Here is a 55,043-nt window from a genome sequence, read left to right as displayed (position 1 = left end):
CGGGGTGCCGGGCTCGGTCGGCGCCGGGGTGACCGGGACCTCGGCGGCGGGCTCCGTCGTCAGCGACCAGTTGGGGTCGTAGAAGTCGGCCTGGTCGATCACACCGCGGGCGGTCGACCAGTCGATGAGGAGCTGGCGGATCTCGAGGCGCTCGTCGTAGACGAGCGGTGCCTGCGCGACGGCCGGGTAGGCGCCTCCGCCGCTCTGGCGGTAGTTGTTGACCGCCATCACGAAGCGCTCGTCGTCGGCGACGGGTGTGCCGTCGGCGTGGGCGAGACCGCGGATCCGCGAGCCGGCGGGCTGGGACACGTCGATCACGTAGTCCAGGCCCGAGATCGCGTCGTAGTTGTAGTCCGGGATGCCGTCGGGGCGGTCCTCGGTCGTCGCGTTGGTGCCGGTCTCGGGGTCGAACACGGCGCCCTCGGCGGTCTGCACGAAGTAGCGGGCCGAGAACTCGAGGTAGTCGCGCACCTCGGCTCCGGTCAGCTCCACTCCGCGAAGGGTGTTCTCGTAGATGTACAGGCTCGCGATGTCGCGGATGCTGACCTGCCCCTTCGGGAAGACGGCGGTGCGCGAGAACGGCGACGCCTGCGAGATCACCGGCACGTCGGCCCACTCGGTGCCCTCGAGAGCCGTCTCGACGGTCTCGGCCTGGACGGTGTTGATGAAGTCGATGATCGGGGTGTCCTCGTAGCGCGAGGTCGCGGCCGAGAGCTCCTCGACCGAGTCGGCGACGGGGGTGTTCACGTACTCGATCGTGGCGGCGTGCTGCTCGGCGAGGGCGTCGACCAGTGCGGGCGACTCCTCGGCGATGTCCTTCGCGTAGACGGGCTGCGTGACGGGCGCGTTCCCGGCCGACCAGTCGACCTCGAGGCCGCCCGCGGCGTCCGGCACCAGGTTCAGCGTGACCTCGGTGAGGCCCTGCGCCCAGAACTCGGGCTGGGTGACCAGCACCTGCTCGCCGGCGACGTTGGTGAACAGCGTCTGCGGCAGGTCCTTGTGGCTGTGGCCGGCGACGACCACGTCGATGCCGGGGACCTGCGTCGCGATGTTGTTGACGACGTCCTCGTTGAGATCGGCGGCGTCGTACTCGGCGTCGGGCACCGTGCCCTGGCCGGTGTGCGCGAGGACGACGACCACGTCCGCCTGCTCCTGCACGATCGGGACCCACTGCTTCGCGGCGGCGACCATGTCCTGGAACTCGAGGACGCCGTCGACGTACTGCTTGTCCCAGACGCGGACGCCGGGGGTGACGAGGCCGAGGACGCCGACGGTGACCGTCTTCCCGTCGATCTCGCGCTCGATCAGCGTGTAGGGGTCGTGGTACGGCTTGCCGGTGGCGACGTCGACGACGTTCGCGCCCAGCAGCGGGGCGTTCAGGTCGCCCTCGTACGCGCTGAGCATGTCGAGCCCGTAGTTGTACTCGTGGTTGCCGACGACCTGCGCGTCGTAGCCGATGGTGTTGAACGCGGTGGCCATCGGGTGCGTCGTCTCGCCGGAGAGGACGCCCGCGGCGCCGTCGCCGAGGCCGTAGTAGTAGGTGAGCGGCGTGCCCTGGATCGCGTCGCCGTTGTCCATGACGAGCACGGACTCCTCGCCCTTCTCGGCGCGGAGGCGGTCGACCTCGGTCGCGACGCGGGTGAGGCCGAGCGCACCGTCGGCCGGGTACGGCGCGTTCGCGAAGTAGTCCCAGTCGTAGACGTGCCCGTGCGTGTCGGTCGTCGACACCAGGGTGAGCTCGACGCCGTCGTCGAGAGGGGCGGCCGAGGCGATCGGAGCGGCGGTGGCGGCTCCGAGTGCGACGACGGCGAGGAGGCTTGCGGCGCGGAGTCTGCGCATCGTGGTCCTGTTCGCGTGATGAGTGGAGTGTGAACGTCCTCGAATCTATGCGCCGCGTGTGACCTGCGCATGACGGGATCGAGAGCATTGCTCGGCGATGCGTCCGCGGGACCGACGCGGAGCCGGGGGGAGTCCGCGGGGCCGGCCCGCGGCGAAAGAGTCCGCCGGGTCGACCCCGAGCGCAGGAGCCGTCCTCCGGCCCCTCCGCTAGAATCGAGCGGCTGGTCGCGCGGAGGCGGCACGACTGCCGCGCCGCACCCGCCCACCCCCGCCCCTCCCGTCGAGAAGGACACGCCATGCCAGCAATCGTCATCACCGGCGCCCAGTGGGGCGACGAGGGCAAGGGACGCGCCACCGACCTCCTCGGCAGCCGCGTCGACTACGTCGTGAAGTTCAACGGCGGCAACAACGCCGGGCACACGGTCGTGGTGGGCGACGAGAAGTACGCCCTGCACCTGCTCCCCTCCGGCATCCTCACCCCGGGCGTCGTCCCGGTCATCGCGAACGGCGTCGTCGTCGACATCGAGGTGCTGTTCCACGAGCTCGAGGCGCTGAGCGCGCGCGGGGTCGACGTGTCGAAGCTGCTCGTCAGCGCCAACGCACACGTCATCACCAGCTACCACCGCACCCTCGACAAGGTGACGGAGCGCTTCCTCGGCAAGCGCCAGATCGGCACCACCGGCCGCGGCATCGGCCCGGCGTATGCCGACAAGATCAACCGCGTCGGCATCCGCATCCAGGACCTCTTCGACGAGAACATCCTCCGCCAGAAGGTCGAGGGCGCCCTCGACCAGAAGAACCACCTGCTGGTGAAGGTCTACAACCGCCGCGCGATCCTGGTCGAGCAGGTGCTGGAGGACCTGCTGCAGTACACCGAGCGCCTCCGCCCGATGGTCGCCGACACGTCGCTGATCCTCTCGCAGGCGCTCGACGCCGGCAGGACGGTGCTGTTCGAGGCCGGCCAGGCCACGATGCTCGACGTCGACCACGGCACCTACCCGTTCGTCACCTCCTCCAACGCGACCTCGGGAGGAGCGGCCACCGGCTCCGGAGTCGCGCCGAACCGCATCGACCGCGTCATCGCGGTCATCAAGGCGTACACGACCCGTGTCGGCGCCGGCCCGTTCCCGACCGAGCTCTTCGACGAGTGGGGCGAGTACCTCCGCCGGCAGGGCTTCGAGTTCGGCACCACGACCGGCCGCCCGCGCCGCTGCGGCTGGTACGACGCCCCGATCGCCCGCTACTCGGCGCGGATCAACGGGGTCACCGACTTCGTCCTCACCAAGCTCGACGTGCTCTCGGGCCTCGAGACCATCCCCGTCTGCGTCGCCTACGACGTCGACGGCGTGCGCCACGACGAGGTCCCGGTCTCGCAGAGCGACTTCCACCACGCGAAGCCGATCTACGAGGAGTTCCCCGGCTGGCAGGAGGACATCTCCGGCTGCCGCGAGTTCTCGGACCTGCCGCAGACCGCGCAGGACTACGTGCGCGCGCTCGAGGCGATGAGCGGCGCCCGGTTCTCGGCGATCGGCGTCGGGCCGGAGCGCGAGCAGGTCGTCGTGCTGCACGACCTGCTCGACTAGAAGCGGCGAGGAGCCGGGCCGGGCAGCCCTCTCGGAGGCGGCCGACGTGTTCACAACCGAGGAAGAACGTCGGGGACCTCGCGGAGTGACGCGGATCCCGGGCCCTCTCGACGAACCCTTCCTCCGGTGTGGACACGCCCGCCGCCGAGCGCGCCGGATAATCGGCGCATGCAGATCTACGCCGACCTCCCGGCCGTCCGCGCGCGGCAGATCCTGGCCGACGCCCTCGCTCTCGGCGTGGCCGTCGTGGCGATCGCCGCGGGGATCGCGGTCGGCTCGCTGATCGCCGGCCTGGCCGAGATCGGCCAGCGGCTCGAGAGCGCCGGCAGCGGCTTCGGTTCGACCATGAGCGACGCCGGGACCACCCTCGGCGGCATCCCCCTGCTCGGCGACGCCGTGCGCGCGCCGTTCGACGAGGCGAGCGGGGCCGGCTCCGTGCTGGCCGCCGCCGGACGCGACCAGCAGCAGCTCGCGAGCGCCCTGGCCGTGGTCGCCGGGCTCGCCGTCGGGGGCCTCCCGCTCCTGCTCCTGGCCGTGCTCTGGCTCCGGCCCCGGCTCCGCTTCGCCCGCCGGACCGCCGAGCTGCGCGCCCTCGGCTCGACCGGCGGCGGAATCGAGCTGTTGGCCCTGCGCGCGCTCACTGAGGCGTCCCCCCGCGACATCCTCGCCGCGCACCCGGACGCCGCCGCGGGCTGGCGGACCGGCGACCCCGCCGTCACCGCCGCGCTGGCGGCCCTCGCCCTCCGCCGGGCGGGGCTCCGGCCCCGCTGACCCCGGAGGACCACCGCGGGTCCGCCGGAGGGATGATGCCGCGAGCCACTGCGGACGACGCCGGCGACAGGGGTGCCTCCGTAGCGTCGAGGACATGCAGAACCAGACCTCCTCCGTCGTGGCGCGCGTCGAGGGCGTGCGCAAGCTCTACGGCAGCACGCCGCCCGTCGTCGCCCTCGACGACGTCACGCTCTCGATCGAGCGGGGCGAGTTCACCGCGGTGATGGGCCCCAGCGGATCCGGCAAGTCGACGCTCATGCACGTCCTCGCCGGCCTCGACACCGCCTCCTCCGGCCGCGTGTTCCTCGGGGACGCCGAGATCACCTCGATGAGCGACGCCGAGCTGACCGTGCTCCGCCGCCGCAGCGTCGGCTTCGTCTTCCAGGCCTTCAACCTCGTCCCCACGCTCGACGTGCGCGGCAACATCCGCCTCCCGTTCGAGCTCGACGGCCGCTCCGTGACCGGCGACGAGGAGCAGTGGATCGCCCGGCTGATCGAGTCCCTCGGGCTCCGCGAGCGCCTCACGCACCGGCCCCATGAGCTCTCGGGCGGGCAGCAGCAGCGCGTGGCGATCGCCCGCGCCCTCGCCACCCGGCCGCAGCTGATCTTCGCCGACGAGCCCACCGGCAACCTGGACTCGCGCACCGGCCGCGAGGTCCTCAGCCTGCTCCGGGCCTCCACCCGCGAGTACGGCCAGTCGATCGCCATGGTCACCCACGACCCGATCGCGGCGGCCTACGCCGACCGCATCGTCTTCCTCCGCGACGGGGCCGTCGTCGACGACCGCCGCGGGATGAGCGCCGAGGAGATCTCGCGCGCGATGCTCACGATGGAGGGCGCGGCGTGAGCGGCGTGCGCACGGGCTCGAGCCAGGGCGGGGGCGCCATCGTCACCGTCGCCGCACTCGCCGCGGCGTTCGGCGCCGTGCTGGTGCAGGTCATCGCCGACATGGTCGCGGCCTTCGCGGCAGCGGGGATCGACGGCATCGGCCAGGTCGCCCTCATGCTCGGGATGGTCGGCGCCGTCTTCTTCGGCATCGCGGTGTTCGTGGGCGGGATCGTCACGGCCAACGCGGTCTCGACCGTCATCGCCGGGCGCACCCGCGAGATCGCCCTGCTGCGCCTGCTCGGCGCCTCCGGCCGGTCGCTGCGCAGCGGGATCGTCCGCACGGGCCTCCTGCAGGGGCTCCTCGGAGCGGCGATCGGCCTGGTCGCCGGCGTCGCTCTCGTGGCGCTCGCCGCGGAGCTCGCCATCCGGAGCGGCACCCTGCCCCGCTTCGACTACCCGCTCGTCTCGCCCGGCCTCGTGCTGCCGCTGATCGCCGTGGTCGCCTCGACGGTCATCGCCTCGTGGTCCGGATCGCGCCGCGTGCTCGCGGTCGCGCCGTCGCAGGCCGCCGGATCCTCCGCCGAGCCCCGCTACGAGGAGCTGCGCGGCCGCACCGCCCGCAACGTCACGGCGATCGTCTTCGTCGTGATCGGCGCGCTGCTGCTCGCCGCCGGCGTGGTCCTCGGGCTCGCCAACCCCGGCGGCGTCCTGCTCGGGCTCGTCGGAGGCATGGCGTCCTTCACCGGCGTGATCCTCGGGGCGCCCGTCCTGCTCCCTCCGCTCACGGCCCTCGTGGGCCGCGCCTTCGGCCGGGGCCCCGTCGCCCGACTGGCGTCCGCCAACGCCGTCCGCAATCCGGCGCGCAGCGCCCGCGCCGTCATCGGACTGGTCATCGGAGTGTCGCTGGTCACGATGTTCGCGGTCGCCGCCGCCACCTTCGGCACGATCATGGAGCGCTCGGGTGAGACGAACCCCGAGGTGATCGCGGCGTTCGAGCAGTTCATCCAGGTGAGCACCGCGGTGATGAGCGTCCTGCTCGGCTTCTCGGTCGTCCTGGCCGCCGTCGGCATGGTCAACACGCTGTCGCTCAGCGTGCTGCAGCGCCGGCGCGAGCTGGGCCTGCTCCGCGCGCTCGGCTTCACCGGCTCGCAGGTGCGGTCGATGGTGGTGCTCGAGGCTGCGCAGATGATCATCGCTGCCGCGGTGCTCGGCATCGTGCTCGGGATCGTCTACGGCTGGTGCGGCGCGATCTCGGTGTTCGGCTCGCTGCCGGGCATCGGACTGATCCCGCCGACCGTCCCGGTGCCGATCCTGGTGGCGGTGCTCGTGGTGGGCGTCGTGATCACGGTCGTCTCGGCCGTGCTGCCCGCCCGCCGCGCCACGAAGGTGTCGCCGGTCGCCGCTCTCACGGTGGCCTGAGGACCGGCACCACGTAGAACCCGCGGCCGGAGGATCGGCGCCCTCACCACGGAGGACCCGGTGCCCCGAGGGCCGGCGCCGCGCAGAACCCGCAGCCGGAGGGCCGGCGCCCTCACACCACCGAGAACCCCGCGGCGAGGGGCTCCCGCCCGCTCAGCGCGAGCAGGAGCTCCTCGCCGCGTCCGGCTCGAGCGGCCAGCCCGCCGGTCAGCGCGCAGCACGCCTCGACGGCCTCGCCGGGCAGCACGTGCGGGATCCCGGTGGCCCGCGAGAGGTCGAGCGTGTGCACGACCAGCTCGAGCAGCCGGGTCCGGAGGTACTCGTCCAGCTCGATCGCGTGGCCGCCCACGGCGACGAGGCGGCCGGGACGCTGGGCGGCGACCAGCTCGACCGCGCGGCCCGCCGCCTCCGCCAGCGCCTGAGCCGGTCTGTCGCCGAGCAGCAGCCCCGCCTCGACCCCGCGCCGCGCCACCGCCGCGGGGTCGGCGACGTTCCCGGCCAGCGCGGCGTAGTAGTCGAGCGCGTCCTCGATGGTCGGCTCGGGCGGCTCCGGAGCGAGGAGGTACGCCTCGACTGTCAGCACCGCTCGCGACGCGTGGCCCGCGAGGCCGCGGACGTCCCAGACACCGAGCCCCGGCTGCTCCCACTGGTCCTCCCGCACCTGCGCGAGCAGGCCGATGAGGGCGGCGGCGGCGGACTCGAACAGCGCGGCGGTGCTCATGGAGCCATGCTGGCACGGTGCCCCACACTGATCGCATGAGCAGTCCCCGCCCCCCCGGTCCCGTCACGCTCGTCGGCCGCTCGATCGTCCTCGAGCCGCTCGCCGCCGAGCACGTCGAGCCGCTCGGGCGGGCGATCGGGCGTCCGGAGGTGTTCGCCGGCGGCTACGGAGGAGGACCCGCCGGCCTCCCCGGCACCCCGGAGGAGTTCCGCGCCTTCGTCGACCGCTACTACCCCTGGGGCACGGGCCTGCCGTTCGCCGTGCTGCAGGAGGGGCGCGTCGTCGGCACGACCTCGCTGGCCGACTTCGACGAGACGCGCGAGGCGGCCCACCTCGGCTGGACGGCCTACGCGCCCGAGACGTGGGGCACCGTCGTGAACCCGGAGGCGAAGCGGCTGGTGCTCGGGCTCGCCTTCGACAGCGGCTACGAGCGGGTGAAGCTCCAGGCGGATGCGATGAACGTGCGCTCGCGGGCCGCGATCCTCCGCCTCGGCGCCGTGTTCGAGGGGGTGCTCCGCCACGACCAGCGCCGGGCCGACGGCTCGTGGCGCGACACGGCCGTCCACTCGATCCTCGCGGCCGAGTGGCCGGCCGTCCGCGACGCGCTCGACCGCCGGATCGACGCGGCGCTAGCGCTCCCCGCCTCGACCGCGCAACCGCTGACCGGGCGGCCGCCCGAGGAGTAGGAAGGAGGCATGCAACGCATCCACTACGCCGGCAGCTCCGTGCTGACGGGTACCGCCATCGCGCGGTCGCTGCTGGCCTACGCGGAGGCGCTGGCGCTCACCAAGGGGTCGATCACGGTCGACATCCCGATCCGCCAGGAGTCCGGCCGGCCCGGACGGGCGGCGCTGCTGATCGGACCGGCGAGCCAGCTGTTCTCGGAGTCCGAGGACGACGGAGCCGAGGAGCTGCTCGACGAGGAGCTCGTCGAGCGCTTCACCCGCGAGACGGCCCGCCTGGGCGTCTCGCACCCCGTGGCCGAGGAGGACGGCGGCGCCGGGCCCCTCTCCGCCGTCGACACCGAGATCCCGCACTTCCACGGCGAGGACGACTCCTGGTGAGCATCCGGGGCGCCGGTAGGATCGACACTCACGACTCCGCCCAACCCTTCGCGGACGGGCGACTTCCCGAACGGAGAACCGCCTGATGGGGCGACTGATCTACGACTCGACCCTCGAGGCCGACTTCGACGACCGTCTGCTGGCGCACCTGCAGATCGTGATCGGCTCGAAGCTCGCGCGGAACGAGTCCTTCTACTTCTCGTGGAAGGACTCGCAGGCGGTCGGCGACGGACGCACCTCGATCTGGCTGCACCCCGCCATCCCGTTGCGCTTCAAGTACCACGGCGGCCGTGCCCCGAACATCAACCCGGACTGGATCCGACAGCTGCTCGCCGACTCGCACACGGCGCACGGGCTGCGGATCAGCGAGGAGCCCCACGGGACCGCCCGTCAGAGCGAGGAGAGCATGCTGTGAAGCGCGTCGAGATCATCTACGGCGGAGCGCCGTTCAGCCTGAGCGAGACGTCGGCCGCGGAGGTGCGCGAGAGCATCGACCGCGCCCTGGACGGCTCCGCGTCGCGCTGGATCACGGTGAACCAGGGCGAGGGCGAGCCCCGCGAGACCTCGATCCTGATCACGCCGGGAGTGGCGTTCTCGGTCGCCGACGTCGCGCACTGAGGTCGACGCCGCGGTCACGGTGATCGCCGCCGCTCACGCCGCCGGCCCGGGCCGGGGCGCTCGCACCGCCGGCCCGCCTCGGAACGACTGCCGTCCTCAGCGCACCCGCCCCGCTCAGCCCGCCAGCACGCGCGGGAACTCCCCCGTGATCTCGCTCGCGAGGTACCCGGCCGGGCCGATCCGTGCGGAGAGGCGCGTGTCAGCCTCCGTGTGCAGGAACGCGCCCCAGGCGGCCGCGCCCATCGGGTCGACGCCGCGCCCGCGCAGGCCCGCCGTCGCTCCGGCGAGCACGTCGCCGCTGCCCGCGGTGGCCAGCCCGGGGTGCTCGCCCTCGATCCGAACCGCGGCGCCGTCGGGCGAGGCGATCGTGTTGAACAGGCTCACCACCGCGCCGTAGCGCTCGGCGACCGCGAGGGCGGCCCGCTCGACGTCGTCGACCTCCTCGCCGAGGAGCCGGGACGCCTCCTCCGAGTTCGGGGTCAGCAGGAGCCGGCCCGCGAGCCTCCGCGCGAGACGGCGCTGCCCGGGCAGGACCCCGAGCGGGAAGGCGTCGAGGTGCACGGCCGGCACATCGTCGAGGAGCGGAGCGAGGGCACGGAGGGTCGCGGCGGTCGCGCGCGGGTCGTCCAGGCCGGGTCCGATCAGGGCGACGTCGGCGGAGGAGAGCTCGCCGGCCAGGACGTCGAGCCCGCGGCCCGAGACGGAGCCGGTGCGCGTCTCCGCGAGGGGGACCACTCCGCACTCCGGCAGCGCGACCGCGGTGGCCGACGCGACCGACTCGGCGACGCAGAGCGTGATGCGCCCCGCGCCGGTCCGCAGCGCGGCGATCCCCGCGAGGATCGCGGCGCCGGGCGTCTTGCGGGCGCCGCCGACGACGACCACGTCGCCGCGGGAGTGCTTCGAGCCTCCGGGCTCCGGGAGGGGCCAGCGCTGCTCGAGCAGGGCGCGGGAGACGAGGTCACTCATGAGGGTCTCCTTCTCCGGCCGCGCGGTCGTCGTGCCGGGTGACGGGTGCGCCGGAGCGCTCGAGGTGGGACGTGCGGTTGAAGAGCTCGAGGCGCCACGCGTCGCCGTCGCGGACGAGACGGGTGACGGAGCCGTTGGCGACGGGCGTCGAGGCGCCGATGTCGAGCAGCTCGTGCTCGGAGAGGCCCTCGAGGACGTAGCGGAGGACGAGGACGACCGCGTCGTGGCAGAAGAGGATCGCCGGCCCAGGAGGCGCGGCGACGGCGAGGTGGTCGACGAAGGCGCGGACGCGGAGCGCGAGGTCCGTCCAGGCCTCGCCTCCCGGCGGCCGGTAGTAGAACTTGCCGAGCCACTCGCGCCGCGCCGCCTCCTCGGGCATCCGGGCCCGCACGCCGGCGGAGGTGAGGCGGTCGGTGACGCCGAGGTCGCGGTCGCGCAGGCGCTCGTCGGGGCGCAGCCGCAGGTCGATGCCGGCCTCGCCGAGGGCGAGGCGGGCGGTCGCGAAGGCGCGGCGGTAGGGCGACGTCCAGGCGGAGGCGGGCCGCGCCTCCTCGGCCAGCCAGCGGCCGAGCGCGCGCGCCTGCTCCTCGCCGGCGGGGGAGAGCTCGACGTCGGGGTCGCGGCGGTCGACGGCGATCTCGTGCGCCCCCGAGGCCTCGGCGGCGCTCGCCGCGATGTTGGCGAGGCTCTCGCCGTGACGGACGAGGAGGAGCTCGGTCGGGCCGGTGGAGGAGGCGGGCATGGCTCCACGCTCCGCCTCGCGGGCCGGAGGCGCCAGGGGGTCCGCCGCGGCGACGCGGGTTGCTACGGAGTCGTCAGGGGTTCCGCCGCCGTCAGGGCGCCTCTCCGTCGGCGCGCTCCTCCGCAGAGACCGCCGTGACGACCGCGGTGAGCGTCTCGGGGTCGCTCAGGATGCGGAAGTGCCCGCCGGTCTCGATCCGGACGTTGACCGCGCCCTCGAGCATGCTCCCCTCGGGGATGTGCGGATCGAAGAGGCCGAACACGGAGGTGATCCGCGCGTTCGCTCCGGAGCGGCTCGACAGCAGCAGGGTCGTGGCGTCGCGCGGCGAGAAGGCGCGCAGGCTCCGGAGGACCAGGTAGGGCGCGTAGCGGGAGCCGCCGAACGGAGTCGCCACGGCGACCATCCGGTCGACCCGGCCGTCCGGGTCGAGCTCGGTCATCACGTACTTGCCGATCAGTCCGCCCTTGCTGTGGGCGACGATCACCACGTCGCGGAGCCCGTGCTCGGCGAGGTAGGCGGCCACGTCCTCCGCGGTCCGGGCGACCGGGCGGCCGTTGCGGCCGAGGCTCGTCAGCACGTGGAGAGGGTGCCCGCGCTCGTGCAGCGGATCGATGATCGGGCGGAGGAAGGACCAGGTCTCCCAGATCCCCGGCAGGACCACGACGGGCCGCCGGTCGCCGTCGAGGTAGACGTCCGGGGCACGGCGCGAGAGGACGCCGCGCACCTGCCAGGCGACGGCGTAGGCGTAGTCGCGGATCCACCAGACGGCGTCGCGGACCAGGCGTCGGAGCCGGCTCATGCGGCCGGCTCCGACCGGAGGGGGAGCGGGGCGGCGGGCCTCTCGCCGAGCGCGGCGGCGAAGCGGAGGATCTCGCGGGCGAGCGCTCCGGGCTCGGTGCGGGGGACGACGTGGCGCGAGCCGGCGAACTCGACGAGCCGCCCCTCGCGCGCGCGGGCCGTGAGCCGCTCGCACCAGTCCCGGGTGGCGATCGGATCGTCGCGGCCGCGGGCGACGAGGATCGGCACCTCCAGCTCGGCGACGCGCACCTGGACCGGATGCCGCAGCATCTCGGGCAGCTGGCGCAGGTACCAGCGCAGGCCGCCGCGCAGGTAGTCGGCCAGCAGGATCGCGTCGACGCCCACCGGCTCGCCGAGGCAGTCCCGCAGCAGCGCGAGCCCCTGGCGGACCGCTCCGGGCCGCTGCGGATCCACCACCGGCCCGATGAGCACCGCGCCGTCGACCAGGCCGGGCGCGCGCAGCCCCAGCTCGACCGCCACCTGCGAACCCATCGAGTGCCCGACGACGACCGCGCGCGAGACGCCCAGTCCGCGGAGGACCTGCTCGACCTGCCGCGCGTGGTCCTCGAGGCCGATCCTCCGCCGCGGTCGCGCGTTCGCGCCGAAGCCGGCGAGGTCGACGCCGATCACCCGGCCGTGCCGCTTCAGGCGGGCGGCGAGCGGCGAGAAGGTGTGGTGCGACATCCCGATCCCGTGGATCAGGACGAACACCGCGCCCGCTCCGGCCGGACCGGTGTCGACCGTCCGCAGCGTGACGCCCTCGACCTCGTGTCGCACGGGGAGGACGCGGCGGGGCGGTGTCGGCAGCATCGTCCCAGGCTAGGGATCGGCGGCCGGCCGCGCGGGGGGATGCGCCCGCTCCCGCCGTGGTCTAGGCCGCATCCACCCTGGGGAGGAGCATTCACCCCGCCGGCCGCCGGCGGTCCCCGCCGAGCGTCCCGTCGTGCCCGCTGTCAAGCGGCTCCTCCGCGGCGGCGCCCCTGCCTAGCCTCGGAGGAGGGGGTCGGCGTGCGCCGCTCCCGGAGGGATGACGCCATGCGGATCGCGATCGTCGGGGCGACCGGCAACCTGGGGACGGCGCTGCTGCGGCGCCTGCACGGCGAAGCCGGGGTGGAGGAGATCGTGGGCATCGCCCGCCGGGCCCCTCGGCTCCGCTCGGAGGAGTACCGCGACGTGCGCTGGGTCGAGATCGACCTCGCGTCGAGCGTCGCCCCGCGGCGGCTCCGCGAGGCCTTCGCCGGCGTCGACGCCGTCGTGCACCTCGCCTGGGCGCTGCAGCCCAGCCACGACGAGCCGTTCCAGCGGCTGGTCGACGTCGGAGGCACCGCGGCCGTGCTCGAGGCGGTCGCCGCCGCGGGAGTCGGCCAGGTCGCCGTCGCCTCGTCCGTGGGTGCCTACAGCGCGGCGCCGAAGTCGATCCGGGTCACCGAGGACTGGCCCACGGGCGGCCTGCACACCTCGACCTACAGCCGCCACAAGGCCGCGAACGAGCGGCAGCTCGACGCCTTCGAGGAGCGGCACCCCGAGATCGTCGTCACACGCCTGCGCCCGGGGCTCGTCTTCCAGCGCGGAGCCGCGACGGAGATCGCCGGGCTCTTCGCCGGTCCCCACTACCCGACGCGGTGGCTGAAGGCGGTCCGGATCCCGGTCCTGCCGCTGCCGCGGAGCATCGTCTTCCAGGGCGTGCACGCCGACGACGTGGCCGACGCCTTCTGGCGCGCGCTCGACCGGCGCGCCGGCGGGGCCTTCAACATCGCGGCCGAGCCGGTCCTCACTCCGGAGCGGCTGGCGCACGCCTTCGGCGCCCGCCTGGTCACGGTGCCGTTCGGGCTGCTCCGCTCCGTCGTCACCGCGACCTGGTACCTGCGCCTGCAGCGCACCGACGCGGGCTGGCTCGACATCGCGGGCAACGTCCCGGTGATGTCGACCGAGCGCGCCCGCGCCGAGCTCGGCTGGGCGCCGACCCGCACGGCGGAGGAGGCGCTCGCCGAGCTCGTGGCCGGCCTGGCCGACCGCTCGACCGTCCCGGGCTCGCCCCCGCTCCGGGGCTGATCCGGCCGGGAGTCGATCAGAGGCGAGCCCTCGCGGTCAGTCGGCGACGCGGATGAGCACCTTTCCCGTCGCGCCCTGCTCGACCGCGTCGTGGGCGGCCGCGGTCTCCTCGAGCGGGAACCAGGTCAGCGGGAGGCCCGCCTCCTCGCCCACCGGGAGCGCGCCGTCGGCGAGCGCCGCGGTGATGTCCTCGGCCGCGGCCTGCAGCGCCTCTTCGCCCACCGTGTAGAGCAGCAGGCCCTGCCACCGGGCGTTCTTCGCGAAGCTCGCGACGATCGGCACGGTGAACTCGTCGCCGTTGTTGTTCGCGTAGTACCCGATGCTGCCGTGGTTGGCGAGCACCTCGACGTCGAGCGCGGCGTTCTGAGCCGGTGCGACCTCGACCACGTGCTGGACGCCCTGGGGGGCGAGGTCGCGGATCCGGTCGGCGAGCGCGTCGTCCGGGTACTGCAGCACGTGCTGCGCACCGGCTGCGCGGGCGAGCCGCTCCTTGGAGTCGCTGCTCACCGTCGCGATGACGGTCGCCCCGGCCCAGACCGCGAGCTGGATCGCGGCGTGCCCGACGGCTCCGGCACCGCCCTGGACCAGGACGGTGCGGCCGGCGAGGGCGCCGGGGGCGAGGCGGGAGGGGCCGTGCTCGTGCACGGTGAGGGCGCGGTGGGCGGTCATCGCGGGGACGCCGAGGCTCGCGGCGACGTCGATGCCGACGCCCTCGGGCAGGCGCACGACGTGCTCAGCGGCGAGCACCGCCGACTCCTGCGCGGTGCCGGTGGGGCGGCGGTGCGCGGAGAGGTACATCCAGACCCGGTCGCCGACGGCCAGGCCCTCGACGCCCTCGCCGACCGCCTCGACGACACCGGCGCCGTCCTGGTTCGGCACGACCTCGTCGAACGCGAGGTCGCCGTCGGCGCGCGCCTTCCAGTCGGTCGGATTCACGCCCGACGCCAGGACGCGGACGCGGACCTCGCCGGCGCCCGGCGCCCGCTCCTCCCGGTCGACGAGGGAGAGGACGGAGGAGTCACCGGTGCGGGAGTAGACGATCGAACGCATACGGAGGGCAAGGAGCGCGGGCGGCGGTGTATTCCCGGCGGCACGATGAAGGGCGGCGGGCCCGGAGGCCCACCGCCCTGTCAGCGCCGACGGATCAGTGCTGCACGTCCTCCTGGACGGCGTGCTTGGCCTCGCGGGCCGAGTCCTTCACGTCGTCGGTGGCGGAGGTGCCCGCCTCCTTGACGTTCTGCGCGGCGTCGGCCGCGGTCTCCTTGACGGAGGCGAAGGCCTGCTGCGCGGGCTCGCGGAGCTCGCTCGCCGCCTCCTTGGCCGCGTCGGTCACCTTGTCGACGACCGGCTGGGCCTGCTCCCTGACGCGGCTCGCCGCCTCCTTCTCCTTGCTGGAGGCGGGGATGAGCGAGGCGACGAGGAGTCCGGCGCCGAGGGCGATGAGCCCCACGGCGAACGGGTTGCCCTCGGCCTTGGCCTTCGCCGAGCCCGCACCGCTCGAGAGCGAGTCGGAGGCGTCGTGCGCCGAGCCCATCACCCGGTCGCGGACGGAGCCCACGGCCGACTTGACCTTGTCGGTCTGACGCTGCGCGATGGCGGACGGGCTGACCTTCTCGGCCAGCGCGTCGACGTCTCCGCCGAGCTCGAGTCGCGTGCGCTCGATGTCCGCCCGGATCTCCTCGGGTGTCTTGTTCTGTCCTGCGTCGTACGTCATCGTCCTGCCCCGTTCGGCTTGAGGGTGTCGGGAATCTTCTTGAGGGAGTCGACCGTCTCGGGAGCGCCGTCGACCTGCTTCAGGCTCTTGCGGCCCACCGCGTAGAGGATCGCGGCCACGATCGCCCAGATGACGGCCACGACCACTCCGGACCAGCCGTTGCCGATCAGAGTGCCCAGGCCCCACCAGAGGGCGATCGAGAGGAAGAGCACGGCCATCAGCGCGGCGTAGCCCGCCCCGCCGAGGAGGCCCGCTCCCTTGCCCGCCTTGCCGGCGGACTCCTTGAGCTCGGCCTTGGCGAGGGCCATCTCCTGGCGGATCAGCGTGGAGAGGTCGCGCGAGACCTCGCCGAGCAGATCGCCCAGAGACGTCGACCCGGCCCGCTGGTCGGGCGTCTCCGTCGAGCGGTGGACGCCCGTCGGGTCGGTCACAGCCGGCCGCCGTTCGGGAAGCCGCCGTCGAGCGGGTCGGCGACGGGCTCGGTCGGCGCGTAGTCGCGCTCGAGGGAGCTCGAGCCGACGGTGCCGTAGGCGGACGCGACGGGCGCGTCGTACGCGGAGGCGTCGGAGTACGCGGTGGTCGAGGCGGGGGCGTCGAACTCGGGCCCGTCGGTGCGGGTGCTCGTCGCCTCCTTCTCGTCCTTCGCCTCGGCGGTCAGGGCGCGGATGAGGCGCCCGCCGACGAGTCCCGTCGCCGCGGCGATGAGGATGAAGGCACCCGGGCGGCGGCGGGCGAACGCGCGGACGTCGTCGAGGAGCTCGGACGGGTCGCGGTTCTCGAGCCACGAGGCCACACCCTGCACGCGGGTGGCCGCCTGGGAGACGAGCTTCGCCGCGGCGTTGTCGCTGCCGCCCTCGCCGTTGGCCAGCGCGGTCAGGTCGTCGCTGAAGGCGCGGGCGCCCTTGGCGGCGTTCTCCTTCTGGGCGTGGGCCTGCTCGGTGAGCTGGGTGCGGCTCTGGTCGTAGAGGTCCTTGACCTGGACCTTGGCCTCCTGGACCACGTTGGCGGCCTCGTCCTTGCCGGTCGAGAGCACTTCGCTCGCGGCCTGCTTGGCGTCGCCGGCGACGGCGCCGGCCTGGTCCTTGGCGGTGCCCGCGGCGGCGCTCGCCTTCTCCTTCGCGGAGTCGGCCGTGCTGCCCGAGGAGGAGCCGGAGGAGGTGTCCGTGGAGGCGACGTGCGCCCCGCTGTCGATGGGGGTCTCGGTCGCGCCGAAGTTCGCGGCGCCGTCTCCGAACGGAGGTGAAGCGGGATCGATGTTCGACATCGTCTGTCCCTTCCAGGATCGAGTGGGGAATGAATGCGTGCCGGCGTCGCCAGTCTGTTCGGGCCCTCGAGTACCGGGAAGGGCATAGCGGCTGACCCCCCGATGGGGCTACCATCCCGCGCCCACGAGGGCGGGGCCCGAGAGCCCGTGGATCGACTGCTCCGCCACCGCGTCAAGCCCCTTCTGACCCGCGAACAGGGCTCCCTACCGTCGAGAGGACAGACATCGGACGTCCGCACCCGGATCCGCCCGGCTACCCCGCAAAGGCAACCAGTCATGTTCTTCCACCGTCAGGAACTCCAATTCACGTCCACGCCCTCGAAGCCCGACGCGGTCTTCGCCCGCCGCTTCCAGGAGGTGCTCGGCGGCCAGTACGGCGAGATCACCGTGGCGATGCAGTACGGCTTCCAGGCCTGGAACGCCCACGACCCGGGCAAGTACCGGGACCTGCTCTTCGGCATCGGCGCCGAGGAGTTCGGCCACGTCGAGATGATCGCCGTGATGATCGCCCAGCTGCTCGAGAAGGCCCCGGTCGAGCAGTCCGAGGACGCGATGAAGAAGGACCCCGTGCTCGCGGCGGTCATCGGCGGCTCCGACGTGCAGCACGCCATCGTGGCCGGCGCCGGCGCGCGCCCCGACGACAGCATGGGCAACCCGTGGCAGGGCTCCTACATCACCGCCAGCGGCAACCTGCTGGCCGACTTCACCGCCAATGCGAACGCGGAGATGCAGGGCCGGCTCCAGGTCGCCCGGCTCTACCACATGACCGACGACCACGGCGTGCGCGACCTCCTGTCGTTCCTCCTGGCCCGCGACACCATGCACCAGAACCAGTGGATCGCGGCGGCCGCCGAGCTGCGCGCGGAGGGCCGGGAGGACCTGCCCGTGCCCTCGAACTTCCCGATCTCGAAGGAGGAGCGCTCCGTGTCGTACGAGTACATCAACTTCTCGGACGGAGCGGCGGCCTCCGAGGGCAGCTGGGCCTCGGGCCCGACCCCGGACGGCAAGGGAGAGTTCAGCTACCGTGTCGCGGAGCCCGGCGGCAACGTCCCGATGCCCCCGCCCACGCAGCCGGACGAGCGCCTCTACGGCACCGACCCGAAGCCGAACATCGTCGAGAAGGCAGTGGGGGCCGTCAAGGACGCGGTGACGGGCAAGTGAGCGCCGCACGGGTCCTCGGGGCGCTCGGCGCCTCCGCCCTGACGATCGGCCTGCTGGCCGGCTGCACCGGCGACGCCCAGACGCCGTACCAGTCGGGGAGCGCGGTGCCCACCAGCGCCGACGACGGATCGTCGCAGACGCCCACGAACGCGCCCTCGCAGTCCGCTCCGTCCGAGTCCGCCACCCCGGCGACCTGATCCCGCGCCCTCGACCGGCCGGCACCGGTCGAGGGCGCGAATCATCGCAGTCCAGCGGGCGCCCGGGCAAGCCCCTTCCCGCTCCCAGGAAGCGGGCAGTTCCCGGTCCTACGGTCGTGCCAACGATCAGCGAAGGAGGCACCACCATGGGGCTCGATGACAAGATCAAGAACGCCGCTCAGGACATCGCCGGCAAGGCGAAGGAAGCCCTGGGCGACCACAAGAACGACGACAGCCTGAAGGCCGAAGGCCAGAAGGACCAGGCCGCGGCCTCGGCCAAGAAGGCCGGCGAGGACGTCAAGGACGTCTTCAAGTAGGTCTCGGCAGTACCGCGAAGGCGGCGCTCCCCTCGGGGGGCGCCGCCTTCGCTGTTCCCCGGCTAGGGGTGCAGGACGACCTTGATGCAGCCGTCCTCCTTCTTCTGGAAGGTCTCGTAGAGGGCCGGAGCGTCCTCGAGCGGCGCCCGGTGGGTCACGAGGTCCATCACGCCGAGCGGATCGGAGGCGTCCTCCACCAGCGGCAGCAGATCGTCGATCCAGCGCTTCACGTTGCACTGGCCCATCCGCACCGTCACCTGCTTGTCGAACATCGACTTCAGCGGCATCGGGTCGGCCTCTCCGCCGTAGACCCCGCTCAGCGAGACGGTGCCGCCGCGGCGCACCAGGTCGAGGGACGCGTGGACCGCGGCGAGGCGGTCGACGCCGACCGTGTCCATCGCCTTGCGGGCGATCGGGTCGGGCAGGAGCCCCGCCATCGACTGCGCGAACGAGCCGACCGGCGAGCCGTGCGCCTCCATGCCGACCGCGTCGACGACGGAGTCGGGGCCGCGCCCGTCCGTGAGGTCGCGCAGCTGGGCGGCGATGTCGTCGGACAGGTCGAACGTCTCGACGCCGTACCGCTCGGCCATCGCGCGCCGCTCGGCGACGGGCTCCACGGCGAGGACGCGGTAGCCGCGGTGGGCGCCGATCCGCGCCGCGAACTGGCCGACCGGGCCGAGTCCGAAGACGACCAGGGTCCCGCCGTCGGGCACCTGCGCGTACTCCACGCCCTGCCACGCGGTGGGCACGATGTCGCTGAGGAAGAGGTAGCGCTCGTCCGGCAGGTGCGTGCCGACGACGATCGTGTTGTAGTCGGCCAGCGGCACGCGGAGCAGTTCGGCCTGCCCTCCGGGGACCTGGCCGTACATCTTCGTGTAGCCGAAGAGCGCCGCCCCCGAGCCGTACTCGGTGACCTGCGTCGTCTCGCACTGCGACTGCAGCCCTCGGCGGCACATGAAGCACTCGCCGCAGGCGATGGTGAAGGGCACGACGACGCGGTCGCCGGGCTTCAGGGTGGTGACTCCGGAGCCCACCTCCTCGACGACGCCCATCGGCTCGTGGCCGAGCACGTCCCCGCGGTCGATGTAGGGCCCGAGGAGGCGGTAGAGGTGCAGGTCGGAGCCGCAGATCGCGGTCGAGGTGATCCGGACGATCGCGTCGGTCGGCTGCTGGATGCGGGGGTCGGGGACGGTCTCGACCGAGACCTTCTCGATGCCCTGCCAGGTGAGTGCTCGCATGCTCGTGTCCGTTCTCCGGCTCGCGCCGGTCGGGGTCGGTGTCCCTCCACCGCACACCCGGAGGGCGCCGAGGGGGAGGGGCTTGACGCTCCCCGGAGCGTTCCCGAGGGGGATTCCCGGGAGAACGCACGGACGTGCATCCCGCGTTCACCCGACTCACGGCGGCCGAGTGGTGGGATGGGGGGATGGATGCTCTCTACACCGCCATCGCCCACGCCTCCGGTGGAGGACGCGACGGCCACGTCCGCACCGAGGACGACCGTCTCGACCTCGACACCCGCGCCCCGCAGGAGCTCGGCGGCTCCGGCGAGGGGACCAACCCCGAGCAGCTGTTCGCGGCCGGCTACTCCGCCTGCTTCCTCAGCGCCCTGCACGGAGCCGGTCGCCAGCTGAAGATCGACACGACCGACGCGGCCGTCTCGGCCAGCGTCTCGATCGGGAAGAACGACTCCGACGGCTTCGGCCTCTCGGTCGAGCTCGACGTCTACGTGCCGAAGGCGAGCTCCGAGGACGCGCAGAAGGTGGCCGATGCGGCGCACCAGCTCTGCCCGTACTCCAACGCCACCCGCGGCAACATCCCCGTGCAGATCAACCTGGTCGACTGACCGAGCCCTCTCGACGGCCCCTCCCGGACTCCGGGCAGGGGCCGTCGTCGTGTCCGGGGGCGGTCCGTTAGGGTCGGGGCATGACCGAGGAGCTGTCGCACGAGGAGCTGTCGCACGAGGAGCCGTCGCACGAGGAGTCCCTGGCGCGGGCCGAGCTCGTGCAGATCCGTCAGAGCATCGACAACATCGACGCGGCGCTGATCCACCTTCTCGCCGAGCGCTTCAAGTTCACGCAGAAGGTCGGCCGGCTGAAGGCCGCGCACGGGCTGCCCGCCGCGGACCTCGAGCGCGAGGCGCGCCAGATCGCGCGGCTGCGGGCGCTCGCCGAGGAGTCGCACCTCGACCCGGCGTTCGCCGAGAAGTTCCTCGGGTTCATCGTCGCCGAGGTCATCCACCACCACCAGCGCATCGCCGACGGCGCCGAGGACTGAGCCTCAGCCCTCGATCCGCAGCAGCCCCGCCGTGCGCTCGCGCAGCACGCCGAGCAGCAGCGGGTAGTCGGGGAAGAGCTGGTCGCGCCGCAGCGTCGGCACCCGCAGCCCGAGGGGGATCTCCGTGACGCGGCCGTTCGTCTCGGTGAGGGTCAGGCGGAGGCTCCGGCTCCCCGTCGGGCTCGAGGCGACGACCGAGCGCAGGGCCTCGAGCGGGAAGATCAGCCCGTCGATCTGGATGGCCGACTCCGACACCACGATCGAGCCCGGCAGTCCGGGCCGCAGCGCCAGCCGCGCCGCGACCAGCCCGAGCGGGAGGGAGAGCGCCACGACGACCGCCCCCAGCGCGATCTGCGCGCGGTCGCCCGACGGGGATCCCGCGAGGGCGACGGCCAGGACGCCGGCGGCGAACGCCTCCGTGGCGACGACGACCAGGGCGACCGCCCGGCGCTGGAGCGGAGCGCGGTGCGGCCGGAAGCGGACGGCCGAGGCGGGCCCGGCCAGAGCGGGCGGCAGGGCGTCGCGGACGCGGGCGGCGGCGCCGAGGTCGGCGAGCAGGGCGGCGAGGTCCTCCGGGCGGAAGTGGCCGCAGCGGACCTCGACTCCGTCTCCGCGGCACCAGGCGACGAAGCCGTCGCCGTCGGCGGACTCGAGGAAGCGGACCGACCGGCGGGGCCACTGCTCGCGGCGGCGGCGGCCGCGCATCAGCACGACCTGCGTCTCGGTCGTCATCACGCGGGTGGGGGAGACGACGAAGAGCGAGACCGCCGAGGCCAGTCCGATGACGACGGTGAGGGCGAGGAGGCCGAGCGCGAGCACCGACTCGTCGAGGACGCCGCGGCGGTCCGCGAGGACGGCGAACGGGATGAGCACGGCCGCGAGGCCGGCGCCGAGGAGCCGCAGGAGGAGGGCGCGGAGGCGTCGCAGGACCGATGGGCCGTACACCCGTCGCGTCCGGATCGCCATCGGTTCCGACTCCATCGCGTCAGGCTAGCCCCGGCCGGGGCCGGTCGCCCGGAGAGGCGCGGCGGTGGCGCGATCCTCGCGCCACCCGTCCCCGGTTCGGGGGAGGAGTGGCGCGAGGCGCGGCCTACGCCTCCGCGGTGCGGTGCAGGGCGCGGACCGAGACGACCCGGCGACGGGCGATCGCGGCGACGGTGAGCAGCAGGCCGAACAGCAGCCAGATCACCAGGCCGACGACGGCGCCGGCCGTGCCGTCGGTGCCCTCGACCACTCCGGACAGCGCGTTCTGCGCCGCCGAGAGCGGCAGGAACCCGAGCACGTCGTCGAACAGCCCGGGGACCGTCGAGATGATGCCCGCGCCGAGCGCGATCACCGCCGCGACCATCGCGAGGAAGCGGCCGATCCCTCCGAGCAGGGCGACCAGCCCCTGGTTCACCGCGGCGAACGAGGCGCCGGTGAGCATCGCCAGAAGGGCGAAGCCGACCCAGCGGCCCGGCTCCAGGCCCGCGACCCCGCTCATCACGATCGCGACCGCGAGTCCCTGCACCACGCCGATCACGAGCGCCGGCACGTAGGAGGAGAGGGCGAGCGCGGCGGAGGAGCGGGTCGAGGAGAGCGCGCGGTGCGAGAACGCGGCGAGCACCAGGAACGTCGCGAGGGCGCCCAGCCAGAGGGCGATCGTCGCGAAGAACGGGACGCTGGAGGCTCCGAACAGGTCGGTCGCGCTGCTCGCGTTCTCGACCGGGTCCGAGACGACGTCGGCGAGGTTCGTCGACTCCGACTCGGTGTAGGTCGGGAGCTGCGCGACCGCGGCGTCGAGGCCGGTCGCGAGCGTGCGGGTGCCGTCGGCGAGCTGCACGGCGCCGTCCGAGACCCCGCTCGCGCCGTCGGCGAGCTGGTCGGCTCCGTCGGCGGCGGAGGAGGCTCCCCCGGCGAGGTCGGCGGCGCCGCCCGCGGCCGTGGTCGCGCCGGTCGCGAGGTCGCGGGCACCGGCCGCGGCGGTGGTGGCGCCGGTCGCGAGCTGCGCCGACCCGGCCGCCGTGGTGTCGAGGCCGTCGGCGAGCTGGGAGGCTCCGCCCGCGGCGTCGTCCGCGCCTTCGGCGAGCTGCGTCAGGCCGCCGGACAGCTGTCCGATACCCCCCGAGAGAGTGCGCGCGCCGGTGGCGGACTGCCCGACCGCGTCGATCAGCGAGGGCTGCCCGTCGCCGCCGAGGCGGATGCCCGCGTCGATCCCGGCGACGGCTCCCGCGGTCGTCGTGGCGAGGGTGGTCGCGCCGGTGGGTCCGTCCGCCGAGGCGATGACGGCGCGCGCGGCGAGGCACTGCGTCGTCTCGCAGCCCTCGAGCGCGGCGCTGAGCGCCTCGAAGGTCCCCGCAGTGGCGGCGGCGGCGCCGGCGCTGAGGGCGGCGACCTGCTGGGTCCCGTCGCCGGTCCTCACCACTCCCTCCCTCAGCTGGTCGAGCCCGTCGGCCAGGTCGGAGGCGCCGCCCTGCAGCGCGGTCGCCCCGGTCGCCGAGTCGCGGGCGCCCGTCGCGAGCTGTCCCACTCCGCCGGAGAGGCCGCGCGCACCGGTGGCCAGCTGCGCGACTCCGCCGGAGAGGTCGGAGGCTCCGGTGCCCAGCTGCCCCACGCCGTCGGCGAGGGACGAGGCTCCGGTGCCGATCTGCCCGACGCCGTCCGAGAGCGAGGAGGCGCCGGTGGCGAGCTCGTCGATCCCGTCGGCGAGGCTGCTCGTGCCGTCGGCGAGGGTCGAGGCGCCGGTGCCGAGCTGGTCGGCGCCGTCGGCGAGCGTGCCCGCGCCCTCGGCCGCCTGGCCGATCTGCTCGTTGAGGGTGTTGAAGCCGACGTAGACGTTCTCGAGGTAGGCCGTGGTCAGCTGCGTGTTGAGCAGCGAGGTGGCGGTGCTGGTCACGGTGGCCGAGATGGCGTCGTCGACGAGCTTGGCCTTCTCGCTGGTGGCGATGTCGATGGTCGCCTTCGTCGCCTCCGCGGCGTCGCCGGAGTACGAGGTGGCGGCGGCGGAGAAGGAGGAGGGGATCGTCACGACGGTCGCGTAGCTGCCGTCGGCGAGGCCCTTGGCAGCGTCGTCCTTGTCCGTGAGGACCCAGGTGAAGTTGCCCGTCGAGTCCGAGCCGGAGACGTTGGGCACCGGGGTCGTGCTCGCGGACGGCGTCGCGCTCGCCGAGGGGGTGGAGGAGGGGGCGTCCGAGCTCGCGGAGTCGGTGCCGCCCGTCACCAGGCCGGCCGCGAGCTGGCGCCCGAGCGGCACGGTCTGCCCGTTGATCTCGACCGGGGTGTCCTCGTTGACCACGGCGGCCGTGATCGTGTCGAGGCGCTCGGTCGGGTTCCACAGCGCCCAGACCAGGAGGCCGCCGATGACGAGGGGGACCAGGACGATCCCGAGAAGGGTCAGCCAGGACACCTTCTTGACGCCGCGGGGGCGTTCGAGGGAGAGGAGAGCCATCTGTCAGAGGACCTTTGCGATCGCGCGGCGCTCGGCCGCGGGCGAGACCGCGAGCACGCCGCGGTCGGTGGGGAGGAGGTCGTCGAGCGCCTCGGCGTCGACGGAGGAGGCGACCACGGTGAACGCGTCGTCGGCGGCGCGGGCGGCGTCGAGCTCGGCCCGGATCGCGCCGCGCAGCTGCGGGTCGGTGACCGTGTCGAGGTCGTCGAGCACCAGGATCGGCGGGGCCGACTCCAGGGCCGACCGGACGTCGGCGACGGGGTCGGCGGCTCCGGCGAGGCGCACCAGCCCGACCCGGCCGCGCACGGCGGCGGAGCGGATCGGCACGACCAGGCCCGCGACCTTCAGGCGCCCGGAGTCGGGGGCGAGCCGGCCGGCGATGCTCAGCAGCAGCGCGGTGCGGCCGGAGCGGTGCGGCCCGTGGACCACGAGGGAGGAGCCGGGCGCGACCCGCAGCGAGACGCCGCTGTAGACGGGACCGTCGGGTCCGTCGAGGCGGAGGTCCTCGGCCGCTATCACGTCCGTGGATCCGGGCTCCGGCCAGTCGGCCAGCGCGAGCTCCTTCGTGAGGCCCTCGCCCTCGACGTCGAAGGACGGCAGGACGCGGTCGAGCCAGCGCGGCATGTGCCAGGCGCGGTCACCGAGCAGGTGCAGCACGGCGGGCACCAGCGTCATCCGCACGATGAACGCGTCGACGAAGACGCCCACGGCGAGCCCGAGCGCGATCGGCTTGATGTTGGTGTCCCCCTCCGGCACGAAGGCGGCGAAGACCGAGAACATGATGACCGCGGCGGCCGTGACCACCTTGGCCGAGCCGACGAAGCCCGACTCGACAGCGGCGCGCGCCGGCCTCCCGTGCACGTAGTCCTCGCGCATCCGCGAGACCAGGAACACCTCGTAGTCCATCGCGAGGCCGAAGAGCACGCCCATCAGGATGATCGGCATGAAGCTGATGATCGGGCCCGTCTTGTCGACGTGCAGAGCGTCCGAGAACCATCCCCACTCGAACACCGCCGCCACGGCGCCGAAGGACGCGCCGACCGACAGCAGGTAGCCCAGCGTCGCCTTGATCGGCACCCAGAGCGAGCGGAACACCATCGTCAGCAGCACCAGCGACAGGCCCACGACGAGCAGGCCGAACGGCAGGAGGGCCTTGGCGAGCGTGTCCGAGATGTCGATCCCGACCGCGGTCTGGCCGGTCACCGCGAGGTCGACGCCGTACTCCTGCTGGAAGTAGTCGTGCTTGTCGCGGATCTCGGCGACCAGGGCCTTGGTGGCCTCGGAGTCGGGGCCGCCCTCGGGGATCACCTGGATGATGCCGGTGTCGGCGGTCTCGTTGGGCGTCGCGAGCGGCACCGAGGCGACTCCGTCGAGCTTCTCGATCTCGCCCTTGAGGTCGTCCATCAGGCCGAGCGGATCGGTCGAGCCGATGATCGTGCCGGTGACGATGAGCGGGCCGTTGTAGCCGGCGCCGAAGTTCTCGGCGAGCAGGTCGTAGGTGGTGCGCGCGGGAGTGCCCTCGGCCTGGTAGCCGGCGTCCGGCAGGGCGAGGCGGAGGCTGAGCGCCGGGATGCTCGCGACGCCGAGCACGCCGATCACCGCGATGATCGTCACGATCGGGAAGCGCGTGACGACCCGGACCCAGCCGCGGAAGAACCCGCGCGGGACCTCGGCGTGCACGTGGCCGCCGGGGGAGGCGGTCGCCGCCTCCTCGTGCGCCTCGGTGTCGGAGTGGGTGCCCGCGGCGGCGGCGGCCTTCGCGGCCTTCTTCTTCGCGCGGCGCTCCTTCGGGCGCAGCCGCGCGCCGGCGAAGCCGAGGAGGGCGGGGGTCAGGGTGAGCGCGATGACCACGGCGATCGCGACTCCGCCCGCCGCTGCGACGCCCATCGTGGTGAGGAACGGGATGCCCGCGACCGAGAGGCCGACGAGCGCGATGATCACGGTCAGGCCCGCGAAGACGACGGCGGAGCCCGCGGTCGCGGTCGCCCGCGCGGTCGACTCCTCCGGGTCCATGCCCTGCTTCAGCTGGTCCTGGTGGCGGCTGATGATGAAGAGGGCGTAGTCGATCCCGACCGCCAGGCCCAGCATCAGGGCCAGGAGCGGCGTGGTCGAGGAGATCGAGGCGAAGCGGGTGGCGATGAAGATGGCCGACATCGAGAGGGCGACACCCAGCAGTGCGGTGACCAGCGGCATGCCGGCGGCCAGGAACGAGCCGAAGGTGAGCACGAGGACGACGAGGGCGACCACGAGGCCGATCGCCTCCGTGATGGTCACGCCGGGGAGGTTCTGGGCGAAGAGGTCGCCGCCGAGCGAGACCACGGAGCCGGCGGGCAGCGCGTCCTGGAGGGTCGTCGCCTCGGCCTTCAGCGCGTCGCGGCTCTCGGGGCTCGTGGTGGTGGCGGAGCCGTCCATCTGCGCGGTGATGACGAGGGCGTTCCCGGCGTCGGAGATCGTGCCGGACACGCTGTCGGAGTAGGGGTCCGTGACGGCTGCGACCTCGTCGACGTCGCCGAGCGCGGCGACCGCGTCGCTGACGGGGCCCTTCACGTCGGCGTCCTGGACGCTGCCCCCGTCGGGCGCGACGACCACGTACCGCGCGGACGTGCCGCTGACCTGGGGGAAGGTGCGCTCGAGCTGGTCGAGGGCGGTCTGCGACTGCGTGCCCGGGATGGAGAACGTGTTGTCGGTGCCCTGGTTGAGCAGCAGCGCTCCTCCTCCGCCCGCCACCACGATCAGCAGCCACAGGACGGCGACGAGGCGGTGGGCGCGGTACACGCGACGACCGAGACGGTAGAGCAGCGACGACACGCGGTCTCCTGACGATGGGTGGGGAGGGTGGCGATACGTCTCTGTACCAGGGCGGAGCCGGGCTCCGATACACGAGCGTATCCGATACAGGACCGTATTCGATACGTGAATGTATCGGATAAGGTGAACGGCGTCGAAGGTGTTGACAGGGCGGGCAGGAGGCTGGTGATGACGGCGATCGACTCCACCCCTCCCGAGACCTCCCGCCGAGGCCGCACCCGCGAGCGCCTGCTCGACGCGGCCTACGACGTCTTCGCCGAGACCGGCGTGCACAGCGCGTCCGTCGAGCAGATCTGCGAGCGCGCCGGGTTCTCGCGCGGCGCCTTCTACTCCAACTTCTCCACCAAGGAGGAGCTGTTCTTCGCGCTCATGGAGCGGGAGAACGGCGCCCGGGTGACGGCCCTCGTCGAGCAGATGGACCGCACGATCCCGCGCGTCGTCTCGGCCGACGAGCCGCTGACGGCCGAGACGCTGGCCGTGGTCATCCTCGACTTCCTCCAGGGACCTGCCACCGACAACCGCCGCTGGTGCGTGGTCGAGTCGGAGTTCGAGCTGCTCGCGCTCCGCGACCCCCGGATCGCTCCGCAGTACCGCGACTTCCGCGCCGGCTTCGACGCCTCGCTCGTGCAGATCGTGCACGGGGCGCTGCGCCAGGTGCGCCGCGAGTTCTCCCTCGAGCCGACGACGGCCGTGCGCCTGCTGGTGGCGGGCTACGACGACGCGGTGAAGCAGTCGATCCTCGAGGACGAGTCGGAGCCCGCGTCGCTCGAGCGCCTGCGGGCGACGCTGACGGCGATCGTCCTCGCGATCTCGTCCGCCGACGCCTGAGCCGAGCGGGCTCTCGCGGCCGCCGCCGCCGTATGCGCCGGCCGGCTCCGCACCCGGCGGCCGAGCGGCCGCTGGGGAGTGCCGGGTCCGGTCCCCGCTCCTCCGCCCGCGCGACGAGGATGGACCCATGGAACTGCGACAGCTCGAACACTTCCTCGCCGTCGCGAAGGAGCAGCACTTCACCCGCGCCGCGAGCGCCCTGCAGATCTCGCAGTCGGGCCTCTCGGCGTCGATCCGCGCGCTCGAGAGCGAGCTGGGCAGCCCCCTGTTCACCCGCAGCACGCGCCGGGTCGAGCTGACGCCGGCCGGCCGGGCGATGCTCGCGGAGTCGGAGCGCTCGGTCGCCAGCGCGCTCGCCGCCCGCGACGCGGTTCTCGCCGTGCAGGGGGTGCTCCGCGGGAGCCTCGCGGTCGGCACGGAGGAGTGCCTCGGCGGCGTGCACCTGCCGCGCGAGCTCGCGACCTTCCGCGAGCAGCACCCGGGAGTCGCGCTCCGGCTGATCCACGAGGGGTCCGGCACGCTGCTCGACTCCGTCGCCGCCGGCCGCCTCGACCTGGCGCTGGTCGCCGACATCGGAGCCGTGCCGGGCGGCGTGCGGACGATGCCGCTGGCGAGCGAGGGCTTCGCGGTGCTCGTGCGCCCGGGTCACCCGCTCGCGAGCCGCGTCGGCTGCCGCATCCCGGACCTTGCGGGCGAGACGATCGTGGGGCTGCAGGAGCACTGGGCGGCGAGTCACCTCGCGGCGCGGGCGTTCGCGGCGCACGGCCTCGCGTTCGAGGTCGAGCTCGAGGTGAACGACGTGCACACGCTGCTCGACCTGGTCGAGTACGGCATGGGGATCGCGGTCGTGCCGGCGCACTTCGCCGAGAAGCGCCCGGCCGGGCTGCGGGCGGTGGCCCTCGCCGATCCGCTCCTGGTGTGGCGGACGATGGTGGCGGTGCCGGAACGGCCGAGCGCCGCGGCCCGCGCGTTCGTCTCGGCCCTCCCGCAGCCGCTGCAGGACGCGGTCTGAGTCGGAACGCGCTCGCAACGGAGGAGGGACCAGCGCCGAGATCCCGCGATCCGCGTCGGACCGGTGCCTCGACCGGATCCCTCCTCCGTCATGAACGGGCTCAGTCGAGCGAGGCCAGCTCCTCGGGCGTGAGCTCCAGGTCGGCCGCCGTGGCGGAGTCGCGGATGCTCTCGGGGCGGGAGGCGCCCGGGATCGGCAGCACGACCGGGGCCTTCGCCAGCTCCCAGGCGAGGCAGACGACCTGCGGCGTCACGCCGCGGGCCTCGGCGACCGCCGCGAACGCGGAGTAGCGCGAGCCGAGCTCGCCCGCCGAGGAGATGCCGCCGAGCGGGCTCCACGGCAGGAACGCCAGTCCGAGCTCGGCGCAGAGCTCGAGCTCCGGCTCGCTGGAGCGGAACGACGGCGAGAACTGGTTCTGCACCGAGACCAGGCGCTCGCCGAGGATGCCGTGCGCCTCGCGGATCTGGTCCGGGTCGGCGTTCGAGATGCCCGCGCGGAGGACGACGCCCTCGTCGAGCAGCTCGGCCAGCGCTCCGATCGAGTCGGCGTAGGGGACCGCCGGGTCGGGCCGGTGGTACTGGTAGAGGCCGATCGCGTCGACGCCGAGGCGCTTCGCGGACGCGCGGGCCGCCTCCTTGAGGTACTCGGGGCGGCCGTCCTGATCCCAGGGGCCGGGCTCGCGCCGCAGGTGGCCGCCCTTGGTGGCGACGAGCACGGCGGAGGTGTCGCCGCCGTAGCTGCGCAGCGCCTCCGCGATCAGCAGCTCGTTGTGGCCGAGGTCGTCCTGGGTGGCGAGGTGGTAGGCGTCGGCCGTGTCGATCAGGGTCACGCCGGCGTCGAGGGCGGCGTGGATCGTGGCGATCGAGCGCTCGCGGTCCGGGCGGCCCTCGATCGACATCGGCATGCCGCCGAGTCCGATCGCGCCGACCTGGACGTCGCCGAGAGTGCGCTGCTTCATGAATGCTCCTTCGCAATGGGGTGGGTGGTCACCAGGCGTAGTCCTCGGGGGCGGTCCGGTGGCCGGGGAAGATCTCGTCGAGGCGCGCGAGGGCCTCGGCGTCGAGGGTGATGTCGACGGCGGCGACGGCGCTCTCGAGCTGCTCGAGCGTCCGCGGCCCGGTGATCGGACCGGTGACGGCGGGCTGGTGGAGGAGCCACGCCAGCGCCAGCTCGCCGGGCGCCTCGCCGCGCTCGCGGGCGAACGCCTCCCACTGCTCGAGCGCGGGACGGTGCTCCTCGATCGCGGCGAGGGTGCGCTCGGAGGAGCGGCGCCCGCCCTCCGCGGTCTTCTCGAGCACGCCGCCCAGCAGTCCGCCCTGCAGCGGCGACCAGGGGATGACGCCGAGCCCGTAGTGCAGCGCCGCGGGCAGGACCTCGCGCTCGACGTCGCGGACGAGCAGGTTGTAGATCGACTGCTCGGAGGCGAGGCCGGTGAAGTGGCGGGCGCGCGCCGCCTCCTGCGCCTGGGCGAGGTGCCAGCCGGCGAAGTTGCTGGAGCCGACGTAGAGGACCTTGCCCTGCTGGACGGCGACCTCCATCGCCTGCCAGATCTCGTCCCAGGGAGTCGTCCGGTCGACGTGGTGGAACTGGTAGAGGTCGATGTGGTCCGTCTGCAGGCGGCGGAGGCTCTCGTCGAGCGCGCGGCGCAGGGTGAGCGCCGAGAGGCGGCCGCCGTTGGGCCAGGAGTCGCGGCCGCGCTCGGCTCCGGGAGCGGCGAACTCGCCCATGTCGCCGAAGACCTTGGTCGCGAGGACGGTGCGCTCGCGGCGCTCGCCGCCCTGCGCGAACCAGCGGCCCACGATCTCCTCGGTGGCGCCGCGGCCGGCCTCGCCTCCGTAGACGTTGGCGGTGTCGAAGAAGTTGACGCCGAGCTCGTGCGCGCGGTCCATGATCGCGAACGAGTCGGACTCCTCGGTCTGCATGCCGAAGTTCATGGTGCCGAGGACGGTGCGGGAGACGGACAGGCCGGTGCGACCGAGGTGCGTGTACTGCATGGTCTCAGTCGACTCCGGTTCGGGCCGCGTGTCCAACAGGTGCTCGGCATGGGTGCGATCGACGGGGGAGGTCAATCGGGGGCGCGCCGTCCAGGGGCCGCCCGAGCCCCGCCTCGGTCGGGCCTGCGCGTCGGCCGGGTCCAGCGGCCTCGACCGGATCGCCCGCAGCCCGCTGGGCGCGGTGGCGCCCGGCCGCCCGGGTGCCGGGTTAGAGTCGCGGAATGGTCCGGACGACGCAGCGCCTCGTGATCGCCCTCTCCGCCGTGGTCCTGCTCGCCGGCTGCACGGCGGAGGCGACGAGCCCCGCCGCCGCACCCGCCGAGCCGACCGCCTCGACCGCCTCGACCGCCTCGACCGCGCCGCCCGCCGCCGGAGCCGAGTCCACGCCGCGGCCGGTGCCGAGCGTCTCGACCACTCCCGCACCCGTCGAGGACGTCTCGGGCGAGTGCGTCGTTCAGGCGCTCGACGAGGGGACGCTCGACGGCGTCGACCTCGAGCGCGTGCGCGACCGCGGCGCCCGCGCCGGCGCGACCGGGACGGCGAGCACCGCCTCCGACGGCGCCCCGGCCTCCTACCTGGTGGCAGCGGGCGACATCAGCGAGCGGATCGCGGACCGGTTCTGCATCAGCTCCGACTACCTTTCCGCGCTGAACTCGGTGCGCCGCGACGGCGTCGACATCGACAGCCTCTACGGCGGCGACACCCTCAACCTCCGCCCGACGACCGTCCTGAGCGTCGGCGACCAGAACGGCCGCGTCCTCGACAACGCCGAGCCCGACGACCTCCCCGCGCAGACCGGCTGACGCCGCTCCCGCCCGCGCCCGCCGCCACTCCTCCCGCCTCGCAGCAGCACGCGACCACCGCGGAAGGCGCGGATCCGACGGCAGGTGCGCGGCGCTCAGCCCAGGACGCCGATCAGGACCGCCGATACGGCGACGGTCGCCGCGAGCCCGGTCGTCCGCGAGCGGCGGCGCGCCGGGTCCTCGAACCACGGCAGCCCGTCCCAGCGCAGCACGGCGCCGGCCGCCCCGGCCGCGGTGAGAGCCACCAGCACGGCCCAGGGGAGCAGCGTCAGCGCCGACCAGTCGACGAGCGCCCGCCCGAGCAGCAGCACGGCGACGGCCTCGACGCCGCGGGCGAGCGTCCGGACGCGGTCGCGGTCGAGGAACCCGGCCGCCCGGCGCCGGGGGATGCTCCCCAGGGCGAAGCGGCCGACGGTGAACGCGACGACGAGCAGGACGAGGATCGAGGCGATCATCACGACTCCTCCCCGGCGAGCTGCAGCAGGCGCAGACCGAGCTCGTCGACCGAGCTCGCCGTGTCCCCGTTGACGAACACGGCTAGGCCGCGCTCCCGGTCCATCGCGAGCATCGTCGAGTAGCCGGAGGTCCCTCCGTTGTGCCAGGTGACGGATCCGCCGTCCTCCGACTCCGAGGTGAACCAGCCGAGGCCGATCCGCGCCCCGTCGGCGTCGAACCGGGGATCCAGGACGCTCGCGGCGGGCACGCCCAGCGCGGGGTCGTCGGTGAGGAGGGCCTGCGCGTAGCGGGCCATGTCCACCGCCGTGGAGCGGACGCCGCCCGCCGGCGCGTAGCCCGCCATCGTCCACGCGTCGACGGACCGCCCGCTCGCCGAGAAGCCGGTCGGCGCGTCGCCGGGGAGGGCGTCCGCGGTCTCCGGGACGGAGGTCGCGGTCATCCCGAGCGGATCGAGGACGCGCTCGCGGAGGAGGTCGGCGTAGTCGCGGCCCTCGGCGCGGGCGAGCGTCTGGCCCAGCACCGCCGCACCGAGGTTCGAGTAGGCGTGCACGTGCTCGCCCTGGTCCGCCTCGGCGGCCTGCCGGAGGACGTCGTCGGCCGACCAGCCCGCGTACGGGTCCGTGCCGCGCAGCTGGGCGACGAGCGTCGAGGCGAGGTCGCCGACACCGGTGGGGAGGCGCGGCAGGCCGGAGCGGTGGGTCGCCAGCTCCTCGAGCGTCCCGGTGAAGCCGCCGACGTCGGCGTGCTCGGCGGCGGGGTCCTCGAGCCCGACCGTCCCCTCGGCGGCGCTCCGGGCGAGGAGGAGCGCGGTCATCGTCTTCGTGACCGATCCGATCTCGACCTCGGTCCGCTCGTCGGCTCCGAGTCCGCCGTAGCGCACGCCGTCGGGCGTGATCACGGCGGCGACGAGGTGGTTCCGCGCCCCGTCCCCGACGTCGGTCCGGAGCCACACGGCGATCTCGGCGTCGCCCGTCGCCTCGGTCGAGAGGGTGGGAGCGGAGGGACGGAGCAGCACTCCGCCGAGCAGGACGACGGCCGCGGCGGAGGCGGCGGCGAGAGCGAGGCGGCGGCGGGTCATCGGGGTCCTCCGGAGGCGAGCAGGATCACGAGCAGGGGGACGAGGCGCTCCGGCGGGACGCCGTAGCGACCGCGGCCGCGCGCCTCCAGCCAGCCGGCGGCGACCAGCTGGTTGACGTGGTGGTAGATCTGCCCGGTGGTGCCCGCGCCCTCGCTCTCGGCGAGCTGCGCGACGGTCTCGACTCCGCCGGCCACCGCCTGCAGGAACCGCAGACGCACGGGGCTGCCCAGCGCGGCGAGCGCGGTCGGCCCGGGGCTCGCTCCCCAGTCGCGCTCGAAGAACGCGTCGGTGCTGAGGCCGTACTGCCACTCGACGGGGCCGGCCGGAGTGGCGACCGAGCCGGCGAAGACGACTCCGCCGGGAGAGGGCAGGCGCTCGCGGAGAGCGGTCAGGGCCCAGAGCGGATCGTCGGCGGCGGGCGCGGCGGGGGTGTCGGCGCGCTCAAGGCGGTCCAGCCGCGCTCGAAGCTCGTCGACCTCGCCGGCGAGGTCTCGGGAGGAGGTCATGCCTCCACTATTGCAAACATTCCGTAATCACGGAACTCCGGAGCTGACCGGTACCGCAGGCGTCGCGGTGGTCCAGCTCGACCACCGCGACTCCTGCGGACTCGGATCGCCCGGAGGCTCAGCCGAAGTGGCGCGGCAGCACGGCGCCGTTCACCGAGCGCAGCTCGTCCAGCGGCAGCGTGAAGAGACCCTGCACCTCGACCGCGGGGGTCGCCGCGTCGGTCACGCCGATGCGCAGCACCGGATAGCCCCGGCCCTCGCAGAGCCCGCGGAACTTCACGTCGTCCTCGCGCGGCACCGACACGAGCACACGGCCGGTCGACTCCGAGAACAGCGCGGCCGTCGCGTCGACGCCGTCGCGCTCCATCAGCTCGTCGAGCCAGATGCGCGCGCCGACGCCGAAGCGCAGCGCGGACTCGGCCAGCGCCACCACGAGCCCGCCGTCGGCGAGGTCGTGGGCGGAGGCGATGAGCGACTCCTTCGCGCCCGCCGAGATCAGCTCGGCCAGCGCGCGCTCGGCGCCCAGGTCGAGCTGCGGGGGCAGCCCGCCGAGGTGGTCGTGGATCGTGCCGGCCCACGCCGAGCCGTCGAGCTCGTCGCGGGTGGTGCCGAGGAGGTAGAGGTTGTCGCCCTCGTCCTGCCAGCCGGAGGGGATGCGGCGCGCGACGTCATCGATCACGCCGAGGACGCCGACGACCGGGGTCGGGAAGATCGGCACGTCGCCGGTCTGGTTGTAGAACGAGACGTTGCCGCCGGTGACGGGGATCTCGAGCTCGAGGCAGGCGTCGGCGAGCGCGCCCACGGCCTCGCGGAACTGCCACATCACCTCGGGGTTCTCGGGGCTGCCGAAGTTGAGGCAGTCCGAGACGGCGACCGGGGTCGCTCCGGTGACGGCGACATTGCGGAACGCCTCCGCCAGCGCCAGGCGGGCGCCCTGCGCCGGGTCGAGCTGGCACCAGCGCCCGTTCGCGTCGGTCGCGACCGCGAAGCCGAGGCCCGACTCCTCGTCGACGCGGACCATGCCGCCGTCGTCGGGATAGCTGAGCGCGGTGTTGCCGAGCACGTAGCGGTCGTACTGCGAGGTGATCCAGCTCTTGTCGGCGAGGTTCGCCGAGCCCAGGAGCGCCAGGGTCTCGGCGCGAAGCGCGTCGCCGCCGGTCGAGCGGGGCAGGCGGGAGGAGGAGTCGGCCTGCAGCGCGTCGAGCCAGGAGGGGTACTCGATCGGGCGCTCGTAGACCGGGCCGTCGACCGCGACGGTGCGCGGGTCGACGTTGACGATCTCCTCGCCGTGCCAGTTGATGATGAGGCGGCCGGAGTCGGTGACCTCGCCGAGCACGCTGGTCTCGACGTCCCACTTGCCGACGACCTCGAGGAACGCGTCGAGCTTCTCGGGCGTGACGACGGCCATCATCCGCTCCTGCGACTCCGACATGAGGATCTCCTCCGCCGTGAGCGAGGGGTCGCGCAGCAGCACCGAGTCGAGCTCGATGAACATGCCGCCGTCGCCGTTGGAGGCCAGCTCCGAGGTGGCGCACGAGATGCCCGCGGCGCCCAGGTCCTGGATGCCCTCGACGAGGTCCTTGCGGAACAGCTCGAGGCAGCACTCGATGAGCACCTTCTCGGCGAAGGGGTCGCCGACCTGCACCGCGGGACGCTTGGTCGGTCCGCCGTCGGCGAAGGTGTCGGAGGCGAGGATCGACGCGCCGCCGATGCCGTCGCCTCCGGTGCGCGCCCCGAAGAGCACGACCTTGTTGCCGACGCCGCGGGCGTTCGCGAGGTGCAGGTCCTCGTGGCGGAGGACGCCGACGGCCAGCGCGTTGACGAGCGGGTTGCCCTGGTAGACGGAGTCGAAGTAGGTCTCGCCGCCGATGTTCGGCAGGCCGAGGCAGTTGCCGTAGAAGGAGATGCCGGCCACGACGCCGTGGACCACGCGCGCGGTGTCGGGGTCGTCGATCGCCCCGAAGCGCAGCGCGTCCATGACCGCGACCGGCCGGGCGCCCATCGAGATGATGTCGCGGACGATGCCGCCGACCCCCGTCGCCGCACCCTGGAAGGGCTCGATGTAGCTCGGGTGGTTGTGGCTCTCGATCTTGAAGGTCACGGCCCAGCCCTCGCCGACGTCGACCACTCCGGCGTTCTCGCCCATGCCGACCATGAGGTTCTTCTTCATGGCGGGGGAGACCTTCTGCCCGAACTGGCGGAGGTACATCTTCGACGACTTGTAGGAGCAGTGCTCGCTCCACATCACCGAGTACATCGCGAGCTCGCCGCTCGTGGGGCGGCGGCCGAGGATCTCGCGGATGCTCGCGTACTCGTCGGGCTTGAGTCCGAGGGCCGCGTAGGGCTGCTCCCGCTCGGGCGTCGCCTCCGCGTTCGCAGTGGTGTCGGGAACGGCGGTGCGGCTGTCTGCCATGTGCTGGAGGCTCCAGGGGAGGGGGACGGGATGCGCGTCGATCCTACCCGCCGCGGTCGCCGCGGCCCGGGCCCTCCGGTGGAGCGGTGCGGGCACCGGCGCCTAGGATCGGGCGGGTGAAGCGGGCGGCTCTGATCGGGACCGTGCTGTGGGGGCTCTACCAGTGCTTCGGGAACCTCGGAGCGGCGAACATCTCGTCGGACGAGCCCGTGTACCTCGCCGCGGGCTGGGACTACCTGCACGGCGACGTGAGCGCGAACCTCGAGCATCCGCCGACGGCGAAGTACCTGATCGGGCTCGCGCAGGTGCTGCTCGGCGAGGGGCTGCTCGCGGGCAGGATCGCCGCCGGCGCGGCCGCGTTCCTCACCGGGGTGGTGCTCTGGCTCTGGTTCCGGCGCGAGCTCGGCCCGACGCTCGCGCTCGTCCCGGCCGGCCTGTTCCTCCTCCTCCCGCGCACCGCCGTGGGCGCCGGCACCCGGATCGACCGCCTCGCGCTCCTGGAGCCGTTCATGGTGCTCTTCGCCGTCGCGGCGATGGCGGCGGCGTGGACCTGGTCGCGCGCCTCGCCGGGCAGGCGGAGCGGCTGGCTGATCGCGCTGGCCGGTGCGCTGCTGGCGCTGTCGGTCACCTCGAAGCTGACCACCGCGGTCCTCGCGCCCGTGCTCCTGCTGCCGCTGCTCTGGTCGGGGAGCAGGGCCCGGGCGCTGCGGGGCGGCCTCGCCCTCTCCGTCGCGTTCGTCGTCACCGGGGTGCTCGCCTACCTGCCGGTGCACCCGGTCGAGGCGGTCCGGTACCTGCTCGAGTTCCAGTCCGAGCACAACGCCGACGGCCATCTGATCGAGGTCGCCGGGACCGCGTACGTCTTCCCTCCGTGGTGGGCGAACCTCTGGTTCATGGTCGTCGGCATCGGGCCGGCGGCGCTCGCCGTGCTGCTCCTCGGGACCCTGCTGGCCCTGCTCGCTCCGCGGCGCCGCGCGCTGGTGCTCTACCTGGGCGCCGCGACGCTGCTCCTCCTCGTGTTCCACCTGGCGATCAGCTCGGTCGCGCTGCCGCACTACTACGCGGCGTGGGCGTGGCTCCTCTGCGCGCTGGCGGGCATCGGCATCGCGGAGGCGCTGCGCGGCGGGATCGTGCTGCCCGCACCCCTCGCCCGCGGCGTCGGCGCGGTGCTGCTGGCCGCCTCCCTCGTGATCGCGATCGCCACCTCGGCGGGGATCGCCGAGGAGCGGCCGACCGGGATCGCGCGGGTGGCCGACGTGCTGCGCGAGCGCGGCCTCGACGGCGGCCTGGTCCTCGCGCAGGGCATGTCCTCGGGCGTCTACGTGCCCTACATCGGCGACCGGGTGACGACCGATCCGTCGTCCGCCGGGATCGTCGCCATCGCGATCGAGCGGTCGGCGCGCTTCCCCGTCGATCCGCGCGTGTCCGCCTACCTCGAGTCGGCGCGGCCCGAGACGGTGCGGCTCGACGACCTCACCCTCGTGCTGGTCGACGGACCGCTGCCGTGACCGCTCACTTCGAGCGGCAGGCCCCCGGATCGACGGCGTCCGTCAGCGAGGCGGCCTGCTCGACCACGGGAGTGAGGACCGAGAGCGGGATGGCGTAGCCGACGTTGTCGACGGAGGCGGCCTTGCCGAAGACGACGCCCGACACGGTGCCTTCGAGAGAGAGCAGCGGGCCGCCCGAGTTGCCCTGGTTGACGACGGCGGCGAGGGTCAGCACCTCCCGTGAGGTCGGTGCTCCGTCGACCATCAGCGAGACCGTGGCGTCGGAGGAGATCTCGGCCGAGCCGAGGGTCAGCGGGCCGCCGAAGGGGTAGCCCGCGACCACCGCGTCGTCCCCGGCGGCGACGGCGTCGTCGAGCGGGAGCGGGGAGGCGTCGAGCCCGTCGACGGCGATCACGGCGAGGTCGGCGGCCGGGTCCAGGTAGACGACGCGGCCGGTGCGCGGGGCCTCGCCCGGCGCCTCGACGACCGGCTGCGAGACTCCGCCGACCACGTGCGCGTTGGTGATCACGCGGTCGTCCGAGACGACGAAGCCGCTGCCCGTCACTCCGACGTCGCAGGCCCAGGCCGTGCCGGAGACGCGCACGACCGAGCGGGTGGCGGCGGCGACCTCCGGGTCGTCGGTCGAGACGTCCGGGATCGCGGGCGCCTGGGTCGGTGCGTCGAGCGCCTCGACGACCCAGGACGTGCCCTCGTCGACCACGGTCGACTGCAGCTGGGCGAGGAAGGCGCGGACGGGGGAGGGGGTGAGGTCGTCGATCGTGCGGATGACCGTCGATCCGGCGACCGAGGTCGTGACGAGGGGGACGCCGAGGAGGGAGACGGCCGAGGTGACGGCGATCCAGACCAGGCCGGAGATCGCGACGCCGGCGACGCCACCCGCGAGCCGGTCGAGCAGGCCGAGCTTCACCCGGTCGGCTCCGCGGCCGATGACCGCGCCGAGCGTCGCTCCGATCGCGTAGCCGACGCCCAGCAGCAGCACGGCGGTGCCGATCACGGCGAGCAGGCGCCACTCGCTGCCGGCCGTCCACGACGAGACGGCGGGCACGGCGAACGAGGCGCCGATCGCGCCCGCGACGATCCCGGCGAGACCGCCGAGGGTCCGGAGCAGGCCGCGCCGCAGACCGTCGACGAGCGCGCCGATGAGGCTCAGCACGACGATGACGTCGACGATCACGGATGCACCCACGCGGAACTCCTGCCGGTGTCGGGGACGGGTCCTCCAGCATGACCGACGCGGGATGCGCGGACGCCCGGAGGCGGCTGGCAGTCCGCGGCAGCTGAGGTGCGCGGGACGGCGGCGGCGCGGGAGCCGGACGCCTCCGGGCGGGCGCTGCAGCCGAGCGGGCGGTGCCGCCGGGAGGGCGGTGCCTCTTAGAAGAACGAGATGCAGTACGGCGTCGCGATCGGCGCGAACAGGCGGTCCATCCGCCCCGCCTCGCCCGTGACGCGCGCCAGCCCGGCCTTCGCCAGGATCGACGGCCGCACCGAGCCCAGCAGCAGCGAGCCCAGGTCGGCCACGTCCAGCGCGAGCTCGGCCTCGTCCCCGGTGCGCTCCACGGTGGCGGAGCCGCCCGAGGTGGTGAGGCGGTAGCGGCCGTCGGCGAGCCCGAGCCCGTCGGCCACCTCGACGACGACCGAGCCGTCAGCGGTCCACGGCCGGGCCGAGAACGCGGCGGCGACGTCGAGGATCCGCAGCCAGATCAGGTCGCCCACGTGGCTCACCTGCACCACGCGCGCGTCGCGGAGCGCCCAGGTCAGCGGATCGTCCACCGGCGCCATGTCCCAGGTCACCGCGGAGGCGAGGTCGACCGCGCCGAGGTAGCCCCAGAGCGCGAGGTAGGCGTCGGCGCCGGGGGCGACGAGGTCGACGATCTCGAGGGTCTTGTCGTCCTCGGGCCCGACCGCGCGGTAGGTCACGAAGCCGTCGAGCGTCCCCTCCTCGTCGAGGTGGACGGCCGAGCGGACGTCGAGGCCGGGCGTGGTCTCGCCGGACGCGGTGCCGACGGAGTTCGCCTCGTAGCGCGACTGGCGGGTCAGCGAGCCGGGGGTCGACGCCTGGAACGCGGCGAACACCGCGGGGATGCGCGGCTGCAGCCAGCTCGTCGCGACCACCTCGACGCGGCCGGCGGGCTCGGTCTGCAGGCCGAAGCGCGGTCCGGTGTCGACGCGGATCGAGCGGGTGAAGGCCGAGCGGCCGAAGCCGAACCGGCGGTAGATGGAGGCCTCGCTCGCCGTGAGCGCGGCGACCGGGGTGCCGGCCTCCTTCGCCAGGCGCAGGTCCTCGGTGATCATCGCGCGCAGGATGCCGCGGCGCCGGTGCGTGGGCCGCACGGTCACCTGCGAGACGAGGTGCGCCGGCAGCTCGCGTCCGCCGCCGACCTGCAGGGCACCGGGGAACGCCGCGTAGGTGCCGACCGGCACGCCCGCGCCGTCGAGCCCCTCGGGGGCGGAGGAGTCGACGACCGCGGTGAGCACGCGCTGGTCGGCGACCATGTGCTCGGCCCAGTCGCGCAGCTTCTCCGGCGTGAACTCCTTCTCGTGGAAGCCCGCGTTGATCGCGGTGGCCCACGCGGCGGTGGCGGCGTCGGGACCGCCCTCGTCGTTCAGGGCGGCGGGGAAGCGGCGGAGGTCGAGACCGGTGAGAGGCATCCGTCCAGCCTATTCACCCGGGGTGCGCGGGGGCTGAACCGGTGCGCGAACGGTCACCGCGACGGGCGCGCCCGTAACGCGGACCGCCGTCAGAGCACGGTCCACCGCTTCTCGACCGCCGCGTCCACCGCCTCCGCGAGCTCGTCCAGCCGCCGGGAGTCGAGGCGCCCCGGGTCCGCGGCCGCCCGGATCCGCCCGCTCATCGCCGCGATCGCCGAGCGCCGCCGCGGCAGGGTCGCGGTGAACGCGCAGTCGCGCAGCAGCACCAGCAGCTCGCCCGCCCGGCCCTGCGCCTCCGCGAGGACCTCGAGCCGCCGCTCGAACGGCGACTCCGGGACCGTCACGCGCAGGAACCCGTCCGGATCCTGGAACGCCGCCGGCGGATCCGGGACCCGCGCGAGCAGCGCCAGTGCGGCGCCCAGTTCGTCCAGATCGCCCTCGTGCGCCAGCTCCCGCAGCCGCGAGTCCACGTCCTCGGCCGGCCCCGCCCCGAGCTCCACCGTCCGCAGCACGAGCGCGTCGAGCCGGCGCTCCTCCTCCTCGCCCGGGACCGACGGAGTCGCCGACCACCACGAGAGCACCGGAGTCGCGGCCACCGCGTGCTCGCCGATCCGCCGCTCCAGCGCGATCAGCAGGTCCTCCCGCGCGGCGAGCGCCACCAGCGCGTCCACGTCGAGGTGGAGCAGGGTGCCCGAGGCGGGCGGCGCCACCAGCCGGCGTCCGGAGGGAGGGACGGTCTCCGCCCGCGTCCTCGCCCCGGGTCCGCGCTCGCTCGCCCGCAGGATCTCCTCCTCGAGGGTCCGCCGGGGTCGTCGTCGTCCGCTTCCGCGCGCCATGCCGTCACGCTACCGTCGGCCGCATGACCCGGTTCCTCGCCCTCCTCCGCGGAGTGAACGTCAACGGCCGCACCGTCCGCAGCGCCGAGCTCGCCGAGACGGTCGCCGGCATCGGCGTGGACCGGGTGCGGACGGTCCTCGCGAGCGGCAATGCGGCCTTCGACTCCGACCGCCCGGCCGCCGAGCTGAAGCCCGCGCTCGAGGCGGCGCTCGCCGAGCGGTTCGGCTACGACGCCTGGATCGTGCTCGTGACGCAGGAGGCGCTCGCCGCGGTGCTCGCCGCCTACCCGTTCCCGCGGATCGACGAGGAGGCGCATCCGTACGTCGTCTTCGGCTCGGACGAGGAGGCGCTCGACGCCGCGCAGGGCGCGATCGGCGAGCCGGATCCGGCGGTCGAGCTCGTCGCCCGGGGTGCCGGCGTCCTCTACTGGCGCTGCCCGCGCGGCTCCTCGACGGACACTCCGGTCGCGCGGATCCTCGCCCGCTCCGCCTACCGCTCGAGCACCACGACCCGGAACCTGCGCACCGTCGAGAGGCTCGCGACGGCCTGACGTCCGCGGCTGTGGCGGGGCCGTCTCCGGGCTCCGCGAGCGGCACCTCGGGGCGCCTCCGACCTCGGGAGGCGAGGAATCGGGGCTGAGAGCACGCACATTCTTTGGTTAGGCTGTCCTTAGTGCCGGTCCACTCGGACCCTGCGCCGCCTCCCGCACAGCCTCTCGAAAGGGACCCATGCCCCGCGCCACCACGCCCCTCGCCCTGCTCGCCGCCACCGCGCTGACGATCGGCCTCGCCGGCTGCAGCGGCTCGGCCGCCGGAGACGACGCCGCCGCCGACAGCGGCTTCACGCCGATCACGATCGAGCACGCTCTCGGCACCACCACCATCGAGTCGGCGCCCGAGCGCGTGGCGACGGTCAACTGGGCCAACCACGAGGTCCCGCTCGCGCTGGGCGTGGTCCCCGTGGGCATGGCCGCCGCCAACTTCGGCGACGACGACGGCGACGGGCTCCTCCCCTGGGTGAGCGAGAAGCTCGACGAGCTCGGCGCCGAGGCCCCCGTCCTCTTCGACGAGACCGACGGCATCGACTTCGAGGCCGTCTCGGACACCGACCCGGACGTCATCCTCGCCGCCTACTCCGGCCTCACGCAGGAGGACTACGACACCCTGAGCGAGATCGCCCCCGTCGTCGCCTACCCCGAGACCGCCTGGGGCACCTCCTGGCGCGACATGATCACGCTGAACAGCGAGGCGATGGGCAGGGCCGACGAGGGCGCCGCCCTGATCACCGAGCTCGAGGGCGAGATCGAGGAGAAGGTCGCCGCGCACCCGCAGCTGGCCGGCACCTCGGCGATGTTCCTCACCCACGTCGACCCGACGGACCTCAGCCAGGTCAGCTTCTACACCTCGCACGACACCCGCCCCGCGTTCTTCGAGGACCTCGGCATGGCCACCCCGGGCAGCATCGCGACCGCCTCCGCCGCGACCGACAAGTTCTCGCTCACGCAGAGCGCCGAGCAGGCCGACGCCTTCAGCGACGTCGACGTGATCGTCACCTACGGCGACGACGAGCTCGTGAGCACCCTCAAGGCCGACCCGCTGCTCTCGCAGATCCCCGCGGTCGCCGACGACGCCATCGTGCGCCTGCCCTCCACGCCGCTCGGCACCGCCGCCAACCCGACGCCGCTCTCGATCTCGTGGGTCCTCGACGACTACCTGGACCTGCTCGACGAGGCCGCCGCCAAGGCCGCGCAGAGCACTCCGGCCGCCTGAGCCGGGATCCGGCCCGCGTGACCCTCGCCGCTCCTCCCGCCGCCTCGGGCGTCGCCGCCGTGCGCCGCCCGAGGCGGCTGCGCGCCCTCTGGCTGCTCGCGGCCGTGGCCGTGCTGCTCGCCGCCGCCGTGGTGTCGGTGCTGGTGGGGTCGCGGGAGGTGGCGTGGAGCGACGTGGTCGCCGCGTTCGGCGGGTCCACGGACGGGTTCGCGCAGGCCGCGGTCGCCAAGCGCATCCCGCGCACCGTGCTCGCCGCGATCGCGGGCGCGGCCCTCGGCGTCGCCGGCGTGCTGATGCAGGGGGTGACCCGCAATCCGCTGGCCGACCCCGGCATCCTCGGGGTGAACACCGGAGCCTCGCTCGCGGTCGTGACGGGCATCGTCTTCTTCGGGCTGACGAGCTCCGCCGCCTACGTCTGGGTCGCGATCGGCGGGGCCGCGGTCGCCGCGGTCTTCGTCTACACGGTCGGGTCGCTCGGGCGCGGCGGCGCGACTCCGCTCAAGCTCGCCCTGGCCGGGGCCGCCACCTCGGCCGCGCTGGTCTCGGTGATCAGCGCGATCGTCCTGCCGCGCGCCGACATCGCGGGCGGCATCCGCTCCTGGCAGATCGGCGGAGTGGGCGGCGCCACGTCCGCGAGCATCGCGCAGGTGCTCCCCTTCCTCCTGGCCGGCCTCGTCCTCTGCGTGCTCTCGGCCAAGAGCCTCAACACCCTCGCGCTCGGCGACGAGCTCGCCGCGGGCCTGGGGGAGCGGGTCGCCCTCGCGCGCGGCGGGGCCGCCCTGGGCGCGGTCGTGCTCTGCGGAGCGACGACCGCGGTCACGGGGCCCATCGGCTTCGTCGGCCTGGTCGTCCCGCACGCCTGCCGCCTCCTCGTCGGCGTCGACCACCGCTGGCTGCTGCCGTTCTCGGCGGTGACCGGCGCCGTGCTCCTGATCGCGGCGGACATCGTCGGCCGCGTCGTCGCGCGCCCGAGCGAGATCGACGTGGGCATCGTCACCGCGCTGGTCGGCGCCCCGGTGTTCATCGCGATCGTCCGCCGCCAGAAGGTGCGCGAGCTGTGACCGCGCTGCTCGAGGCGCCCTCCGCCACCGCCCGCGCCGTCGCGGCCGGCCGCCGCCGCCGCGGTACCCGCCGCCGGGTCGTCGTCGCCGTGCTCGCTGTCCTGATCGCGGCCGTCCTCGCCGTCTCCCTGCTGGTCGGCCAGACCGTCTACTCGCCCGACGAGGTGCTGCGCGTGATCCTCGGTGAGCAGGTCCCCGGGGCGAGCTTCACCGTCGGGCGCCTCCGCCTCCCGCGCGCCGTCCTCGCCCTGCTGGTGGGCCTGTGCTTCGGGCTCGGCGGAGTGAGCTTCCAGACCATGCTCCGCAACCCGCTCGCCAGCCCCGACATCATCGGGATCAGCGCCGGGGCGAGCGCCGCCGCGGCCTTCGCGATCGTGACGCTCTCGCTCGGGGCGGCGCAGGTCTCGGCCCTCGCGATCGTCGCGGGACTCGTGGTCGCCCTGCTCGTCTACGCCCTGTCCTACCGCAGCGGAGTCGCCGGCACCCGGCTGATCCTGATCGGCATCGGGGTCGCCGCGATGCTCGACTCCCTCACCGCCTACGTGCTCTCGCAGGCCGCCGCGTGGGACCTGCAGGAGGCGTCCCGCTGGCTCACCGGGAGCCTCAACGGCGCGAGCTGGAGCGAGGTCGTGCCGGTCCTCGCCGCGGTCGTCGTCCTCACCCCCGTCCTGCTTTCGCGCTCGCGCGACCTCTCCGCCACGCAGCTCGGCGACGACACCGCCTCCGCGCTCGGCATCCGCGTGAACGCCACCCGCCTCGTCGTGATCGTCGCCGCGGTCGGGCTGATCGCCTTCGCGACGGCCGCCGCCGGCCCGATCGCGTTCGTGGCCTTCCTCTCCGGCCCGATCGCCGCCCGCCTGATCGGGCCCGGCGCGTCGCTCCTCATCCCCTCGGCCCTCGTCGGCGCGCTGCTCGTGCTCGTCGCCGACTTCGTCGGGCAGTTCGGGCTGGGCCTGCGCTACCCGGTCGGAGTGGTCACCGGCGTCCTCGGGGCGCCGTACCTCGTCTACCTCATCGTCCGCAGCAACAGAGCGGGAGGCTCACTGTGACCACCGCGCACACCCTGACGGCCGAGGGGGTCACCCTCGGCTACGGCGACCGGACGGTCGTCGACGGCCTCGACCTCGTCGTCCCGCCCGGCCGCATCACCGCGATCGTCGGAGCGAACGCCTGCGGCAAGTCGACGCTCCTGCGCTCGATGTCGCGCCTGCTCGCGCCCCGCTCCGGCGCCGTGCTGCTCGACGGCAGGGCCGTGCACCGGACGCCGGCGAAGCAGCTCGCCCGCACGCTCGGCCTCCTCCCGCAGTCGCCGATCGCCCCGGAGGGCATCACCGTCGCGGATCTCGTCGGCCGCGGCCGCCATCCGCACCAGGGGATGCTGAGCCGCTGGAGCGCCCACGACGACGAGGCCGTCGCGACCGCGCTCGACGCGACCGACACCGCCGCCCTGGCCGACCGCTCCGTCGACGAGCTCAGCGGCGGGCAGCGCCAGCGCGTCTGGATCGCGATGGCCCTCGCGCAGGAGACGGACGTGCTGCTGCTGGACGAGCCGACCACCTTCCTCGACGTCAGCCACCAGATCGAGGTGCTCGACCTGCTCGTCGACCTCAACCGCACCCGCGGGACGACGGTGGTGATGGTGCTGCACGACCTCAACATGGCCGCCCGCTACGCCGACCACCTCGTGGCCATCGCGCACGGCGCGGTGCACGCCTCCGGCACCCCGGCCGCGGTGCTCACCGAGGAGACGGTGCTCGCCGTGTTCGGCCTCGACAGCCGCATCATCACCGACCCGACCTCGGGCACTCCGCTGATGCTCCCCCTCGGGCGGCACCGCCTCGCCCCCGAGCGGATCGACGCCCCCGGCGGCGCGCAGATGACGGACGTGTAAACGGTTCCACACGGCGGCCGGGGGGCGTATACGATACCTGCAGTCCGCGGCGGACGACCGTCATCGGCGGAACCGCCGAACGCCTGCCCCCGATCAGAGGTCCTCCCCGCCGTGACTGCATCCCCGACGCGCCCCGACGCCTCCGCCCTCCGCGGCGTCCGCGCGCTCCTGTTCGACCTCGACGGCGTGCTCACGCCGACCGCCGACGTCCACATGCAGGCCTGGTCGCGGCTGTTCACGGAGTACCTCTCCTCGCGCGGGATCGCCGAGGGCTACACCGACGCCGACTACTTCCGGTACATCGACGGACGCCCGCGGTACGACGGCGTCCGGGCGCTCCTCGCCTCGCGCGGCATCACCCTCCCCGAGGGCGCGCCCGAGGACGACCCGTCGCTCGAGACCGTCTGCGGGCTCGGCAACCGCAAGAACGACGCCTTCAACCGCACCCTCGCCGAGACCGGCGTCGCTCCCTACCCGGGCTCGCTCCGCTTCGTCGACGCCGCGATCGCCGCGGGCGTGCAGGTCGCCGTCGTCACCTCCTCCCGCAACGGCGTGCCGGTGCTCGAGGCGGCCGGCCTCCGCGACCGCTTCGAGGTCGTCGTGGACGGGCTCCTCGCCGCCGAGCGCTCGATCGCCGGCAAGCCCGCGCCCGACACCTACCTCTACGCGGCCGAGCTCCTCGGCCTCCCGGCCGCCGCGTGCGCCGTCCTCGAGGACGCGCACTCCGGAGTCGCGGCAGGCCGCGCGGGCGGCTTCGGCCTCGTCGTCGGCGTCGACCGCGGAGTCGGGGCCGACACCCTGCTCGAGCACGGCGCCGACCTGGTCGTGGACGACCTGGCCGAGCTGCTCCCCTTCCTCCCCACCGCTCCCGCCCCCGAGGACGCCGCATGAACCCCATCACCTCCGACCCGCTCGACCGGAACCGCTTCCCGATCGACGAGTGGGCCCTCGTCGAGACCGAGTTCGCCTCCGAGCTGCAGGGCCGCACCGAGACGCTCTTCGCCACCGGCAACGGCTACCTCGGCCTCCGCGGCAACGTGGAGGAGGGGCGCGACGGCTACGCCTACGGCACCTTCATCAACGGGTTCCACGAGACCTGGCCCATCCGCCACGCGGAGGAGGCGTTCGGCTTCGCCCGCGTCGGCCAGACCATCGTCAACGTGCCGGACGCCAAGATCATCCGCCTCTACGTCGACGACGAGCCCTTCGTGCTGAGCGAGGCCGACGTCCTCGCCTACTCGCGCCGTCTCGACTTCGCGAACGGCGTGCTCACCCGCGAGCTGGAGTGGCGCACCCCCTCCGGCAAGCGCGTCCTGATCCGCTCGCGCCGCCTGGTCTCGTTCACCGACCGGCACCTCGCGATCCTCGACTACGAGGTCGAGATGCTCGACCACGACGCGTCCGTGCTGATCTCGAGCCAGATCCTCAACCGCCAGGACGGCGTCGACGAGTACCACGCCCCCTCCGGCAGCGAGGGGGCCGGCTTCGACCCGCGCAAGGCGGAGTCGTTCGAGGACCGCGTGCTCCAGCCGCGCCTCAAGCGCGTCAGCGGCACCCGCTACCTTCTCGGCTACCGGACCACCAACTCCCAGATGACCGTCGCCTGCGGCGCCGAGCACCAGCTCGAGACCGAGAACGAGTGGGACCAGACCTCCCAGATCGACGACGACCTCGCCAAGCACGTCTACCGCGTGAAGGCCAAGGCCGGCCGGCCGGTCCGCCTGGTCAAGACGCTGACCTACCACACCTCCCGCGGCGTGCCCGTGCGCGAGCTCGCCGACCGCTGCGACCGCACGCTCGACCGCGCCCGCGAGACGCCGGTCGAGGAGCAGTTCGTCAAGCAGCGCGAGTGGCTCGACGACTTCTGGACCCGCTCCGACGTGCAGCTGGACGGCCAGCCCGCCATCCAGCAGGCCACCCGCTGGAACCTCTTCCAGCTCGCCCAGTCCACCGCCCGCACCGACGGCGGCGGAGTCGCCGCGAAGGGCGTCTCGGGCTCCGGCTACGGCGGCCACTACTTCTGGGACACCGAGGTCTACGTCCTCCCGTTCCTCAGCTACACGGCGCCCCTCGTGGCCCGGAACGCCCTGCGCTTCCGGCAGAACATGCTCGAGGCCGCCCGCGCGCGCGCCTCCGAGCTCAACCAGCGCGGCGCGCTCTTCCCCTGGCGCACCATCAACGGTCAGGAGTCGTCGGCGTACTACGCCGCCGGCACCGCTCAGTATCACATCGACGCCGACATCTCCTACGCGCTCATGCAGTACGTGGGTGCCACGGGCGACGACGACTTCCTCGCCCGCGGAGCGATCGACATCCTCGTCGAGACCGCGCGGATGTGGGCCGATCTGGGCTTCTGGCGCAGCAACGGCGACGACCACTTCCACATCCACGGAGTGACGGGGCCGGACGAGTACACGACCGTCGTCAACGACAACCTGTACACGAACGTCATGGCCCGGGCGAACCTCCGCTCGGCCGCACGCGCTGTCGAGCTGCTGAAGGCCGTCGAGCCCGCCGCGTACGAGCGGATGGCCGACCGCCTCGCTCTCGACGAGGGCGAGGTGCTCGAGTGGGCGCGCGCCGCCGAGAAGATGCACATCCCCTTCGACGCGCGGGCGGGCATCCACCCGCAGGACGCGGCCTTCCTCGAGAAGGAGCTGTGGGACCTCGAGAACACCCCCGCGAGCAAGCGGCCGCTGCTGCTGCACTTCCACCCGCTGGTGATCTACCGCTTCCAGGTGCTCAAGCAGGCCGACGTCGTGCTCGCGCTGCTGCTGCAGGGCAACGAGTTCACCGCCGAGCAGAAGCGCGCCGACTTCGAGTACTACGACGCGCTGACCACCGGCGACTCGACCCTCTCGGCCGTCGTGCAGTCGATCATCGCCGCCGAGGTCGGCTACAGCGACCTGGCCCGCCACTACTTCCTGTCGGCGCTGTTCGTCGACCTCGCCGACCTGCACCGCAACACCGCGGACGGCATCCACGTCGCCTCGACGGGCGGCGTCTGGAGCGCCCTCGTCTACGGCTTCGGCGGGATGCGCGACCACGGTGGGCGGATCACGCTCGACCCGCGCCTGCCCGACGACTGGGACCGCCTCGCCTTCCGCATCACCCTCCACGGCACGCGCGTGCGCGTCGAGGTGACGCAGACCGAGGTCCTGCTGACGGTCGAGACCGGCGACTCCGCCGCGATCACCGTCCGCGACGAGCGCGTGCACGTCGCTGCCGGCAGCCCCGTGCGCGTCCCGCTCACGCACCAGGGCCGCCGCCTGCACGGCGCGCCGACCACGTCCGACATCGAGGGCACCCGCCGCTCCGACGGCACCGTGATCACCGCCTCGATCCCCACCATCTCGATGACCCCCGAGCCCGAGGTCCTGACCGGGCCCTGAGCGGCGCCGCGAACATCGCCCATCACGCACGAGACCCCCGGCCGGAACCGGGGGTCTCGTGCGTCGCGGGCGGGCGGAGCCGCCCGGACCGGATGCGTCAGGCGGAGGCGAGCAGCGACTTCAGCGCCGACGTGAAGAAGGTCAGCCCGTCCACACCCGAGCGCATCGCGGCGGCCGTGTCGGGCCCGAAGCCCTCCTCGACGGCGTGCTCCGGGTGCGGCATGAGCCCCACCACATTGCCGCGGCGGTTGCTGATGCCGGCGATGTCGTTCATGGAGCCGTTCGGGTTGTGGCCGAGGTAGCGGACGACGACGCGTCCCTCCGCCTCGAGCTCGAGCAGCGTGTCGGCCGAGGCGATGTAGCCGCCCTCGCCGTTCTTCAGCGGGATCGTGATCTCCTGGCCGGGCTCGAAGCCGTTCGTCCAGGCGGTCTCGGTGCTCGCGACCATCAGGCGCTGGTCGCGGCAGACGAAGGATCCGATGTCGTTCGCGATCAGGCCGCCGGGCAGCAGGTGCGCCTCGGTGAGCATCTGGAAGCCGTTGCAGATGCCGAGGACCGGGGTCCCGGCGTTCGCCGCGTCGACGACCTCGCGCATGATCGGGGAGTGGGAGGCGATGGCGCCGCAGCGCAGGTAGTCGCCGTAGGAGAAGCCGCCGGGCAGGACGATCGCGTCGACGCCGTCGAGGTCGTGGTCGCCGTGCCACAGCGCGACCGGCTCCGCACCCGCGAACCGGACGGCGCGCTGGGCGTCGCGGTCGTCGAGCGAGCCGGGGAAGGTGATGACGCCGATCCTCATCGGGCGGCCTCCGCCGGGTAGTGGATCCCAACGACGTCCTCGATCACCGAGTTCGAGAGCATCTCGTCGGCGATGCGCTGCACCGAGGCGCGCACCTCGTCGGTCACCTCGTCGACGGTGATCTCGAAGCGCTTGCCCACCCGCACGCCGTGGATGGCGGAGTGGCCCAGCCGCGCGAGCGCGCCGGCGACGGCCTTCCCCTGCGGGTCGAGCAGCTCGGCCTTGGGCATGACTTCAACGACGATCGTGGGCACCGTGTTCTCCGGAGTCTCGGGGGAGTGCGGTCTTCCGCGCGACCATCGTACCCGCGGGGGTCCCCCGCGATCGGCGGCGCTCAGGAGGTCGTGACGCGGATCGCGTTCGCCCAGGGGTCCTCGAAGGCGAGGGTGCGGCCGTCGTCGCGGGTGGCGACTCCGGAGCGGGTCAGCCGCTCGCCGAGCGCGCCGAGATCGTCGGCGCCGGGAACCACGATCTCGACCTGTCCGAGGCCGAGGGCCTGCTGCCGGCGTCCGGCGCCCGCAGAGTTCCAGGTGTTCATCGCCATGTGGTGGTGGTAGCCGCCCGCCGAGACGAAGAGCGCCTGCCCGCCGTACGCGATCGTCGTCTCGAAGCCGAGCCGGTCGACGTAGAACTCCTTCGCGGTGGCGACGTCGCCCACGCTCAGGTGCACGTGGCCGACGGAGGCGCCGCCGAGGCGCGGCTGCGCGATCGACTCCTCGGTGAGGTGCTCCTGCAGGAACGCGTTCGGGTCGAGGAAGAGCGTGCTCATCTCGATCCGCCCGTGCGTCCACGACCACTGCGTGCGGTCGCGGTCCCAGTAGAGCTCGACGCCGTTGTGCTCGGGGTCGTCGAAGTAGAAGGCCTTGCTGACCAGGTGGTCGGAGCTGCCGGTGAACGAGCCGGGGTGCCGGGTCGCGACGCTGTACACGGCCGCGGCGAGCGCCGCCTCCGATTCGAAGAGGATCGCCGTGTGGAAGAGGCCGGCGCTGCGCGGCGAGGCGTGCACCAGCTCGGGCGCGTGCTGGAGGATCACGGCCGGCACTCCGCCGCGGCCGAGCACCGCGACCGGTCCGTCGTGCGAGAGCAGCTCGAGCGTCACGGCGTCGCGGTAGTAGGCGATCATCCCGTCGAGGTCGGCGACGCGGAGGGTCACCGCGCCCATCGCGGTGTCGGGAGCGAGCAGGTCGGGGGAGGAGGTGGTCACGGCGGAGACGCTACCCGCTTTTGGTTGAAGCTACAACCATTCAGAGGGGCGAGCGCTCATAGGAACCGCATAAGCAGCGTCCAGGCTGCGCGGGGAGGCCGGGCGTGGAATGGGAACCGGTCGCCGTCAGGGGCGGCCCCGGCACGAGGACGACACCATGAACGAGCGACACGAATCCGACGAGCGAGAGCTCACCGACCAGCCCGCCATCACCGAGGCGACGGGCGCCGACGAGGTGCGCGCGCTGCGCGCGGACGACCGTCGTCGTCGTCGTCGGGCGCTGATCGCCGGCGGCCTCGGCCTCGCCGTGCTGATCGGAGTGACAGCAGGCGGAGTCGCCACCGCCGGCCGCACCGAGGCGGCCTCCTCCGCCTCGGCCGGCGCCGCCACGATCGTCTACCCCGGCGGCTCGCGGGGATCCTTCGGCGGCGGGTACGTGATCGTCCCCTCCTGGGGCGGATCGACGCAGGGCGGCTCCTCCCCGTACGGCTCGTCGCAGGGCGGCTCCTCCGCCGCCGAGCCGGCCACCGGCGCGACCGACGCCGTGGCCGCGAGCACCGCGCAGACCGCCGGCGTCGTCACGATCACCTCCGAGCTCACCTACCAGGGCGCCCGCTCGGCCGGCACCGGCATGATCCTCACCTCCGACGGCATGATCCTCACCAACAACCACGTCGTCGAGGGCGCCACCGCGATCTCGGTCACGGTGGAGTCGACGGGCCGCAGCTACACCGCCCGCGTCGTCGGCACCGACGCGATGAACGACGTCGCCGTCCTGCAGCTGGAGGACGCCTCCGGCCTCACCCCCGCCTCGCTCGACACGGACGGGGTCGCTGTGGGCGACACCGTGACCGCCGTCGGCAACGCGGGAGGGACGGGCGACCTGGTCGCCGCCACCGGCACGGTCACCGGTCTCGATCAGCAGATCACGACCCGCTCCGAGTCGGGGATCTCCGCCGAGACGCTGACCGGGCTGATCCAGACGGACGCCGACATCGTCTCCGGCGACTCCGGCGGCCCGCTCGTCGACTCCGCCGGCCGCGTCGTGGGGATGGACACCGCCGCCTCCAGCGGGACGGCCGACATCACCGGCTTCGCGATCCCGATCTCGAAGGCCCTGGACATCGTGGCCACCATCGAGGCGGGCGCCGACACGGCCACCGTCGAGATCGGCTATCCGGCCTTCCTCGGCGTCTCCCTCTCCTCCGGCACCGCGTCGCCGACCTCGCGCGCGCTCGCGACCACCGCGTCCGGCGCCGTGATCGGCGGAGTCGTCGAGGGCGGGCCGGCCGCGCAGGCGGGCCTCGAGGCGGGGGACGTCGTCACCGCGGTCGACGGGGTCGCCGTCGCCTCGGCCGACCAGCTGTCCGCCTCGCTCGCGCAGCGCGAGCCCGGGGAGTCGGTGACGATCTCGTGGACCGACTCCGCGGGCGCCGCCCGCTCCGCCCAGGTCGTGCTGGTCGAGGGTCCGGTCGCCTGATCGGAGCCTCCGCGTGGCCGCCGGAGCGTTCCCGGCCGTTCACCCGGACGAGCGCGCCACGCCGCCCGTTGTTTTGATCCGCTCAAGACAACTCGGGTAGTGTCCTCGGCATGACGACAGTGGACGAGCGGCTCCGAGCCTCCGGGCTCAAGGTCACCGCCACGCGGCGCGCGGTGCTCCTCGCTCTCGAGGAGCACCCGCACTCCGGGGTGGACGCGGTCCTGGCCCGAGTGCGCGAGGGCCTCCCCGAGGCTTCGGCCCAGGCGGTCTACGGAGTGCTCTCGGCGTTCACCGACGCCGGGATCGTCCGCCGCATCGAGCCGGAGGGCCACCCCCGCCGGTTCGAGCTGCGGGTCGGCGACAACCACCACCACGTGGTGTGCCGGCGCTGCGGGGCCGTGGCCGACGTCGACTGCGTCGTCGGGGAGGCGCCGTGCCTGCATCCGCAGACCGCGAGCGGCTTCGCCGTGGACACCGCCGACGTCACGTTCTGGGGCACCTGCCCCGACTGCCTGGCCCTGGCCCACTGACCGACATCCGCTACACCGCAGCGGCGGGCCCCGTGCCCCTCGCCGACAGGAGGAACATGACCGAGGAACGATTCACCACCACGAACTCCGGAGCACCGGTCGCGAGCGACGACCACTCGCTGAGCGTCGGAGCCGACGGACCCCTCGCGCTCCACGACCACTACCTCGTCGAGAAGCTGGCCCAGTTCAACCGCGAGCGCATCCCGGAGCGGGTCGTCCACGCCAAGGGCGGCGGAGCCTTCGGACGCTTCACCACCACCGCCGACGTCAGCGCCTACACGCGTGCCGCGCTCTTCCAGCCCGGAGTCGAGACCGAGATGCTCGCGCGGTTCTCCACGGTCGCCGGCGAGCAGGGCTCGCCCGACACCTGGCGCGACCCCCGCGGCTTCGCGCTGAAGTTCTACACGAGCGAGGGCAACTACGACCTCGTCGGCAACAACACCCCCGTCTTCTTCATCCGCGACGGCATCAAGTTCCCCGACTTCATCCGCTCGCAGAAGCGCCTGCCCGGCAGCCACTTGCGCGACCACGACATGCAGTGGGACTTCTGGACCCTCTCGCCCGAGTCGGCCCACCAGGTCACGTGGCTCATGGGCGACCGCGGCCTCCCCTCCTCGTGGCGGCACATGGACGGCTTCGGCTCGCACACCTACCAGTGGATCAACGCCGCCGGCGAGCGCTTCTGGGTCAAGTACCACTTCAAGACCGATCAGGGCGTCGAGATCCTGAGCCAGGAGCAGGCCGACCAGATCGCCGGTGAGGACGCGGACTTCCACATCCGCGACCTGTCCTCCGCCATCGACCGCGGCGACTTCCCCTCGTGGACGCTGTCCGTGCAGGTCATGCCGTACGAGGACGCGAAGAGCTACCGGTTCAACCCGTTCGACCTCACCAAGGTCTGGCCCCACGCGGACTACCCGCTGATCGAGGTCGGCACCATGACGCTCGACCGGAACCCCGAGAACTACTTCGCGCAGATCGAGCAGGCGGCGTTCGCCCCCTCGAACTTCGTGCCCGGGATCGCGGCAAGCCCCGACAAGATGCTCCTCGCGCGCATCTTCAGCTACGCCGACGCGCACCGCTACCGCGTGGGGACCAACCACGCGCAGCTGCCGGTGAACGCGCCGAAGTCGCCGGTGCACTCGTACTCGAAGGACGGCCCCATGCGGTTCGACTTCCAGAAGTCCGAGGTGCCCGTCTACGCGCCGAACACGATGGGCGGCGCCCACGCCGATCCCGCCCGGGCGGCGGAGTCGGCCGGCTGGGAGACCGACGGCGAGCTGACGCGCGCCGCGGCGACCCTCCACCCGGAGGACGACGACTTCGGTCAGGCGGGGACGCTCTACCGCGAGGTCCTCGACGACGACGCGCGCGCCCGCCTGGTAGCGAACATCGCCGGCCACGTGTCGAAGGTCACCCGTCCGGAGCTTCGGCAGCGCGTGCTCCAGTACTGGGCGAACGTCGACTCGTCGCTCTCGCAGCGCGTCGCCGAGGCGCTCGAGCCCTCGGCTCCCGGTGCGGACGTCTCCCCCGAGGCGGTCGGCATCGGGGCGTAGTCCCGGCATCCCCTCGAGGAGCGCGCGGTACCGGAGCGATCCGGGCCGCGCGCTCCTCGTCGTTTCCGGGGAGGGTCCTTCCACTCGGTGGAGTCGGATCCCGCGCGCGGGTGCCCGCCTCGGTCCGATGCAGCCGGCTCGGCCCCCGGATCCGCCCGCGGAAGCGGGCGCCGACGGGGAGGACCCCCGATCCCGACACGCCCGGGATGTGCGATTTCGGCCCGTCGTTTGACAGCACCGCGATCGCTGCGTAACTTATTCCGAGTCGCCACAAAGGCCGCAGGGAAACGGAAAGAGCAGCAGCTCCTACGTCCCGGCCTCAATCGGGACCATCCACTCGGCAAGACAGCTTTTCGGAGCAGGTCTGCCGCACGGATGTAAAGCCTTCGCAGGATCCCTCGGATCCAGCAACTTCGCCGCCCGGCGCAGGACTCAGGTCCTGAACCGAGCAACGTCGGAGCGCCTACGAGCGTGACGACATCGCGAAGAAGCCGGATTTGACACGGCCTGCGGATGTGCTAAGTTATACAAGTTGCCACGGCGACAGGGAGAAAGAAACTTCTCCTAGTCTACCGAGAAGACGCGTATGACGCAAGCAACAAATTCTTCGATCACTTCCGTTGTGAAGCACCGTTCTGGTGTGGAGGCGGGATGTGTCCGATTCTTGAGAACTCAACAGCGTGCACTATGTTCAATGCCAATTTTATACCCCGGCCT

54 protein-coding genes (1 of these 54 running past the window's edge) are annotated in these 55,043 nt (G+C 73.3%); 28 read left to right on the top strand and 26 right to left on the bottom strand.

Features of this window, described 5'->3' with window-relative positions:
• Positions 1-1,839, bottom strand: partial view of a bifunctional UDP-sugar hydrolase/5'-nucleotidase gene (locus C5B93_RS14230; protein ID WP_104292750.1) — the 5' portion only. The gene continues 186 nt to the left of window position 1, outside the view; the window shows 1,839 of its 2,025 coding nt (coding positions 1-1,839); it begins with the start codon at positions 1,837-1,839; its stop codon lies off the left edge, out of view.
• Between the two features lie 296 nt (positions 1,840-2,135).
• Between C5B93_RS14230 and C5B93_RS14225 the strand changes: the two genes are divergently transcribed.
• From C5B93_RS14225 to C5B93_RS14210, 4 genes are all read left to right on the top strand, one after another.
• Positions 2,136-3,422 (top strand): adenylosuccinate synthase, encoded by a 1,287-nt coding sequence (locus C5B93_RS14225; RefSeq protein WP_104234282.1) that lies wholly within the window; start codon positions 2,136-2,138, stop codon positions 3,420-3,422.
• Positions 3,423-3,590: 168 nt separating this feature from the next.
• Positions 3,591-4,193, top strand: a complete 603-nt coding sequence (locus C5B93_RS14220; protein WP_104292749.1) for a hypothetical protein — start codon at positions 3,591-3,593, stop codon at positions 4,191-4,193.
• A gap of 94 nt (positions 4,194-4,287) precedes the next feature.
• Positions 4,288-5,040: an ABC transporter ATP-binding protein gene (locus C5B93_RS14215; protein WP_104222781.1), complete on the top strand. Its 753-nt coding sequence runs from the start codon at positions 4,288-4,290 to the stop codon at positions 5,038-5,040.
• Positions 5,037-6,440, top strand: coding sequence for an FtsX-like permease family protein (locus C5B93_RS14210; RefSeq protein WP_104292748.1), 1,404 nt, complete (start codon positions 5,037-5,039; stop codon positions 6,438-6,440). The genes C5B93_RS14215 and C5B93_RS14210 overlap by 4 nt, the downstream gene beginning before the upstream one ends.
• 112 nt (positions 6,441-6,552) lie before the next feature.
• Here C5B93_RS14210 and C5B93_RS14205 read toward each other — a convergent pair whose 3' ends face one another.
• Positions 6,553-7,161 carry a maleylpyruvate isomerase N-terminal domain-containing protein gene (locus C5B93_RS14205; protein WP_104292747.1) on the bottom strand — a complete coding sequence of 203 codons (609 nt, stop codon included), beginning with the start codon at positions 7,159-7,161 and terminating at the stop codon, positions 6,553-6,555.
• Between the two features lie 35 nt (positions 7,162-7,196).
• Between C5B93_RS14205 and C5B93_RS14200 the strand changes: the two genes are divergently transcribed.
• The 4 genes from C5B93_RS14200 (at position 7,197) to C5B93_RS14185 (ending at position 8,843) form a co-directional block, all read left to right on the top strand.
• The gene (locus C5B93_RS14200) at positions 7,197-7,847 is read left to right on the top strand and encodes a GNAT family N-acetyltransferase (RefSeq protein ID WP_104292746.1); all 651 of its coding nucleotides are present in this window, start codon (positions 7,197-7,199) and stop codon (positions 7,845-7,847) included.
• 9 nt (positions 7,848-7,856) lie between these two features.
• Positions 7,857-8,225, top strand: a complete 369-nt coding sequence (locus tag C5B93_RS14195) for a hypothetical protein (protein WP_104292745.1) — start codon at positions 7,857-7,859, stop codon at positions 8,223-8,225.
• Between the two features lie 85 nt (positions 8,226-8,310).
• On the top strand, positions 8,311-8,640 hold the full coding sequence (locus C5B93_RS14190) for an ATP-dependent DNA ligase (RefSeq protein ID WP_104222776.1): 330 nt from the start codon (positions 8,311-8,313) through the stop codon (positions 8,638-8,640).
• Positions 8,637-8,843 (top strand): hypothetical protein, encoded by a 207-nt coding sequence (locus C5B93_RS14185; RefSeq protein ID WP_104222775.1) that lies wholly within the window; start codon positions 8,637-8,639, stop codon positions 8,841-8,843. The genes C5B93_RS14190 and C5B93_RS14185 overlap by 4 nt, the downstream gene beginning before the upstream one ends.
• 114 nt (positions 8,844-8,957) lie before the next feature.
• Here the strand turns inward: C5B93_RS14185 and C5B93_RS14180 are convergent, their stop codons facing one another.
• The 4 genes from C5B93_RS14180 to C5B93_RS14165 all read right to left on the bottom strand — a co-directional run bounded on the left by C5B93_RS14180 (position 8,958) and on the right by C5B93_RS14165 (position 12,159).
• Positions 8,958-9,809 (bottom strand): NAD(P)H-hydrate dehydratase, encoded by an 852-nt coding sequence (locus C5B93_RS14180; RefSeq protein WP_104292744.1) that lies wholly within the window; start codon positions 9,807-9,809, stop codon positions 8,958-8,960.
• Complete coding sequence (locus tag C5B93_RS14175; protein ID WP_104292743.1) at positions 9,802-10,551, bottom strand: histidine phosphatase family protein; 750 nt, start codon at positions 10,549-10,551, stop codon at positions 9,802-9,804. Before C5B93_RS14175 ends, C5B93_RS14180 begins: the two co-directional genes overlap by 8 nt.
• 91 nt (positions 10,552-10,642) lie before the next feature.
• Positions 10,643-11,350: a triacylglycerol lipase gene (locus tag C5B93_RS14170; RefSeq protein WP_104292742.1), complete on the bottom strand. Its 708-nt coding sequence runs from the start codon at positions 11,348-11,350 to the stop codon at positions 10,643-10,645.
• Positions 11,347-12,159 (bottom strand): alpha/beta fold hydrolase, encoded by an 813-nt coding sequence (locus C5B93_RS14165; protein WP_104292741.1) that lies wholly within the window; start codon positions 12,157-12,159, stop codon positions 11,347-11,349. The genes C5B93_RS14170 and C5B93_RS14165 overlap by 4 nt, the downstream gene beginning before the upstream one ends.
• Before the next feature lie 225 nt (positions 12,160-12,384).
• On the opposite strand from C5B93_RS14165, the gene C5B93_RS14160 reads away from it, so the two are divergent.
• Entirely contained in the window at positions 12,385-13,401 is a 1,017-nt protein-coding gene (locus tag C5B93_RS14160) for an NAD-dependent epimerase/dehydratase family protein (protein WP_104292740.1), read from the top strand.
• A 36-nt stretch (positions 13,402-13,437) separates the two neighbouring features.
• Here C5B93_RS14160 and C5B93_RS14155 read toward each other — a convergent pair whose 3' ends face one another.
• From C5B93_RS14155 to C5B93_RS17725, 4 genes are all read right to left on the bottom strand, one after another.
• Positions 13,438-14,451, bottom strand: a complete 1,014-nt coding sequence (locus C5B93_RS14155; RefSeq protein WP_104292739.1) for an NADPH:quinone reductase — start codon at positions 14,449-14,451, stop codon at positions 13,438-13,440.
• A gap of 94 nt (positions 14,452-14,545) precedes the next feature.
• Complete coding sequence (locus C5B93_RS14150; protein WP_104292738.1) at positions 14,546-15,115, bottom strand: DUF3618 domain-containing protein; 570 nt, start codon at positions 15,113-15,115, stop codon at positions 14,546-14,548.
• Positions 15,112-15,546 carry a phage holin family protein gene (locus C5B93_RS17730; RefSeq protein WP_104222767.1) on the bottom strand — a complete coding sequence of 145 codons (435 nt, stop codon included), beginning with the start codon at positions 15,544-15,546 and terminating at the stop codon, positions 15,112-15,114. Before C5B93_RS17730 ends, C5B93_RS14150 begins: the two co-directional genes overlap by 4 nt.
• On the bottom strand, positions 15,543-16,379 hold the full coding sequence (locus C5B93_RS17725) for a hypothetical protein (RefSeq protein WP_104261171.1): 837 nt from the start codon (positions 16,377-16,379) through the stop codon (positions 15,543-15,545). Before C5B93_RS17725 ends, C5B93_RS17730 begins: the two co-directional genes overlap by 4 nt.
• Positions 16,380-16,655: 276 nt before the next feature.
• Here C5B93_RS17725 and C5B93_RS14135 point away from each other — a divergent pair, with 276 nt between their 5' ends.
• The 3 genes from C5B93_RS14135 to C5B93_RS14125 all read left to right on the top strand — a co-directional run bounded on the left by C5B93_RS14135 (position 16,656) and on the right by C5B93_RS14125 (position 18,054).
• The gene (locus C5B93_RS14135; protein ID WP_104292737.1) at positions 16,656-17,540 is read left to right on the top strand and encodes a manganese catalase family protein; all 885 of its coding nucleotides are present in this window, start codon (positions 16,656-16,658) and stop codon (positions 17,538-17,540) included.
• A complete protein-coding gene (locus tag C5B93_RS14130) occupies positions 17,537-17,737 on the top strand; it encodes a hypothetical protein (RefSeq protein ID WP_104222764.1) in 201 nt (66 codons plus the stop codon). The genes C5B93_RS14135 and C5B93_RS14130 overlap by 4 nt, the downstream gene beginning before the upstream one ends.
• Positions 17,738-17,883: 146 nt before the next feature.
• On the top strand, positions 17,884-18,054 hold the full coding sequence (locus tag C5B93_RS14125; protein WP_104222763.1) for a CsbD family protein: 171 nt from the start codon (positions 17,884-17,886) through the stop codon (positions 18,052-18,054).
• A 62-nt stretch (positions 18,055-18,116) separates the two neighbouring features.
• Here the strand turns inward: C5B93_RS14125 and C5B93_RS14120 are convergent, their stop codons facing one another.
• Positions 18,117-19,292 (bottom strand): zinc-dependent alcohol dehydrogenase, encoded by a 1,176-nt coding sequence (locus C5B93_RS14120; protein ID WP_104292736.1) that lies wholly within the window; start codon positions 19,290-19,292, stop codon positions 18,117-18,119.
• Between the two features lie 185 nt (positions 19,293-19,477).
• Between C5B93_RS14120 and C5B93_RS14115 the strand changes: the two genes are divergently transcribed.
• Both C5B93_RS14115 and C5B93_RS14110 read left to right on the top strand, forming a co-directional pair.
• A complete protein-coding gene (locus tag C5B93_RS14115) occupies positions 19,478-19,897 on the top strand; it encodes an organic hydroperoxide resistance protein (RefSeq protein ID WP_104222761.1) in 420 nt (139 codons plus the stop codon).
• 80 nt (positions 19,898-19,977) lie between these two features.
• Positions 19,978-20,328 carry a chorismate mutase gene (locus C5B93_RS14110; RefSeq protein ID WP_104292735.1) on the top strand — a complete coding sequence of 117 codons (351 nt, stop codon included), beginning with the start codon at positions 19,978-19,980 and terminating at the stop codon, positions 20,326-20,328.
• A gap of 3 nt (positions 20,329-20,331) precedes the next feature.
• Here C5B93_RS14110 and C5B93_RS14105 read toward each other — a convergent pair whose 3' ends face one another.
• The 3 genes from C5B93_RS14105 to C5B93_RS14095 all read right to left on the bottom strand — a co-directional run bounded on the left by C5B93_RS14105 (position 20,332) and on the right by C5B93_RS14095 (position 26,563).
• Entirely contained in the window at positions 20,332-21,309 is a 978-nt protein-coding gene (locus tag C5B93_RS14105) for a hypothetical protein (RefSeq protein WP_146078498.1), read from the bottom strand.
• 109 nt (positions 21,310-21,418) lie between these two features.
• Complete coding sequence (locus tag C5B93_RS14100; protein WP_104292733.1) at positions 21,419-23,755, bottom strand: YhgE/Pip domain-containing protein; 2,337 nt, start codon at positions 23,753-23,755, stop codon at positions 21,419-21,421.
• Positions 23,756-23,758: 3 nt separating this feature from the next.
• Positions 23,759-26,563 (bottom strand): MMPL family transporter, encoded by a 2,805-nt coding sequence (locus C5B93_RS14095; RefSeq protein WP_104292732.1) that lies wholly within the window; start codon positions 26,561-26,563, stop codon positions 23,759-23,761.
• 168 nt (positions 26,564-26,731) lie between these two features.
• On the opposite strand from C5B93_RS14095, the gene C5B93_RS14090 reads away from it, so the two are divergent.
• Positions 26,732-27,391, top strand: a complete 660-nt coding sequence (locus C5B93_RS14090) for a TetR/AcrR family transcriptional regulator (protein ID WP_104292731.1) — start codon at positions 26,732-26,734, stop codon at positions 27,389-27,391.
• A 127-nt stretch (positions 27,392-27,518) separates the two neighbouring features.
• Positions 27,519-28,403, top strand: a complete 885-nt coding sequence (locus C5B93_RS14085; protein WP_104222755.1) for a LysR family transcriptional regulator — start codon at positions 27,519-27,521, stop codon at positions 28,401-28,403.
• Positions 28,404-28,503: 100 nt separating this feature from the next.
• On the opposite strand, the gene C5B93_RS14080 is transcribed toward C5B93_RS14085, so the two are convergent.
• Both C5B93_RS14080 and C5B93_RS14075 read right to left on the bottom strand, forming a co-directional pair.
• Positions 28,504-29,361 carry an aldo/keto reductase gene (locus tag C5B93_RS14080; protein ID WP_104234268.1) on the bottom strand — a complete coding sequence of 286 codons (858 nt, stop codon included), beginning with the start codon at positions 29,359-29,361 and terminating at the stop codon, positions 28,504-28,506.
• Positions 29,362-29,389: 28 nt separating this feature from the next.
• Positions 29,390-30,397, bottom strand: coding sequence for an aldo/keto reductase (locus C5B93_RS14075; protein ID WP_104222753.1), 1,008 nt, complete (start codon positions 30,395-30,397; stop codon positions 29,390-29,392).
• Positions 30,398-30,618: 221 nt separating this feature from the next.
• Here C5B93_RS14075 and C5B93_RS14070 point away from each other — a divergent pair, with 221 nt between their 5' ends.
• Positions 30,619-31,200, top strand: coding sequence for a hypothetical protein (locus C5B93_RS14070; protein ID WP_104292730.1), 582 nt, complete (start codon positions 30,619-30,621; stop codon positions 31,198-31,200).
• A 95-nt stretch (positions 31,201-31,295) separates the two neighbouring features.
• Here the strand turns inward: C5B93_RS14070 and C5B93_RS14065 are convergent, their stop codons facing one another.
• The 4 genes from C5B93_RS14065 to purL all read right to left on the bottom strand — a co-directional run bounded on the left by C5B93_RS14065 (position 31,296) and on the right by purL (position 35,653).
• Positions 31,296-31,655, bottom strand: coding sequence for a hypothetical protein (locus C5B93_RS14065; RefSeq protein ID WP_104234265.1), 360 nt, complete (start codon positions 31,653-31,655; stop codon positions 31,296-31,298).
• Positions 31,655-32,734, bottom strand: a complete 1,080-nt coding sequence (locus C5B93_RS14060; protein ID WP_104292729.1) for a serine hydrolase — start codon at positions 32,732-32,734, stop codon at positions 31,655-31,657. Before C5B93_RS14060 ends, C5B93_RS14065 begins: the two co-directional genes overlap by 1 nt.
• Positions 32,731-33,240: a helix-turn-helix transcriptional regulator gene (locus C5B93_RS14055; protein ID WP_104222749.1), complete on the bottom strand. Its 510-nt coding sequence runs from the start codon at positions 33,238-33,240 to the stop codon at positions 32,731-32,733. The genes C5B93_RS14060 and C5B93_RS14055 overlap by 4 nt, the downstream gene beginning before the upstream one ends.
• Before the next feature lie 118 nt (positions 33,241-33,358).
• Positions 33,359-35,653 (bottom strand): phosphoribosylformylglycinamidine synthase subunit PurL, encoded by a 2,295-nt coding sequence (purL, locus tag C5B93_RS14050; RefSeq protein WP_104222748.1) that lies wholly within the window; start codon positions 35,651-35,653, stop codon positions 33,359-33,361.
• Between the two features lie 116 nt (positions 35,654-35,769).
• Here purL and C5B93_RS14045 point away from each other — a divergent pair, with 116 nt between their 5' ends.
• Positions 35,770-37,161 (top strand): glycosyltransferase family 39 protein, encoded by a 1,392-nt coding sequence (locus C5B93_RS14045; protein ID WP_181068407.1) that lies wholly within the window; start codon positions 35,770-35,772, stop codon positions 37,159-37,161.
• A 4-nt stretch (positions 37,162-37,165) separates the two neighbouring features.
• On the opposite strand, the gene C5B93_RS14040 is transcribed toward C5B93_RS14045, so the two are convergent.
• From C5B93_RS14040 to C5B93_RS14030, 3 genes are all read right to left on the bottom strand, one after another.
• Positions 37,166-38,347 (bottom strand): MarP family serine protease, encoded by a 1,182-nt coding sequence (locus tag C5B93_RS14040; RefSeq protein ID WP_244230541.1) that lies wholly within the window; start codon positions 38,345-38,347, stop codon positions 37,166-37,168.
• Positions 38,348-38,532: 185 nt separating this feature from the next.
• Positions 38,533-39,810, bottom strand: coding sequence for a GNAT family N-acetyltransferase (locus C5B93_RS14035; protein ID WP_104292727.1), 1,278 nt, complete (start codon positions 39,808-39,810; stop codon positions 38,533-38,535).
• Positions 39,811-39,899: 89 nt separating this feature from the next.
• A complete protein-coding gene (locus C5B93_RS14030) occupies positions 39,900-40,646 on the bottom strand; it encodes a DUF2254 family protein (RefSeq protein ID WP_104234260.1) in 747 nt (248 codons plus the stop codon).
• Between the two features lie 23 nt (positions 40,647-40,669).
• On the opposite strand from C5B93_RS14030, the gene C5B93_RS14025 reads away from it, so the two are divergent.
• From C5B93_RS14025 to C5B93_RS13995, 7 genes are all read left to right on the top strand, one after another.
• Complete coding sequence (locus C5B93_RS14025; protein WP_104292726.1) at positions 40,670-41,197, top strand: DUF1697 domain-containing protein; 528 nt, start codon at positions 40,670-40,672, stop codon at positions 41,195-41,197.
• A 178-nt stretch (positions 41,198-41,375) separates the two neighbouring features.
• Positions 41,376-42,416: an iron-siderophore ABC transporter substrate-binding protein gene (locus C5B93_RS14020; RefSeq protein WP_104292725.1), complete on the top strand. Its 1,041-nt coding sequence runs from the start codon at positions 41,376-41,378 to the stop codon at positions 42,414-42,416.
• A 17-nt stretch (positions 42,417-42,433) separates the two neighbouring features.
• Positions 42,434-43,477, top strand: a complete 1,044-nt coding sequence (locus tag C5B93_RS14015; protein WP_104222742.1) for an iron ABC transporter permease — start codon at positions 42,434-42,436, stop codon at positions 43,475-43,477.
• Positions 43,474-44,526 carry an iron chelate uptake ABC transporter family permease subunit gene (locus C5B93_RS14010; protein WP_258059902.1) on the top strand — a complete coding sequence of 351 codons (1,053 nt, stop codon included), beginning with the start codon at positions 43,474-43,476 and terminating at the stop codon, positions 44,524-44,526. Before C5B93_RS14015 ends, C5B93_RS14010 begins: the two co-directional genes overlap by 4 nt.
• A complete protein-coding gene (locus tag C5B93_RS14005; RefSeq protein WP_104222740.1) occupies positions 44,523-45,368 on the top strand; it encodes an ABC transporter ATP-binding protein in 846 nt (281 codons plus the stop codon). The genes C5B93_RS14010 and C5B93_RS14005 overlap by 4 nt, the downstream gene beginning before the upstream one ends.
• 111 nt (positions 45,369-45,479) lie before the next feature.
• Positions 45,480-46,259: an HAD family phosphatase gene (locus C5B93_RS14000; RefSeq protein ID WP_104292724.1), complete on the top strand. Its 780-nt coding sequence runs from the start codon at positions 45,480-45,482 to the stop codon at positions 46,257-46,259.
• Entirely contained in the window at positions 46,256-48,760 is a 2,505-nt protein-coding gene (locus tag C5B93_RS13995) for a glycoside hydrolase family 65 protein (protein WP_104222738.1), read from the top strand. Before C5B93_RS14000 ends, C5B93_RS13995 begins: the two co-directional genes overlap by 4 nt.
• Before the next feature lie 97 nt (positions 48,761-48,857).
• On the opposite strand, the gene purQ is transcribed toward C5B93_RS13995, so the two are convergent.
• From purQ to C5B93_RS13980, 3 genes are all read right to left on the bottom strand, one after another.
• On the bottom strand, positions 48,858-49,556 hold the full coding sequence (gene purQ, locus C5B93_RS13990) for a phosphoribosylformylglycinamidine synthase subunit PurQ (RefSeq protein WP_104222737.1): 699 nt from the start codon (positions 49,554-49,556) through the stop codon (positions 48,858-48,860).
• Entirely contained in the window at positions 49,553-49,810 is a 258-nt protein-coding gene (gene purS / locus C5B93_RS13985) for a phosphoribosylformylglycinamidine synthase subunit PurS (RefSeq protein ID WP_104267819.1), read from the bottom strand. Before purS ends, purQ begins: the two co-directional genes overlap by 4 nt.
• An 80-nt stretch (positions 49,811-49,890) precedes the next feature.
• Positions 49,891-50,718: a VOC family protein gene (locus C5B93_RS13980; protein WP_104267823.1), complete on the bottom strand. Its 828-nt coding sequence runs from the start codon at positions 50,716-50,718 to the stop codon at positions 49,891-49,893.
• 199 nt (positions 50,719-50,917) lie between these two features.
• Here C5B93_RS13980 and C5B93_RS17530 point away from each other — a divergent pair, with 199 nt between their 5' ends.
• The 3 genes from C5B93_RS17530 to C5B93_RS13965 all read left to right on the top strand — a co-directional run bounded on the left by C5B93_RS17530 (position 50,918) and on the right by C5B93_RS13965 (position 54,326).
• The gene (locus tag C5B93_RS17530) at positions 50,918-52,240 is read left to right on the top strand and encodes a S1C family serine protease (protein ID WP_219814047.1); all 1,323 of its coding nucleotides are present in this window, start codon (positions 50,918-50,920) and stop codon (positions 52,238-52,240) included.
• Positions 52,241-52,350: 110 nt separating this feature from the next.
• Entirely contained in the window at positions 52,351-52,770 is a 420-nt protein-coding gene (locus tag C5B93_RS13970) for a Fur family transcriptional regulator (protein WP_104222735.1), read from the top strand.
• A gap of 56 nt (positions 52,771-52,826) precedes the next feature.
• Positions 52,827-54,326, top strand: coding sequence for a catalase (locus C5B93_RS13965; RefSeq protein ID WP_104269005.1), 1,500 nt, complete (start codon positions 52,827-52,829; stop codon positions 54,324-54,326).
• Positions 54,327-55,043: the final 717 nt, after the last annotated feature.

The sequence above is a fragment of the Rathayibacter sp. AY1A2 genome (assembly GCF_002930935.1).
Lineage (GTDB): Bacteria > Actinomycetota > Actinomycetes > Actinomycetales > Microbacteriaceae > Rathayibacter.
This window is presented reverse-complemented; position numbering and strand designations above follow the sequence as displayed.

What these genes read in the sequence shown, in the direction of transcription:
- C5B93_RS14225 (WP_104234282.1), top strand. Translation starts at nt 2,136, where the DNA reads ATGCCAGCAATCGTCATCACCGGCGCCCAGTGGGGCGACGAGGGCAAG.
- C5B93_RS14220 (WP_104292749.1), top strand. Translation starts at nt 3,591, where the DNA reads ATGCAGATCTACGCCGACCTCCCGGCCGTCCGCGCGCGGCAGATCCTG.
- C5B93_RS14215 (WP_104222781.1), top strand. Translation starts at nt 4,288, where the DNA reads ATGCAGAACCAGACCTCCTCCGTCGTGGCGCGCGTCGAGGGCGTGCGC.
- C5B93_RS14205 (WP_104292747.1), bottom strand. Translation starts at nt 7,161, where the DNA reads ATGAGCACCGCCGCGCTGTTCGAGTCCGCCGCCGCCGCCCTCATCGGC.
- C5B93_RS14200 (WP_104292746.1), top strand. Translation starts at nt 7,197, where the DNA reads ATGAGCAGTCCCCGCCCCCCCGGTCCCGTCACGCTCGTCGGCCGCTCG.
- C5B93_RS14195 (WP_104292745.1), top strand. Translation starts at nt 7,857, where the DNA reads ATGCAACGCATCCACTACGCCGGCAGCTCCGTGCTGACGGGTACCGCC.
- C5B93_RS14190 (WP_104222776.1), top strand. Translation starts at nt 8,311, where the DNA reads ATGGGGCGACTGATCTACGACTCGACCCTCGAGGCCGACTTCGACGAC.
- C5B93_RS14180 (WP_104292744.1), bottom strand. Translation starts at nt 9,809, where the DNA reads ATGAGTGACCTCGTCTCCCGCGCCCTGCTCGAGCAGCGCTGGCCCCTC.
- C5B93_RS14175 (WP_104292743.1), bottom strand. Translation starts at nt 10,551, where the DNA reads ATGCCCGCCTCCTCCACCGGCCCGACCGAGCTCCTCCTCGTCCGTCAC.
- C5B93_RS14170 (WP_104292742.1), bottom strand. Translation starts at nt 11,350, where the DNA reads ATGAGCCGGCTCCGACGCCTGGTCCGCGACGCCGTCTGGTGGATCCGC.
- C5B93_RS14165 (WP_104292741.1), bottom strand. Translation starts at nt 12,159, where the DNA reads ATGCTGCCGACACCGCCCCGCCGCGTCCTCCCCGTGCGACACGAGGTC.
- C5B93_RS14160 (WP_104292740.1), top strand. Translation starts at nt 12,385, where the DNA reads ATGCGGATCGCGATCGTCGGGGCGACCGGCAACCTGGGGACGGCGCTG.
- C5B93_RS14155 (WP_104292739.1), bottom strand. Translation starts at nt 14,451, where the DNA reads ATGCGTTCGATCGTCTACTCCCGCACCGGTGACTCCTCCGTCCTCTCC.
- C5B93_RS14150 (WP_104292738.1), bottom strand. Translation starts at nt 15,115, where the DNA reads ATGACGTACGACGCAGGACAGAACAAGACACCCGAGGAGATCCGGGCG.
- C5B93_RS17725 (WP_104261171.1), bottom strand. Translation starts at nt 16,379, where the DNA reads ATGTCGAACATCGATCCCGCTTCACCTCCGTTCGGAGACGGCGCCGCG.
- C5B93_RS14135 (WP_104292737.1), top strand. Translation starts at nt 16,656, where the DNA reads ATGTTCTTCCACCGTCAGGAACTCCAATTCACGTCCACGCCCTCGAAG.
- C5B93_RS14125 (WP_104222763.1), top strand. Translation starts at nt 17,884, where the DNA reads ATGGGGCTCGATGACAAGATCAAGAACGCCGCTCAGGACATCGCCGGC.
- C5B93_RS14120 (WP_104292736.1), bottom strand. Translation starts at nt 19,292, where the DNA reads ATGCGAGCACTCACCTGGCAGGGCATCGAGAAGGTCTCGGTCGAGACC.
- C5B93_RS14115 (WP_104222761.1), top strand. Translation starts at nt 19,478, where the DNA reads ATGGATGCTCTCTACACCGCCATCGCCCACGCCTCCGGTGGAGGACGC.
- C5B93_RS14110 (WP_104292735.1), top strand. Translation starts at nt 19,978, where the DNA reads ATGACCGAGGAGCTGTCGCACGAGGAGCTGTCGCACGAGGAGCCGTCG.
- C5B93_RS14105 (WP_146078498.1), bottom strand. Translation starts at nt 21,309, where the DNA reads ATGGAGTCGGAACCGATGGCGATCCGGACGCGACGGGTGTACGGCCCA.
- C5B93_RS14100 (WP_104292733.1), bottom strand. Translation starts at nt 23,755, where the DNA reads ATGGCTCTCCTCTCCCTCGAACGCCCCCGCGGCGTCAAGAAGGTGTCC.
- C5B93_RS14090 (WP_104292731.1), top strand. Translation starts at nt 26,732, where the DNA reads ATGACGGCGATCGACTCCACCCCTCCCGAGACCTCCCGCCGAGGCCGC.
- C5B93_RS14085 (WP_104222755.1), top strand. Translation starts at nt 27,519, where the DNA reads ATGGAACTGCGACAGCTCGAACACTTCCTCGCCGTCGCGAAGGAGCAG.
- C5B93_RS14080 (WP_104234268.1), bottom strand. Translation starts at nt 29,361, where the DNA reads ATGAAGCAGCGCACTCTCGGCGACGTCCAGGTCGGCGCGATCGGACTC.
- C5B93_RS14075 (WP_104222753.1), bottom strand. Translation starts at nt 30,397, where the DNA reads ATGCAGTACACGCACCTCGGTCGCACCGGCCTGTCCGTCTCCCGCACC.
- C5B93_RS14070 (WP_104292730.1), top strand. Translation starts at nt 30,619, where the DNA reads ATGGTCCGGACGACGCAGCGCCTCGTGATCGCCCTCTCCGCCGTGGTC.
- C5B93_RS14065 (WP_104234265.1), bottom strand. Translation starts at nt 31,655, where the DNA reads ATGATCGCCTCGATCCTCGTCCTGCTCGTCGTCGCGTTCACCGTCGGC.
- C5B93_RS14060 (WP_104292729.1), bottom strand. Translation starts at nt 32,734, where the DNA reads ATGACCCGCCGCCGCCTCGCTCTCGCCGCCGCCTCCGCCGCGGCCGTC.
- C5B93_RS14055 (WP_104222749.1), bottom strand. Translation starts at nt 33,240, where the DNA reads ATGACCTCCTCCCGAGACCTCGCCGGCGAGGTCGACGAGCTTCGAGCG.
- purL (WP_104222748.1), bottom strand. Translation starts at nt 35,653, where the DNA reads ATGGCAGACAGCCGCACCGCCGTTCCCGACACCACTGCGAACGCGGAG.
- C5B93_RS14035 (WP_104292727.1), bottom strand. Translation starts at nt 39,810, where the DNA reads ATGCCTCTCACCGGTCTCGACCTCCGCCGCTTCCCCGCCGCCCTGAAC.
- C5B93_RS14030 (WP_104234260.1), bottom strand. Translation starts at nt 40,646, where the DNA reads ATGGCGCGCGGAAGCGGACGACGACGACCCCGGCGGACCCTCGAGGAG.
- C5B93_RS14025 (WP_104292726.1), top strand. Translation starts at nt 40,670, where the DNA reads ATGACCCGGTTCCTCGCCCTCCTCCGCGGAGTGAACGTCAACGGCCGC.
- C5B93_RS14020 (WP_104292725.1), top strand. Translation starts at nt 41,376, where the DNA reads ATGCCCCGCGCCACCACGCCCCTCGCCCTGCTCGCCGCCACCGCGCTG.
- C5B93_RS13995 (WP_104222738.1), top strand. Translation starts at nt 46,256, where the DNA reads ATGAACCCCATCACCTCCGACCCGCTCGACCGGAACCGCTTCCCGATC.
- purQ (WP_104222737.1), bottom strand. Translation starts at nt 49,556, where the DNA reads ATGAGGATCGGCGTCATCACCTTCCCCGGCTCGCTCGACGACCGCGAC.
- C5B93_RS13980 (WP_104267823.1), bottom strand. Translation starts at nt 50,718, where the DNA reads ATGGGCGCGGTGACCCTCCGCGTCGCCGACCTCGACGGGATGATCGCC.
- C5B93_RS17530 (WP_219814047.1), top strand. Translation starts at nt 50,918, where the DNA reads ATGAACGAGCGACACGAATCCGACGAGCGAGAGCTCACCGACCAGCCC.
- C5B93_RS13970 (WP_104222735.1), top strand. Translation starts at nt 52,351, where the DNA reads ATGACGACAGTGGACGAGCGGCTCCGAGCCTCCGGGCTCAAGGTCACC.
- C5B93_RS13965 (WP_104269005.1), top strand. Translation starts at nt 52,827, where the DNA reads ATGACCGAGGAACGATTCACCACCACGAACTCCGGAGCACCGGTCGCG.